The following is a 56,557-nucleotide window of genomic DNA, read 5'->3' as shown; positions in this document are numbered from 1 at the left end:
CGAGGTAGAGCACGATCGCGAAGATGACGCCCACGACGTACTTCCAGCCGCCGAGACCGGGCTGGATCTCCTCCACCCGGGGCGCCATCAGGATCGCGATGAGCCCGGCGATGAGGAACCACGAGGACGACACCAGGACGTCGCTGCCCGCGACCGAACCGATGCGGAAGCTGCCCGGCGGCACGGGCTGCCGCCGGCGTGGCGCAGGTTCCTGGTCGGACACGTCTAGAGGCTATCCGAGGCGGCCACGCGGAGCGGTGGGGCGACGGTGTCGGCGGGCGGCCCTACAGTCCTGGCCATGACGACCACCGAGCCCGCCCTGGTGCAGCCGGCCGACCCGGCCGACCACGCGGGCACGGCCGTCGACGGTGTCGCGGTGGTCGGCGCCCTGTCGCCGTCCCGGGTCTCGGACTTCGTCGCGTGCCCGCTGATGTTCCGGTTCCGCACCATCGACCGGCTGCCGGAGCCGCCGTCCCCGGCCGCGGTTCGCGGCACGCTCGTGCACAGCGTCCTGGAGCGGCTGTTCGACCTGCCGGCGCCCGACCGCACGCCGCAGCACGCGGCGACGATGGTCGTCCCCACCTGGCAGCAGCTGGTGGCGGCCGAGCCGGGCCTGGAGTCGATGTTCACGCAGGGCGGCACGGAGATCACCGCCTGGCTCGCGTCCTGCCGCGAGGTGCTGGCCCGCTACTTCTCCCTCGAGGACCCGAGGCTCCTCGAGCCCGCCGACCGCGAGCTCTACGTCGAGACGATCACCGACACCAAGCTGCTGCTGCGCGGCGTCATCGACCGCGTCGACGTCGCGCCCGACGGTGCGATCCGCGTGGTCGACTACAAGACCGGGCCGTCTCCGGCAGAGATGTTCGAGGTCAAGGCGTTGTTCCAGCTGAAGTTCTACGCGCTGGTGATCTGGCGCACCCGCGGGGTGATCCCCGCGATGCTGCAGCTGATCTACCTCGGCAACAGCGAGGTGCTGCGCTACGCGCCCGACGAGCAGGACCTGCTGGCGACCGAGCGCAAGGTGCAGGCCGTGTGGGAGGCCGTCCGCCTCGCGCGCGAGACCGGCGACTGGCAGCCCAACCCCGGGTTCGCCTGCAAGTTCTGCTCCCACCAGCGGCTCTGCCCCGCCTACGGCGGCACGCCGCCGCCCCTCCCCGACCGCGATCAGCGGTCGACGACCGGCCCCGGACCCTCGGCGCCCTCTGGATAGAGCACGCACGCGACCTCGACGCCCCCGTCGCGGCGGAGCGCGGGGTCGACCCCGTCGTGGAACTCGATGCGCACGCCGTTGCCGTCGTCGGTGACCGAGGAGACGCCGCCCCAGAGCGGCTCGTCGACGTTCTCGTCGCGGATCCTGTCCAGGAGGTCCCGGGCCTCGGCGGACGTCGTGCGTCCGAAGTGCGCGGTCTTCGAGCCGGCGTCGAGGTGGTCGAGGTCGCCCACGATCCGCTGCTCGTGGGCGTACTCCTCCGGGCTCCGGCGGGTCCAGTGCCCCTCGACGAGCGTGCGCAGGTCGCGCGACTCCCACCCGCACACCGGCGTGGCCTTGAGGCAGCGCGGGTGGAACGAGCAGCCGAGCGGTGGTGCCGACGCGTCGGGGATCTCGCCTCGAGGCAGGTCCCGGCTGACCTTCCGGGACGGGTCCGGATCGGGGATCGCCGCGAGCAGCGCCTGGGTGTAGGGGTGCCGCGGCTTCGCGAAGATCTCCTCGGTCGGTCCGATCTCCACGATCCGGCCGAGGTACATGATCGCGATCCGGTCGCAGAAGAACTTCGCGCTGGCCAGGTCGTGGGTGATGTAGACGTAGGTCAGCCCGAGATCCTGCTTGAGGTCGAGCATCAGCTGCAGGATCTTGGCCCGCACCGACATGTCGAGCATCGAGATCGGCTCGTCGGCGACGAGCACGTCGGGGTCGAGGATGATCGCCCGCGCGAGCACGACGCGTTGCTTCTGCCCGCCCGACAGGTCGCGCGGGTACTTGTTGAGGAACAGCTCGACCGGCGACAACCCGACCCGCTCGAGGGTGTCGATCACCCGGCGCCGGCGCTCCGCGGCGGAGCGCACCCCGTGCACCCGCAGCGCGTCGCCGACGGCCTCGAGCACGGTCATCGACGGGTTGAGGGCGGCGTTCGGGTCCTGGAACGCCATCTGGATGTCGGCGCGGACGGCCCGCAGGTGGCGGCCCCTCATCGTCGCGATGTCCTCGCCCTCGAACAGGATGGAGCCCTCGGTCGCCGGCGCGAGCCCGAGGAGGGCGCGTCCCAGTGTGGACTTGCCGCTGCCGCTCTCGCCCACGAGGCCGAGCACCTCCCCGCGGCGCAGGGACACCGAGACGCCGTCGATGGCCTTGACGGTGCCGGTGTCGCGGCCGAGCAACCGCGCGAGCGTGCTGCCGCCCAGGTCGAAGTAGACCGACAGGTCCCGCACGTCGATGATCGTCTCGGGTCGGGTCGCGGCCTCAGGCTTCGTCGGCAACGGTCAGCTCCTCCTGCTTCAGCGGCTGCTCCCCGCCGGCGGGGATCTGGTCCTTCGGACCGACCAGCCAGCACTCGACCCGTCCGCCGCCCGGTCGCTCGATGTCCACCGGGTTGCGGCTCGCGCACACCTCCATCGCCTGCGGGCACCGCGGGTGGAACCGGCACGCGTCGGGCGGGTCGACCAGGTCGGGCGGCGCGCCCGGGATGAAGTTCAGCCCGGTGGTGCTCAGCGAGATCGTGGATCGCAGCAGCTCGCGGGTGTAGGGGTGCTGCGGGTTGCGGAACACGTCGGCGACCCGGCCCTGCTCGACGATCCGCCCGGCGTACATCACCGCGACCCGGTCGCACGCCTCCGCCACGATGCCGACGTTGTGCGTGATGAGCAGCAGCGAGGCGCGGAAGTTGCGGCGCAGGTCGTTGAGGATCTGGACGATCTGCGCCTCGACGAGGACGTCCAGCGCCGTCGTGGGCTCGTCGGCGACGACGAACGCCGGTCGCAGCACCAGGGCCAGCGCGATCATCAGCCGCTGGCGCATGCCGCCGGAGAACTCGTGCGGGTAGGACTTGTAGCGCGTCGGCGGGATGCCCATCAGGCGCATCGCCTCGAGCGCCATGTCCCGCACCTCGTCCTTGGACAGGTCCGGCTCGTGCTGGCGGATGGTCTCCTCGAAGTGCTGCGAGATCCGCATCAGCGGGTTCAGCCGGGTCAGCGGCTCCTGGAAGATCATCCCGAGGTCGTGGCCGCGCAGCTCGTAGGCGTCCTTCCTGCGCATCGACAGGATGTCCCGCCCCTTGAAGATGACCTCGCCGTCCCGTTTCGCGCCCGCCGGCAGCAGGCCCATCAGGCCGCGGCCGAGGGTGGACTTCCCGCAGCCCGACTCCCCCACGAGCCCCAGGGTCTCGCCCGGGGCGATCTCGAAGCTCACGCCGTCGACCGCCTGGATCGCCCCGCGCGTCGTGCCGTACCAGACCCGCACGTCGCGCGCCGAGATCACCGGCTCGGGGACGTGGACGCCGGCCGGCGCCTCGCTCGTGGTCACGTCAGCTCTCCTGTCCGTCGTCGGTCGCGGGCTGTCGCGGCGGCATCACGACCGGCAGCAGCCGGCGCTGCCGCAGGGTCGGGTTGAGCGTCTCGTTCAGTCCCTCGCCGACGAGGGTCAGGCCGGTGACCAGCAGCACGATCGCGAGGCCGGGGTAGAGACCGGTCCACCAGACGCCGGACGACGCGTCCGCCAGGGCGCGGTTGAGGTCGTGCCCCCACTCCGCGGCGTCGGTCGACTGGATGCCGAGCCCGAGGAACCCGAGGCCGGCGAGGGTCAGGATCGCATCGGCGGCGTTGAGCGTGCCGAGCACCGGGACCGACTGGACGACGTTGCCGAACAGGTAGCGGCGCATGATGACGCCGTCGCTGGCGCCGATCGCGCGCGCGGCCTCGACGTACGTCGCCTCCTTGGCGCTCACCGTGGTGTTGCGGACGACCCGGAAGTACTGGGGGATGTAGATCGCGGACAGCGACAGGGAGACCGCGAGCACGGTGCCGCCGACCAGGTTCGTCAGCAGGAAGGCGAACACGATCGCCAGCAGGAACGAGGGGAACGCGAAGATCGCGTCCATGATCAGCACCAGGATCCGGTCGAGCCAGCCGCCGTAGTAGCCGGACACGAGACCGAGCGGCACCCCGACCACGACGCAGATCACGATCGAAAAGAGCACGACCTGGATCGCCGTGCGCGCGCCCCAGATGACGCGCGAGAGGACGTCGAAGAAGAGCCGGTCGGTGCCGAACAGGTGGTCGCCGCTCGGGTGCCCGACCTTCGGGAAGTCGACGCCGCCGGACGAGGCCTGGGCGAAGCCGTACGGCGCCAGCCACGGCGCGAACACCGCCATGATGACGAACATCGCGGTGATGAGGATGCCGGCGACCAGCATCCAGCGAGCCAGGCCGGCCGTCTCGGTGAACGGCCGGGCGAGCGCCTTGAGGACCCGGCGCATCAGTACCTCACCCTCGGGTCGATGAGCGCGTTGACGATGTCGACCAACAGGCTGATCAGCACCACCGCCACCGCGAAGATCGTGATGATGCCCTGGACTGCGCCGTAGTCGCGGTCGTTGATGTAGTCGACCAGCTTCTGGCCGAGACCCGGCCAGTTGAAGGTCGCCTCGGTGAGGACCGCACCGCCGAGCAGCAGCGCGAACTGGAGGCCGATCACGGTGATGACGGGCACCAGGGCGTTGCGGAAGGCGTGCCGCCAGGTCACCTTGCCACGCGAGATGCCCCGGGCCTCCGCGGCCTCGACGTAGTCGGCCTGCATCGTCTGCAGGATGTTGACCCGCACGAGCCGGATGAAGACGCCGCAGATCAGCAGGCCGAGCGTGACTGCCGGCAGCACCAGGTGCTTGAGCACGTCCTGGATCGCGGTGCTGTCGCCGCTGATGAACGCGTCGATGAGCAGGATGTGGGTGTGCGGCTTGACCGTGAACGCGGTGATCGGACTGGACGCCCCTGACGTCGGCAGCCCGAGCGGCTCCGCGACGTACACCTGCAGCAGGAAGCCGACGAAGAAGATCGGGGCCGCGTAGCTCAGGATCCCGAACAGCCGGATGAAGACGTCCGGCACGGTGTCGCGGTAGCGGCCCGAGACCAGGCCGAGCGGGATGCCGACGAGCAGCGCGACGACGAACGCCGCGAGCGTCAGGGTCAGCGTGGCCCCGCCGTTGTCGCGGATCACGTGCAGGATCGGCTGGTTGTCGCTGAACGACTTCCCGAAGTCCAGGCGCGCGACCGAGGAGAGGTAGTCCCAGTACTGCGCGATCAGCGGCCGGTTGAAGCCGAGCTGCTCGCGCCGCTGCTCGAGGGCCTGCTCGTCGAGCTTGCCCCCGAGCGCGGCCGAGACCGGGTCGCCCGGTGCCACTCGGAGAACCACGAAGACCAGGGTGAGGATCACCCAGATCATCGGTATGACGAGTAGGACCCGCTGCAGGATGTAGCGAGGCAGGGATCCCGCAGCGGATCTACTCACGTCAGCTGTTCTTGGTGACCAACCAGAAGCGGAAGATGAACGAGGGGTCGAGGGTGTCCTCGACGCCGTTCATGCCCGCTCCGTAGACGGCCGTGTTCAGGCCGACCCACGACGGCATCAGCGGGACGTCCTGCGCAGTGATGTCCTGCAGCTGCCCGAAGATCTTCTCCCGCTCGGCCTGGTCGGAGGAGCCCTGCTCCTGGGCGACCAGCTTGTCCACCGTCTTGTTGGTGTAGCCGTTCTGGAAGAACCCGCCGTCCACGATGAACGGGGACAGGTAGTCGTCCGCGTCCGGGTAGTCCGGGAACCAGCCGAGCATCCAGACGTCGTAGGCGCCCTGCTTGTAGATCGTCTGGTACTGCTCCCACTCGGTGCTCTTCAGGGTGACGTTGAAGAGCCCGCTGTCGTTGAGCTGGCGCTCGAACTCGTTGGCCTCGTCCTCGGCCGCCGGGCCGTAGTGGGTGGGCGTCCACCCGACGGTCAGGTCGACCGGGGTCTTGATGCCGGCCTGCTGCAGGATCTGCTTCGCCTTGTCGACGCTCGGGTCGCCGTACTGCGCCTGGAACGAGTCGGTCTGGCCGCCGAAGCCCGGCGGGACGATCGAGTACAGCGGGTCCACGGTGCCGTCGTAGGCCTTGGACGCGATGGCGTCACGGTCGTAGAGCTGGGCGACCGCCTGCCGGATGGCGAGGTTCTTGCCGACCGGACCGTCGACCTTCCACGTCCAGTACCGGATCTCCGCGCCCTTGCCGCTGGCGACGGTGACGTTGTCGTCCTCCTTGAGGTCGCTGACGTCCGTCGGGGCGAGGCTGCGCCACGCGACGTCGACCTCGCCGTTCTGGACGGCGAGCTTCAGGGCCGACGGCTCCTTGTAGTACTTGACGTAGACCTGGCTGGCGCCGCCGGTGTTGTCGCCGGTGTAGTCGCCGTTCAGCTCGAGCACGGCCTGGTCGCCCGCCTTGTACTGGCTGAGCTTGTAGGGGCCGGAGCCGATGATCTTGTCGTCGTCGAGCTTGGTGTCGGCGGGGAAGACGTCCTCGTCGACGATCGCCGCGGCGCCCGGGTAGGTCAGGACGTACTGGAACGTCGTGTCCGGGTGGTCGAGGTGGAAGACGACGGTGGTGTCGTCGGGCGTGTCGATCGCCCCGTCGTTGAGGGTGACGACGCCCTTCTTGTCCGTGTCGGTGATGCTGCCGAGCAGGTAGATCGCGGCGCCGTTGGGGTCCTGGATCTTGATCGACCGCTCGAAGCTGTACTTCACGTCCGAGGAGGTGAGGTCGTCGCCGTTGGAGAACTTCAGGCCCGGCTTGAGCTTGCAGGTCAGGGTCTTCGGGTCGTCGTAGTCGCACGACTCGGCCGCGTCACCGACGATGTCCGTCGAGTTCGGCGGGACCGTGACGAGGGTCTGGTAGAGGTTGTACTCGAGGGTCGAGGAGCCCAGGTCGTAGGAGCCCGCGGGGTCCAGCGCGGTCACGGTGTCGGTGGTGCCGAGGATCCAGGCGTCGCCCGATCCGCCGCTGGCGCCACCGCCGCCGGAGTCGTCGTTCCCCCCGCAGGCCGCCATGGTCACCGCCAGCGCGCCCGCACCGAGGGCCGCGACGACAATCCGCCTCTTGTGTGCCATCCGAATGTTCTCCGCTCTGGTCCCCAAGGGGGCGGGGACCGGTCCCGGCGGAAGATACTCCGCGGTCCCGGAAGCGGCTAGGGAAGATCCGGTGGCGTTTGGTCTCGATCCGGCAACGTTTTCAGCACGTCGACGCCGAGGCCCTCGAGCGTGCTGCGGAAGGTGCGCCGAGGTCCGGGCGGCACCTGGACGTGGTTGGGGACCACCAGCACCCGGCAACCCGCGGCCGCGGCGGAGCGGGCCCCGGTGTCGGAGTCCTCGATCGCGACGCAGTCGCCGGCGTCGACGCCGAGCGCCGCTGCCGCGGTGAGGTAGGGCTCCGGGTGCGGCTTGCCGTTGTCGACCAGGTCGCCGGTGACAACGGCCCGGAACGTCTCCGGTGGGAGGTGCTCGAGGATCGGCGCGACGAACCGCTGGTAGGACATCGTCACGAGTGCGCACGGCACTCCCGCGTCGTGGAGCGCGAGCAGCAGCTCACGCGCCCCCGGGCACCACGGGACCGAGTGCCGCACCCGCTCGACGACGCCGTCGAGGAGCAGCTCGACGATCTCCTCGGGGCTCTGCGGCAGCCCCATCCGCGCCTTGATGTAGCGCCCGGACGTCAGCAGGTCGTTGCCGACGAGCTGCATCGCGTCCTCGTGGGTCCACGTGGCGCCGTGCTCCTCCGCGATGGCCACCTCGGTGGCCATCCAGTAGGGCTCGGTGTCCACGAGGGTCCCGTCCATGTCCCACAGGACGGCCGCCAAGGGTGGTTGAGGTGCGAGCGCAGCGAGCCTCGGAACCTCAGTCATCGGGGTCGTAGCCGAGGTTCGGCGAGAGCCAGCGCTCGGCCTCCTCGAGGGACCAGCCCTTGCGCTCGGCGTAGTCGGCGACCTGGTCGCGGCCGAGGCGGCCGACCACGAAGTACTGGCTCTCGGGGTGGGAGAAGTAGAAGCCGGAGACGGCCGCGCCCGGCCACATCGCCATCGACTCGGTGAGCTCGATGCCGGTGGCCGCCTGCACGTCCAGCAGGTCCCAGAGCGTCTGCTTCTCGGTGTGCTCCGGGCACGCCGGGTAGCCCGGGGCCGGCCGGATGCCGGCGTACTGCTCCTTGATGAGGCCGACGTTGTCGAGGTCCTCGTCAGGCGCGTAGCCCCACAGCTCCTTGCGCACCCGCTCGTGCATCCGCTCGGCGAAGGCCTCGGCGAGACGGTCGGCGAGCGACTCGAGGAGGATCGCGCTGTAGTCGTCGAGGTCCTTCTTGAACTCCAGGATCTTCTCCTGGCTGCCGAGTCCCGCCGTGACGGCGAACGCGCCGACGTGGTCCTCCAGCCCGCTGTCCTTCGGCGCGACGTAGTCGCCGATCGAGCGGTTCGGGACCCCCTCGCGGTGCTCGCCCTGCTGGCGCAGGTTGCGCAGCACGGCCCGGACCTCGCTGCGCGTGTCGTCGGTGTAGACCTCGATGTCGTCGCCGACCGCGCTGGCCGGGAACAGCCCGACCACGCCGTTGGCGGTCAGCCAGTTCTCCTCGATCAGCTGGTCGAGCATGGCCTGCGCGTCCTCGTAGAGCTTGCGCGCCGCCTGGCCGCTGGCCGGGTTGTTGAGGATGTCGGGGAACGAGCCCTTCATCTCCCAGGCGTTGAAGAACGGCTGCCAGTCGATGTAGGGGCGCAGCTCGGCGAGGTCGTAGCCCTCGAACCGGTGGATCCCGGGCTGCGCCGGCGTCGGCGGGGTGTACGCCGACCAGTCCAGCGGCGTGCGGTTGGCGCGCGCCTGCTCCAGGGACAGGATCGGGCGGTCGTGCTTGACGGCGTGGCGCGCCCGGAGCGAGTCGTAGTCGGTCCGCACGTCCGCGAGCAGGGCGTCGCGCTGGCGGTCGTCGAGCAGCGCAGCGGCCGTCGGCACGGAGCGGGAGGCGTCCTTGACCCAGACGACCGGGCCGTCGTACTTGGGGTCGACCTTGACCGCGGTGTGGGCGCGCGAGGTGGTCGCGCCCCCGATGAGCAGCGGGATCGTCAGGCCGAGGCGCTGCATCTCGGTCGCGAACCCGACCATCTCGTCGAGGCTCGGGGTGATCAGTCCGGACAGCCCGATGATGTCGGCGCCGACCTCCTGGGCGGTGTCGAGGATCTTCTGCGCCGGCACCATCACGCCGAGGTCGATGACCTCGTAGTTGTTGCAGGACAGCACGACGCCGACGATGTTCTTGCCGATGTCGTGGACGTCGCCCTTCACCGTGGCGAGCACGATCGTGCCGTTGGTGTCCTTTGCGGTCGCGAGCTCGGGGTTGTCCAGCTTTTCCTGCTCGATGAAGGGGATCAGGTAGGCGACCGCCTTCTTCATCACCCGCGCGCTCTTGACCACCTGGGGCAGGAACATCTTCCCGGCGCCGAACAGGTCGCCGACGACGTTCATGCCGTCCATGAGCGGGCCCTCGATCACCTCGATCGGGCGGCCGCCGCGCTCGGCGATCTCCTGGCGCAGCTCCTCGGTGTCGGCCTCGACGTAGCCGTCGATGCCCTTGACGAGGGCGTGGGTGATCCGCTCCCCGACGGGGAGGCCGCGCCACTCCTCGGTGGCAGCCTCCTCCTTCTCTCCGGAGCCGCGGTGCTGCTCGGCCAGCCCGAGCAGCCGCTCGGTGGCGGCCAGCGAGTCGTCGGTGCGGTTGAGGACGACGTCCTCGATCGCGTCACGCAGCTCGGGATCGACCTGGTCGTAGACCACCAGGGCGCCCGCGTTGACGATGCCCATGTCCAGGCCGGCGTCGATCGCGTGGTAGAGGAAGACCGCGTGGATCGCCTCGCGGACCGGGTTGTTGCCCCGGAACGAGAACGAGACGTTCGAGATGCCCCCCGACACCTTCGCCCCCGGCAGGTTCTCCTTGATCCACCGGGTGGCCTCGATGAAGTCCCGGCCGTAGGTCGCGTGCTCCTCGATGCCGGTCGCGACGGCGAACACGTTCGGGTCGAAGATGATGTCCTCGGGGTCGAAGCCGACCCGGTCGACCAGGATCCGGTAGGCGCGCTCGCAGATCTGCTTGCGCCGCTCGAGGTTGTCGGCCTGGCCGTCCTCGTCGAACGCCATCACGACGGCCGCGGCGCCGTACTTCCGGCACAGCTGCGCCTGGGCGATGAACTTCTCCTCGCCCTCCTTCATCGAGATCGAGTTGACGATCGGCTTGCCCTGGACGTTCTTCAGGCCGGCCTCGATGACCTCCCACTTGGAGGAGTCGATCATCACCGGGACCCGGCTGATGTCGGGCTCGGAGGCGATCAGCTTGAGGAACCGGTCCATCGCGGCGACGCCGTCGATCATGCCCTCGTCCATGTTGACGTCGATGACCTGCGCGCCGCTCTCGACCTGCTGGGCCGCGACCGACAGCGCCGTGTCGTAGTCGCCGTCCTTGATCAGGTTGCGGAACCGGGCCGAGCCGGTGATGTTGGTCCGCTCGCCGACGTTGACGAACAGGCTCTCCTCGGTGACCGAGAAGGGCTCGAGGCCGGACAGCCGGAGCGCGGGCCGCACCGAGGCGGGCTCGCGGCGCTGCTTGCCCTGCACGGCCTCGGCGATCGCGGCGATGTGGGCCGGCGTGGTGCCGCAGCAGCCGCCGACGATGTTCACGAACCCCGACTCGGCGAACTCCCCGACGATCCCGGCGGTGTCGGCCGGCGCCTCGTCGTACTCGCCGAACGCGTTGGGCAGGCCCGCGTTGGGGTACGCCGACACGAACGTGTCGGCCACCCGCGCCATCTCGGCGATGTAGGGGCGCATCTCCTTGGCGCCCAGCGCGCAGTTCAGGCCGACCGCGAGCGGGCGGGCGTGTCGCACGGAGTCCCAGAACGCCTCGGTCACCTGACCGGACAGGGTGCGGCCCGAGGCGTCGGTGATGGTGCCGGAGATCACCACCGGCCAGCGGCGCTGCGCCTCCTCGAACAGCGTCTGCACCGCGAAGATCGCGGCCTTGGCGTTGAGGGTGTCGAAGATCGTCTCGATGAAGAGCAGGTCCGCGCCGCCGTCGACCAGGCCGCGCGCGGCGTCCAGGTAGGCGTCGACGAGCTGGTCCCACGAGACGTTGCGGGCCGCGGGGTCGTTGACGTCGGGGCTGATCGAGGCGGTCCGGGTGGTCGGTCCGAGCGCACCGGCGACGTACCGCGTGCGTCCGGATGCGGCGGACACCTCGTCGGCGACCTCGCGCGCGAGGCGGGCCGAGGCGAGGTTCAGCTCGTAGGCCAGCTGCTCCATGCCGTAGTCGGCGAGCGAGACCGCGTTGGAGCTGAACGTGTTGGTCTCGATGATGTCGGCGCCGGCCTCGAGGTACTCGCGGTGGATGCCGGCGATCAGCGCGGGCTGCGTGATGGACAGCAGGTCGTTGTTGCCCTGGAGGTCCGAGGGCCACTCGGTGCGGTCGGAGAAGCGTTCGCCCCGGTAGCCGGCCTCGTCGGGGCGGTCGCGCTGGATCGCGGTCCCCATGGCGCCGTCGAGCACGACGATCCGCTCCCGCAGCAGGGCGGTCAGCTCGTCGGTGGCGTCCGGCCGGCGGTCCGGCGCGGGCAGGTCGGGGGCACCCATGGCAAGTCCTTCCGTGTGGAAGGCGTCCTTCGAAACAGTCCGAGCGTGGCGGACCCGGCTTGCCCAGGGTCCGTTGCAACGCCTCTCGGCTGGTCCAATCCTACGTGGCCGGGCGCGCCGGGTGGGAGAAAGCCCGCATCCTGGTCGGGTCGGCGTGGGTCTTCGCATTAGTCTCGACAACGTGTTGGAGATCGAGGAGGTCCCGGACCTCGTCAACCCGCTGGTGATCGCGGCCTTCGAGGGGTGGAACGACGCCGCCGAGGCCGCGTCCTCGGTCGTCGACCACCTGATGAAGGTGTGGAACGCGCGGGTCGTCGGCGCGATCGATCCCGAGGAGTTCTACGACTTCCAGGTCAACCGGCCCTCGGTCGGCCTCGACGAGCACGGGTTCCGCAAGCTGACCTGGCCCAGCACCCACGTCGCGGTCGCCTCTCCCCCGGACCTGGATCGCGACATCATCCTGATCCGCGGCATCGAGCCGAACATGCGGTGGCGGCAGTTCACGGCCGAGCTGCTGGCCGCGGTCGACGAGCTCGGCGGCGAGCTGGTCGTCACCCTCGGCGCCCTGCTGGCCGACACCCCGCACACCCGTCCCATCCCGGTCAGCGGTACGGCGACCGAGCCCGAGCTGATCGACCGGCTGAACCTGGAGCAGTCCACCTACGAGGGCCCGACCGGCATCGTCGGCGTGGTCCAGGACGCCTGCGTGAAGCTCGACGTGCCGGCCGTGTCCTACTGGGCCGCGGTGCCGCACTACGTCGCGCAGCCACCGTGCCCCAAGGCGACGCTCGCGCTGCTCGGCCAGGTCGAGGAGCTGCTCGAGGTGAGCATCCCGCTGGGCGACCTGCCCGAGGAGGCCCGCGCCTGGGAGCGCGGCGTCGACGAGCTGGCCGAGGAGGACGAGGACATCGCCGACTACGTGCGCTCCCTCGAGGAGGCGCGCGACACCACCGACCTTCCCGAGGCCTCCGGCGAGGCGATCGCCCGCGAGTTCGAGCGCTACCTCAAGCGCCGCGGCGAGGACGGATAGCGCCGAGTCGGCACAAGCTTGAGCCGACTCGGCGTCAGACGGACAGGCCGAGGGCCGCGTCGAGCGCCGCGAGCATGGTGACGGCCGCGTCCGGGTCGGAGTTGTCGGCGAGGTGCCCCTGGGCGCCGAGCGTCTGGTGCACCCAGAGGTCGACGGCGGCCGTGGCGCGCGGGGCGTCGAGATCGTCGGCAAGGGCCGCGAGGACCTCCTCGACGACGGGCCCGGCGGGCGCACCGGCGCCGAGCGACAGCGCCTTGCGCCACTCGCCGAGGTCGTCGACGGCCTGCCACAGCTCGTCGTCGGTCCACTCCCAGTCGGCGCGGTAGTGGTGGCGCAACAGCGCCAGCCGGATGGCCATCGGGTCGACGTCGCTGTTGCGCAGGGCCGAGACGAAGACCAGGTTGCCGCGGGACTTCGACATCTTCTCGCCGTCGTAGCCGACCATCCCCGCGTGCGAGTAGGTGCGGGCGAACGGCTGCCCGGAGACCACCTGGGCGTGGCCGGCGCACATCTCGTGGTGCGGGAAGACGAGGTCGCTGCCGCCGCCCTGGACGTCGAACGTCTCGCCGAGCTCGGACAGCGCGATGGCCGCGCACTCGATGTGCCAGCCGGGCCGCCCGGGACCGAAGGGGCTCTCCCACGAAGGCTCGCCCGGTCGCTCGCCCCGCCACACGACCGGGTCGAGCGGGTCCTTCTTGCCCTCCCGGTCCGGGTCGCCGCCGCGCTCGCCGAAGAGGCTGAGCATCGTGTCGCGGTCGTAGCCCGACTCGCTGCCGAACTCCGGGTCCGCTGAGACCGAGTAGTAGAGGTCGTCGTCGACGCGGTAGATCGCCCCGGCCTCCTGCAGCCTCTGGATCAGGTCGACGGCGAGCGGGATCGACTCGACCGCGCCGACGTAGGCGTCCGGCGGGAGCACCCGCAGCGCCTCCATGTCCTTGCGGAACAGCTCGGTCTCACGTTCGGCGAGCTCGGTCCAGTCGACGTGCACCTTCTCGGCACGCTCCAGCAGCGGGTCGTCGACGTCGGTGACGTTCTGGACGTACCGCACCTGGTGGCCGGCGTTGCGCCACGCCCGGTTCAGCAGGTCGAAGGCGACGTAGGTGTTCGCGTGCCCGAGATGGGTGGCGTCGTAGGGCGTGATGCCGCACACGTAGAGGCCCGCGGTCCCGCCGGCCACGGGCGTCTCGAGCGGCTCGCCGCTGGCGGTGTCGTGGACGCGGACGGCGGGGCCGGCGACGGACAGGGTCGGGACCTCCGGGGCGTTCCACGAGCGCATGCGGCGATGTTATCCGTGGCGGTCGTGCGTCCTAGAAAGGTGGCCAGGGGATCGCCGGCCAGCCGCGGCCCGGCTGTGGCAGCCTGCCGATCGCGAGCAGCCGCTCGCAGCGTCGCTCCAGGGCGGTCAGCTCGAGGTCCGTGAGGTGCTGCTCGAGGCGCTCGCCGAGACCGCCGCGCACCGCCGCGCGGACGTGGTCGACGACCTCGACCTCCTCGACGGTGAGCGGCTCGCCGGCCCAGCCCCACAGCACGGTCCGCAGCTTCCGCTCGTGGTGCAGCGTCACCCCGTGGTCGACCCCGAGGCGACGGCCGTCGGGCATGGCCAGCACGTGGCCGCCCTTGCGGTCCGCGTTGTTGAGGAGTACGTCGACGACGGCCAGCCGCCGCAGCGGCGCGCTGTCCTCGTGGACCAGGGTCACCTCGCGGTCGCGGTCGTCGTACCCGTCGAACACGGAGAGCCAGCCCGTGGGCACCCGGCCGGCGGGCACCAGGGTGACGGCGTCGTCGTCGGGGTCGACCTCCTGCCACTCCTGGAGCATGCCGGGCCCGTGCGGCCCGTCGCCGAGCCAGGTCCGCGGGACGAGGTCCCATCCGGTCGCCTCGGCGACCAGGTAGGAAGCGACCTCCCGGTCGGCCAGCGTCCCGTCCGGGAAGTCCCAGAGCGGCCGCTCCCCCGCGACCGGCTTGTAGACCACCTCGACGCCGTCGAGCTCGGCGAGGAAGGTGGCGTTGGACGCGGGCATGATCCGCCCGCGCAGCACCAGGTCGGCCATCGTCAGACGGGGTCGCGCCGGCGGAAGCCGTTGGCCCGGACGCAGAGGTGCCCGTCGGGGTCGACCGGCTGGCCGCAGAACGGGCAGCTCGGGCGCCCGGCCCCGATCACCCGGGTGGAGCGCTGCACGAAGGCGCGGGCCTTCGCGGCATCGAGCCGCACGACGAAGACCGCGGACGGCTCCGCCTCCTCGGGGACCTCCTCCTCGGCGTCGGCGATGCCGACCAGCTCCTCGCCCATGGGGAAGACCTCGATCACGACCCGCTCGGCCTGCGGGTCCCAGGACAGCGTCATCGTGCCTGCGCGGAACTCCTCCTCGATCGGCACGTCGAGGGGGTCGTCGTCCTCGAGGTCGAGCGGCGCGACGGCCGGCACCAGCCCGCGCGTCTCGGCGTCGTTCATCACCTCGTCGAGCAGCTCGTCGACGCGCTCGGCCAGGGCCGCGACCTGCTGCTTCTCGAGCGCGACCGTGACCAGGCGGGCACCCTCGCGCGCCTGGAGGAAGAACGTCCGCGCACCGGGCTCGCCGACGGTCCCGGCGACGAAGCGGTCGGGTGCGTCGAATCCGTGCACGATCGGCATGCCCTCAGCCTAGGCAGGAGCTCCAGAGCCGGCCCCGCCGCCCACGTCGGCGCCCCGGCGGCGGCGCGCCTTGGCCGCGGGCCGCTTCAGCCATGACAGGTCGCCGGCGGTGCTGTTGGTCGCGAGCACGTAGGGCCGGTCCGGCGTGAACTGCACGATCGACACCGACGCGGGGTCGACGTGCAGCCGCTGGAACAGGTCGAGGTGCATGCCGAGGGCGTCGGCGAGCACGGACTTGATGATGTCGCCGTGGCTGACGGCCACCCACACCGAGCCGGCGCCGTGCTCCGCCTCGATCGCGGCGTCGCGTCGTCGTACGGCGGACACGGCGCGCTGCTGCATGGTCACCATCGACTCGCCGCCCGGGAACACGGCGGCCGACGGCTGCCGCTGCACGGTCTGCCAGAGCTTCTCCTTGGCGAGCTCCCGGATCGGGCGGCCCTGCCACTCCCCGTAGTCGCACTCGGCGAGACCGCGGTCGGTGACCGTCCGCGCCGCGTCCGCACGCGCTGCCGCGATGGCGCGGGCGGTCTGGCGGCAGCGCTCCTGAGGGCTGGTGACCAGCGCGTCGATCGGGACGGCGGCGATCCGCTCGGCCACCCGGCGCGCCTGTTCCGCCCCGGTGTCGTCGAGGCGGACACCGGCGGTGCGCCCGGCGAGCACGCCGGAGGCGTTCGCGGTGGTGCGTCCGTGCCGCACGAGGATCACGGTGGCCATGGAGTGCGAGCGTAGCCACTACCGTGGCCCCGTGATCGTCGACAGTGCGGTTTACCGACACGGGGCGCGCGTCCCCGTGGACTGCCACCGGCACGACTACGCGGCGCTGAGGTCGGCGGCCTCGGAGCAGCACGACTTCGTCTGGGTGGGCCTCTACGAGCCGAGCCACATGGAGCTCGCCGACATCGCCGAGGCGTTCGACCTGCACCCGCTCGCCGTCGAGGACGCCGTCGTCGCGCACCAGCGCCCCAAGCTGGAGCAGTACGAGGGCAGCCTGTTCATGGCGATCAAGACGCTCTGGTACGTCGACGAGGACGACGCCGTCGAGACCGGCGAGATCAACATGTTCATCGGCGACGACTTCGTGATCACGGTGCGCCACGGCCGCGGGTCCCAGCTCAAGGACGCCCGCGCCGCGCTCGAGCAGCAGCAGAAGGTGCTCGACCACGGCCCGTCGGCGGTGGTCTACGCCGTGTGCGACACCGTCGTCGACAGCTACCTCGAGGTCGTCGACGAGCTGCAGACCGACGTCGACGAGGTCGAGACGTCGGTCTTCTCGCCCCGCCGCACCGACGACTCCACCCGGATCTACACGCTCAAGCGCGAGATCGCAGAGGTACGCCGAGCGGTGCTCCCGCTGCGCGAGCCGATCCGGCGGTTCTCCGGCGGCTCCGTGCCCGGGATCGAGGCCGAGTCGGCGCCGTTCTTCCGGGACGTCGGCGACCACCTCGCCCAGGCGGCCGAGATCGTCGACACCCTCGACGTCCTGCTCTCGACGGCGTTCGAGGCCCACCTCGCCCGGATCTCGGTCCAGCAGAACGAGGACATGCGCAAGATCTCGGCCGCGATCGGGCTCGCGGCCGTGCCGACCCTGATCGCCGGGGTCTACGGCATGAACTTCGAGCACATGCCCGAGCTGCACTGGCTGATGGGCTACCCGTTCGCGCTGGTGCTGATGATCGGCTCCTGCGCGGTCCTCTTCTGGTTCTTCAAGCGCTCCGGCTGGCTCTAGCTACGTGGCGCTCATCGCGCCACTGGCGAGCACGACGACCAGCGCGCCGCCGAGGACCAGCCGGTAGGGCACGAACGACACGATCGAGTGGCCGGCGACGAACTTCAGCAGCCAGGCCACGGCGACGTACGCCACCGCGAAGCTGACCAGCGTGCCGACGACGGTCTCGCCGACGCCGATGTTGCTGCCGACGACGTCCTTGAGCTCGTAGAGCCCGGCTGCCAGGAGGGCCGGGATCGACAGGTAGAAGCTGAGCTTCGTCGCGGCGACCCGGTCGAGACCGGTGAACAGCCCTACCGAGATGGTCGCCCCGGAACGTGAGACGCCGGGGACCAGCGCGATGCACTGGGCGACGCCGATGATGAGCGCGTCCCGGAGCCGGAGCTGCTTGAGGTCGCGGTCCTGCCGCGCCATCCGCTCGGCGGCGACCATCACGAGGCTCCAGGCGATCAGGGCACCCGCCACCCACCACAGCGACCGCAACGGCCCGGTGATGACGTCCTTGGCGAGGAACCCGACGATGCCGATGGGGATCGAGCCGACGATGACGTACCAGCCCATCCGGTGGTCCAGCGTGCCGCGGTACTCCGGCTTCGCCAGGCCGCGCAGCCATCCCCAGGCGATGTCGCGGATGTCCTTGGCGAAGTAGACGAGCACCGCGAAGATCGCGCCCATCTGGATCACGGCGGTGAAGGCGGTCACCGAGTCGCTGTCGATCGGCAGACCCAGGAGCTTCTCTGCGATGGTCAGGTGGCCGGTGCTGGAGACGGGGAGGAACTCGGTGAGCCCCTCCACGACTCCCAGCACGACGGAGTCGATGTAGTTCATCTGCTCGCTCTCGGTGGGGCGGACGCCGGGGAAACTGTAGAGGAGACGTGGGCGAGCCTGGGGTGGGGCTCGACGGCGGCCCCGCTAGATTTCACCGCATGCAGCAGCGGCACCTCGGCACCACGGGCCTCCGCGTGTCGAGGACCGGTCTGGGCACGATGACCTGGGGCCGCGACACCGACGAGCACGAGGCGCGCGACCAGCTGGTCGCCTACGTCGAGGCGGGCGGCACCCTGATCGACACGGCCGCCGGCTACACCGACGGCCGGTCCGAGGAGCTGATCGGCTCTCTGCTCGGAGACGTCGTCGGTCGCGACGACGTGGTGCTGGCGACCAAGGCGGGGATCTGGCGCCGGGGCGGCGAGCGGTACGCCGACACCTCGCGCGGCGCGCTGCTGCGCGGGCTGGACACCTCCCTGAAGCGGCTGGGCACCGACCACGTCGACCTGTGGCAGGTGCACATCTGGACCGACGAGACGCCGCTGGAGGAGACGCTCGGCGCCCTCGACCTCGCGGTGAGCTCGGGCCGGGCGACGTACGTCGGCATCTCGAACTACTCCGGCTGGCAGACCGCCCGCGCGGCCACCCACCAGGAGGCCGCGCCGGTCCGGGCCAGGATCGCCTCGACCCAGGTCGAGTACTCCCTGGTCAACCGTCGCGTCGAGCGCGAGGTGCTGCCCGCGTGCGCGGCGCTCGGCCTGGGCGTGCTGCCCTGGTCGCCGCTCGGGCGCGGCGTGCTGACGGGCAAGTACCGCGGGGGCACGCCGTCGGACTCCCGCGGCGCCTCCCCCGCCTTCGCCGGCTTCGTGGAGGCCTACCTGGACGACCCGAGCCGGAGCATCGTCGAGGCCGTGGTCCGCGCCGCGGACGGCCTGGACTGGACCCCCCTCGAGGTGGCGCTGGTCTGGGTGCGCGACCGCCCCGGCGTCACCGCGCCCATCCTCGGCGCGCGGACGGCCGCCCAGCTGAAGGCCGCCCTCGGGGCGGAGGACAAGGAGCTGCCGCCGGAGCTGCGCGATGCCCTCGACGACGTCTCGGAGTCCGCGACGTGAGCTGGCAGCCGGGCCGCAGCCCGATCGAGTGGCAGTTCGAGCGGGTGACCTTCGACCGCTCGTTCTCCCGCAACACCGTCACCAAGCTCCTCGTCGAGCGGGCCGAGCACGGCGGCTGGGAGCTGGACCGGGTCCAGATCGGTGCCGACGGCAGGCGACGCGTGGTGCTGCGCCGCAAGATCATCCGCGCGGTGCGGACCGCCTAGCCCTTCGCCGGACCCGCGACCTCGTCGAGGAACCGGTCCATGACCCGGGCGCCGAACCCGAGCGCGTCGACCGGCACCCGCTCGTCCACGCCGTGGAAGAGCGCGGTGAAGTCGAGGTCGTCGGGCAGCCGCAGCGGCGTGAAGCCGTAGCTGCGCATCCCCAGCTTGGTGAAGTGCTTCGCGTCCGTCCCGCCGCTCATCAGGTACGGCGCGACCAGCGCGTCCGGGTCCTCGGCGAGCAGGGAGCGGCCCATCGCGTCGACGAGATCTCCCTCGTAGGGCATCTCCCACGGGCGCTGGTTGCTGACGTAGTCGATCTCGATGCCCTCGCCGACGAGCTCGGCCAGCGTGGCGAAGAACTCGTCCTCGTAGCCGGGCAGGAAGCGGCCGTCGACGTACGCCGTCGCCTCGGTCGGGACGACGTTCACCTTGTACCCGGCGCTGAGCATGGTGGGGTTGGTCGTGTTGCGGATCACCGCTCCGAGCATCCGTGCCGCTCCCCCGAACTCCTCGACCAGCTGCTCCGCGTTCTCCGGGGTCGCCTCGGTGCCGGCGAGGTCGGCGACGGCCGCCAGCAGGGTGCGCATGGCGGGGGTGAGCCGCACCGGCCACTCGTGGGCGCCGATCCGCGCGACCGCCGCCGTGAGCCGGGACACCGCGTTGTCCGGGTTGATCATCGAGCCGTGGCCGGCCCGGCCGCGGGCGGTCAGACGCATCCACGCCATGCCCTTCTCGGCCGCCTCGATCAGGTAGAGCCGCCGCCCGCGCACGGTCGTCGAGAAGCCGCCGACCTCGCCGACCGCCTCGGTGCAGCCCTCGAGCTCCTCCGGGTGGTCACGGACGAGCACCTCGGCGCCGAGGTGGCCGCCGGCCTCCTCGTCGGCGGTGAAGCAGAGCACCACCGGCCGCTCGGGAGCACGGCCGGCGCGCTGCCGCGCGCGGACGACCGACAGCAGCATCGCGTCGAAGTCCTTCATGTCCACGGCCCCGCGCCCCCAGACGTAGCCGTCCTGGACCTCGCCGCTGAACGGGTGGACCTGCCAGTCCTCGGCAGCGGCCGGCACGACGTCGAGGTGCCCGTGCAGCAGCAGCGCGTCCGTGCGCGCTTCGCCGGTCGAGCCGGTCGACTCGCCGCCCCACCGCGCGACCACGCTCGCCCGCCCGGGCTCGCTCTCGAGGATGCGGGTCCCGATCCCGACCTCCTCCAGCAGCGAGGCCACGAGCTCGGCGGCCTTCCGCTCCCCCGGCCCGTCGTCGGAGCCGTAGTTGGAGGTGTCGATCCGGATCAGGTCTCGGCAGAGGTCGACCACCTCGGCCGCGGGGTCGTAGGCCATGCGGTCAGCATGACACGAGCAGGTCCGCGGCCTTCCGTGCGGCGAGGGCGCGCTCCTCGGCTGTCGCCCGCGGGTCGGACGCCAGTCGCAGGAGCGCTTCGGCGACCCGGCCGTTGCGCTGAGCCGAGCGCTCGGACCGGGCCGCCGACGTCGCGACGGTCGGAACTGCTCCAGGGGAGAGCGTTCCTCGCCACGCGACGTACGTCGCCGACCACTCCTCGCGCAGGCTGGCCTGCGGGATGCGGGGCGGTGCGGCAGTCATGTCCCTCCAACCGCCCGACCGCCGGCCCGGCTACTGGGACCTTGGTCCCGGAAGGGTCCCGGAATGGTCCCGAATTCGGTCTTTACCCTGCCTGTGACGTCTGTCCCAGAAATCGGCCGCCTGAGCGGGGACTGCAACCGGTTCCTGCGGCCCCGGTCACATCCGGCGCGCGCTGGACTTGAGGAGCACGGCTCGGCTCTGGCGCACTGGTGCTTGCTCGCGCTTGCAAATGCAAGCACCCGATCGAGCGGAACTGCACCCGAGTGAAGGACGATCATGCCCAACAAGCTGACCGTGCTCGCCGTGCCGTCCCTGGTGGGACTGGCGCTGGCCGGCGCGACCCTGACCCCGGCGTTCGCGGCCCCGTTGGCCGACGCGCCGGCACCCGCCGCCGCCGAGCGGATCCGTTTCCAGCACGGCGAGGTCCTGCACCCGGTCCCGGACGTACTGCCGGTGGACCACTACGAGCTCACCGGCCGGTTCGGCGACACCAGCGGGCTCTGGTCGACGGTCCACACCGGCCTGGACTTCGCGGCGCCGTACGGCACCGACATCCACTCGGTCACCTCGGGCACCGTGATCTCCTCGGCCTACGACGGCTCCTACGGCCTCAAGACCGTCGTCCGCGCACCCGACGGGACCGTGCTCTGGTACTGCCACCAGTCCGACGTCGACGTCTCACCCGGCCAGCACGTCGAGCCGGGCGACGTGATCGGCGCGATCGGGGACAGCGGCAACACGACCGGCCCGCACCTCCACCTCGAGGTGCACCCGCACGGCGGCGACGCCGTCGACCCGGAGGTCGCGCTCCGGCAGTGGGGGCTCCAGCCCTGATCAGCCGCAGCTGACCGGCTTGGGATCGCTCGCGTCGCGGGTGGCCTTCGGGTCCTCGCCCCCGCCGCAGTTGATCCGCCGGTCCGCCTGGCCGTCCTTGGCGACCAGCTGGTCCCACCAGCCCTGGCCGAGGAGCACGTCGGCTCCCCCGCCGCCGATGATCCGGTCGTTACCGGTGCCGCCGCACAGGTGGTCGTCGCCGCCGAGGCCCTTGATCACGTCGCCACCGGCGAGGCCGGCGATCACGTCCGGCCCGCTGGTGCCGACCAGGGTGTCGTCCCCGGACGTGCCGGTGATGGTCGCCGGCTGGCCGTCGCAGGTCGCGTTGCTCGGCTGCGAGAACGGCCGGTCCATCAGGAACGCCCAGATCCGTCCCTCCTGACCGTCGATGACGTGGCCGCCGTGGTCGACGAGGATCAGCTGGTAGTCGGCACACGACGGCCCGTTGCCGGTCAGGTCGTAGACCTTGGCCTGGTTCCCGGCGACGTCGTAGGTCTCCTTCAGCACGCCGTTGTTGGTGCCACCGACCTCGTTCGGGTCCCAGCAGCCGTTGTTCTGGGCCCACAGGTCCATCGGGAAGAAGACTCGCCAGTCGACGTCCCAGTCGACCGGGTCGTGGAAGGTCGCGGTGGGAGGCGGGCTCACCTGGGTGTCGTTGGTGCCGTGCAGGTGGATGATCCTGGCGCTGCTGTCGAAGCGCCCCGAGGCCGGATGGTCCAGGTCGCACTCCGGGTCCTGGTCCTGGCAGTACACCAGCCCCGCGTTGACCGCCACCGCGGCGATGCGGTCGCGCGTCGACGCGCGCTGCAGCAGGTAGTAGGGCATGAAGGCCCCGCGGGACGTGCCGCCGACGAAGACCTTCGAGCTGTCCACGGAGCCGCACGCGTCGACGGTGTCGATGATCTTGCTCAGGAACTGGGCGTCGTACGGCGTGCCCGGCACGTCACCGGCCATGTGGTTCCAGGTCCCGTCGGTGCCGTTGGGCGTGATGATCATCGCGCCGTCCGGGTCGGCGTACGGCCAGAAGCCCGGAGCCATCGCCGCACCCGTGCCACCGTCGCCGTGCAACCAGATGAGCACCGGGCGGCCCGCGGCCGGCGCGGCCGTCGACGGCACCCGCCAGTAGTACTTGTGCACGGCACCGTCGGTCGTCGTGATCTGCGACGAGCCGGTCGCCGGTCCCGTCCCGCAGACGTCGCCGGCGCGCGCGGCCGCTTCCGGCGCGGGGGACGCCGCGCTGAGGGCGGCGGCCCCCAGGATCACGGCGAGCAGGCCCGCCGCCGTGGTGCGACGGCGCTGCGCGCCAGGTCGATCGGACATCCGTGGTCCCCCTGGTCTCGGGTGCCCTCCCCGCGCGGGAAGCTAGCGCGCCCGGCGCCGGGCGCGCGCGAAGTTGCAGGAAGCCCGCGGCGGGATCGCTGGCAGCCCGGCCGCCCCCACTCAGCTCCGTTCGGTGGTCTCCCCCGCCGGCTCCACCGCGATCGCGAAGTCGTCGCCGTGCTCGGTGACACCCGCGATCACGGCCTGATGGACGGCCTCCTCGCCGTACCTCTGCCGGACCATCAGCGGGTCCTGGCGCAGGTCGCGCATCAGCGCGACCGCGAGGCCGATCATGATCACCACGAACGGCAGCGCCGCGACGATGGTGATCGTCTGGAGCCCGCTCAGGGCATCGGCTCCACCCGCGATCAGCATCACCGCGGCAACGGCGCCGGTCGCGACGCCCCAGAAGATCACGTTGAAGCGGGAGGGCGAGGTGGTGCCGCGCTCGGACAGGCTGCCCATCACGATCGACGCGGCGTCGGCGCCCGACACGAAGAAGATCGCGACCAGGAGCATCACCACGACGCTTGCCGCGGTGGCGAGCGGGTAGGCCTCCAGCGTGGTGAACAGCTGGCGCTCCAGGCCGCCGGCGCCCGCGATGTCGGTGCCGTTCTTCTGCAGGTCGATCGCGGTGCCGCCGAGGATGCAGAACCAGATCACGCTGACCAGGCTCGGCACCAGGAGCACGCCCGCCACGAACTGCCGGATGGTGCGCCCGCGGGAGATCCGCGCGATGAACATGCCGACGAACGGCGTCCAGGACAGCCACCACGCCCAGTAGAAGACCGTCCACCCGCTCAGCCACTCGTCGGTCGCCGAGCCCTCGGCGCCCGTGCGCGACGCCATCATCGCCAGGTCCTGGACGTAGCTGCCGACCGACGTCGGGACCAGGTTGAGGATGAACACGGTGGGGCCGACGACGAAGAGGAACGCCGCCAGCACGACGGCGAGGACCATGTTGATGTTCGACAGCCACTGGATGCCCTTGGCCACGCCGGACACCGCCGAGAGCACGAACGCGACGGTGAGGACCGCGATGATCACGACCAGCACGGCGTTGCCGATGTTGCCGATGCCGCCGACGATCTGCAGTCCGCTGCGGATCTGCAAGGCCCCGAGCCCGAGCGAGGTCGCCGAGCCGAAGAGCGTCGCGAAGATCGCGAACATGTCGATGACCTTGCCGCCCGGGCCGTCGGCGTGCCGGCCGAGCAGCGGTGTGAACGCGGCGGAGACCAGCTGCACCCGGCCCTTCCGATAGACGCCGTACGCGATCGCGAGACCGACGAGCGCGTAGATCGCCCAGGGGTGGATGGTCCAGTGGAACATCGTGGTGGCCATCGCGGTCTCGACGCTGCCCGCGTCGCCGGTTCCCGGCGGTGCTTCGGTGAAGTGCGTGATCGGCTCGCTGACGCCGTAGAACATCAGCCCGATCCCCATGCCGGCGCTGAACATCATCGCCACCCAGGAGACCGTGCCGAACTCAGGCTCCTCGTCGTCGCGCCCGAGCGGGATGGCGCCGTACCGGCTCAGGGCTAGCCAGATCACGAACACCACGAAGCCGCTCGCAGCGAGCACGAACAGCCAGCCCGTGTTGGTCATCACCCAGTCGAGCGCCGCCGTCGAGGCGTCGCCGAGCGACGACGTCCCCAGGGCGCCCCAGATCACGAACGCCACCGAGACGGCCGCGCTGACACCGAAGACGACCGGGTCCAGGCCCCGCCTCTCCTTGCCGGTCGGCGGCGGGGCGTCCAGCGCCGGGTGGGGTACGACGTCGGCGGCCGGCGTGGCCACGGCGCCTCTCGTGCGCTGCCTGGCGTTCTCGGAGCGGGTGGTCGGGCGGACTCGTTCTTGCGTCACTCTGGTTCCGTTCGTCGGTTCTCGGTCGACGCCCCCCAGGAGATCAACTCCATCCCCGTCGCGTCCAACCCGGTACCCACTCCGGAGCGTTTGTGTCGGAGGGTGTGTGTTGTCTTGGCCTCATGACCTCGGGGACCGGACCACGCGACGCGGCGGCGGTGCTGTCCGCCGCGGAGGCGGGTGTGGATGCGGTACGGCGCGAGGACGTCGCGGACCTGCGGCGGATGCTGGAGTGGGCCGATCTGCACTCCGAGGACCCGCGGATCCCGGGCATCCCGTTGCTGCCGGGTGATGACCACCTGATCACGATCGGCGGCGAAGGCACCCCGCAGGTCCAGGAGCTGTGCTGGACCGAGCTCGCGATCGCGCGCAGCTCCGGGGTGGTCAGCACTCGCAACATCGCCGCGGACGCGCTCGACCTGGCCTACCGGCTGCCGATGCTCTGGGAGGCGACCCAGGACCTGCGGCTCCCGACGTGGGTCGCGCAAGGAACAGGCGGGGCTGGTCGATGCCGCCGTCGCGGCGGCGGTCGACCAGGCACCCAACCGGATCCTCACCATCGCCGAGGCCAAGGTCATCGAGGCCGACTTGGAAGGCCACCAGGCCCGACTGGCCGAGGAGGCCGCGAAGGTCGGTGTGCGGCTCTCCCAGCCCAAGCCCGGAGACAGCGTCGACGACCTCGAGGGCGAGCCCGGCACCCGGCGGGTCACCCTCAAGCTGCCGGCCGGCACCGCACTCGACTTCGACGCGACCGTCGAGGAGATCGCCGACGCCCTCTTCGACCAGATCACCGCCGAGACCGGCGACTGCATCCACACCCGCGGCGAGCTGCAGGCCAAGGCCGTGGAGCTGTTGTCCAACCCGCACGCCGCGGCCGCGTTCCTCGACGAGGTCGACGAAGCCGCTCCCGCCTCTCCCGACCCGGAGTCGGACGACCACCCGACAGTGCTGCCCGCGCCGAAGAAGAAGCGCCCCGCCACCATCTACCTCCACCTCACCGACGCCGTGCTCGCCGCCCTCGTCCCGGGGGTTGCGCGGGTGGAGGGCATGGGCCCGATGCTGCTCGAACAGCTCCAGGAGCTGCTGAAGAACCGCGACATCACCCTCCAACCCGTCATCGACCTCAACGACGGCCACTCGGTCAACGGCTACGAGCACCCCACCCTCGTCAAGCACCGAGGCCTGCTGCGGATGCTCGGCGACGTGTTCCCGCACTCCACCAACCAGGCCCACCGCCGCCTCGACCACGACCACGCGACGCCCTACGACCCCGGCGGTCCGCCCGGGCAGACCGGCGACCACAACGACGCGCCGCTGACCCGGCACCACCACCGCGCCAAGACCCACGGGGGCTACCAGCTCCGCCAGCTCGGCCTCGGCACGTACCGCTGGGTCACCCCCCACGGCCTCGGCCGACTCGTCACCACCACCGGCACCCGCCGGTTCGAGCCGATCGAGGGACCCGGCTCGTCGGTCGGCGAGCTCTACTTCACCGAGCTGCTCGATCCCTCGCAGGCGGTCTGACCGCGGGGGCCGTCGCCCGAAAAGCATCGATCCCCGAGCCTCTGGCCTGCAGGAACTCGGGGATCTCCTGGTGTCCGAGGGGGGACTTGAACCCCCACGCCCTAATACGGGCACTAGCACCTCAAGCTAGCGCGTCTGCCAATTCCGCCACCCGGACGAGTGCGCGTGAACCTTAGCAAAGCAGGGGCCTGGATCCCTCATCGGGGCGGGCCGCCCCGAGGGCCCTGGCGCGGCGGAGCGGTCAGCGCCGGCTCGCCCACCCGGTGACCTCGACGCGCGTGGGCACCCACGGCTCGAAGCGCAGCCGCATCCCCGCCTCGATCGGTGTCCGGTTGCCCTTGCGCCCGTTGCAGCGGTGGCACGCGGCGACGGTGTTCAGCCACGTCCATCTGCCGCCTCTCGAGCGTGGGATCACGTGGTCGATGGTGTCGGCGTGACCGCCGCAATAGGCGCAGCGGTGAGCGTCGCGGCGCAGGACCGCGGTCCGGCCGTAGGCCGCCGGCCGGTACATCCACGTCGCCACCACATAACGAACGAGCCGCACCACCTTCGGCCAGGGGTGCGGCCCGATCGTCCGGTCGGCGTCGGCTTCATGCACCACCGCGACGCCGCGGAACAACATTCGCACGGCATGGGGGAACGACACGACGTCATGGGGTTCGTACGACGCGTTGAGCAGCACCACTGGGGCGTGCTGAGCCACGCGTCAAGGATGCCTCAGCGCGGCCCCTCCGTCGATACGCTGCCCGCCGTGGACCGCCTCCGACTTGCCTTCGTGCCCGGCGCGACCCCTGACAAGTGGGCCCGGGTCTGGCGGGAGCGGCACCCCGGCCTTCCCCTCGACCTCCTGCCCGTCGAGGAGGAGCGACAGCGCGCGGTCCTCGACGACGGTACGGCGGACCTGTGCATCGCGCGGCTGCCCGTGGAGCTGGAGCAGCCGGCGCCGCTCCACTGCGTGGTGCTGTACGACGAGCAGCCGGTCGTCGTCGCCGCGCGCGACCACCTCGTCGCGGCCGCCGACGAGGTCACCACCGCCGACCTCGACGACGAGCAGCTGGCGCTCCCCCACCCCTCCGGCTGGCGGCCGGCGGCCGACCAGCTCGACTTCCCCCCGATGACCGCCCGGGACGCCGTCGAGGTCGCTGCCGCGGGGACCGGCGTCGTCGTCCTGCCCATGTCGGTCGCCCGGTTGCATGCCCGCAAGGACGTCGTGCAGGTCCCGGTCACCGACCTCGAGCCCACCCGGGTGGCCCTGATCTGGCTCCGCGACGCGGACAGCCCGGTCCACCAGGACTTCGTCGGCGTGGTGCGCGGCCGACGCGCGGGAAGCGGCCGCGGGCTGGGCGGCCGCTGACGCGACGATCCCCGGCCCGGGAGTGCCCGGACCGGGGACCTGAGGTCACCGCGGATCAGTACGCGACGTAGTTCTCGCAGCCGTAGAACGTGTCGTTGGAGTCCCAGCCGCTGTAGGAGTCGTACTCGACGGTGTCGTAGCCGGGGCCGCAGTAGATGTAGTCGGCCTCGCCGTCGTTCCAGACGTAGACGGTGTCGTTGCCGCGAGCGGCGACCACGGTGTCGTAGCCCTCGTCGGGCTCGATGTAGTCGTAGCCCGCACCGCCGTGGACGTAGTCGTCGCCGTACCCGGCGAAGATCGAGTCCCGCTCGCCCTCGCCGTGGATCTCGTCCGCGCCGCCGTAGCCGTAGACCGTGTCGGCGCCGTGGTGGCTGTAGATGACGTCGCTGTAGTCGCTGCCGTAGAGGTAGTCGGGCCCGCCGGTGCCGTAGATGTTGACGGCGTTGGCGGCGCCAGCGAAGCCGAGGGTGACGGCGACGGCCGCGCCGGCGCCGGCCAGGCCGAGGGTGGAGATGCGCTTGATGTTCATGATGTGCTCCTTGCTCCTGGAGGGTGTCTGAGCCGGCTCACACCGGCTGAATGCCCTGTCTGATGCGGAGCAGCAGCAATCGGTTCTCGGCGTCGGGTAAAGACTTTCCGCCGGGTCACTCCTGGCTCTGGACCTCCGGGTCCACCACGTGGTGCACGAGCCACTCCCCCAGCGCCCGGGCGCTGTCGTCGACCAGGGAGGGCCAGTCGTGCGCCGACTCGTCCGCGTTGTCCGAGACGTGCTTGACCACCCGGACCGGGACCCCGAAGCTGCGGGCGACGTACACGACCGCGTAGCCCTCCATGTCCACGAGGTCGGCGCGCTCGGCAAGGCGGGCGCGCGTGCCGGGGTCGGTCACGAAGACGTCGCCGCTGGCGAGCACCACGCCGGTCGACCCGCTGCCGCAGTCGAGCCGCTCCTCGACGTCGTAGCCGAGCGCCCGGATCGCGTCCGCGCTGATGTCGTGGTTGAGCACGATCCCCGGCTCGAACAGCCCCTCGTGGTGGTCGTGCAGCGACCCCGCGGTGCCGATGTTGACGACCTCGAGCTCGGCGAGGTCGCCGTACGACGCCAACGTCCGGGCGAGCGCGGTGGCGGCGGCGGTCTTGCCCATGCCGGTGACCAGCACCGGCAGCCCTTCGGGGACGTACGCCGCCTCGGCCTCCGTGGCGGCCACGATCAGGTGCTCGGTCACGTCGCGAAATCTAGCGGCGCTGCGGCCGGGTGACCGGTGCCGGGCCGCGCCTCCTGCCGTGGAGGTCCACGAGCCAGGCGGCGAGGAGGGCCACCCCGAGCAGCCCTTCGGTCGCGTGCAGCGCCGCTCCGGCGGCGAACTCACCGAACTCCCGCACACCGTGCACGGCGAGCGCCGTCGCGAGCGAGGTCCCGGTGAGCACCGCGACCGGACCCCAGACGCGGCTGATCGCGGCCGCAGCGGTGCACATGCCGACCGCGATCATCGCGAGCCCGAGCTCCAACGCGGCGTCGGGCGCGAAGGACTCCCCGAGACCGCGCGCGACCCAGCGGCCGGCGAGGATGCTGCCGAGACCCTGGGTGACGAAGGCGGCGGCAAGAGCGATCGCCACGACGGCGACCCAGCGTGAGGGCCGCTCACCGGCCACGGTCGCGCGGCGGGCCGGTGCCGCGAGCGCCGCGTCGACGCGGGCGGTGAGGCGAGCGGAAGGCGTCGAACGGGTCGCCGACGCGAGCCAGAGCAGCACCGGGTCGGTCTCCGGATCCGCATCGCCCGCGAGGATCCGCGCGATCTCCCGCTCCAGGTCCAGCTCATCGCTCATCGGCCATCACCTCCCGCAGCCTGCCGACCGCACGGTGCAGCAGCATCCGCGCCGCACCGGAGGAGATCCCGAGCACCGCGCCGATCTGCTCCGAGGTCAGCTCGCTGCCGAACCGCAGGGCCACCACTTCCCGCTCCCGCGCCGAGAGCATCCCCAGCCGCCGCCTCACCTCGTCTCCGCCCACCGACCGCAGCGCGTCGCCTTCCGGGTCGTCGAGGGCCGCACCGTCGGGCACGACGTCCGTCGGCAGCTCGCGGCCCTGCTTCCGCCACCAGTCCACCACCGTGTGCCGCGCGATCCCGGTGACCCACCCGCCGACCGAACCGCGGTCGGCGTCGTAGGCGTCCCAGGAACGGAGCGCCTTCTCGAACACCATGCTCACCACGTCCTCCGCGTCGCGGTCAGAGGGCACGCGCAGGCGCACGTAGCGCCACACGGGCGTGACGTGCTCGCGGTAGACGTCCTCGAACCGCATCTCTCCCCTTGTTCGGCGCGGGCGCCAAGACTGTCACGCGACAGGACCGGATGGGACACTGCGCCAGTGAGGCTGCCCGACCCCGCGCTGGTCGTCCTCGTCGGCGCGTCCGGGTCCGGCAAGTCGACCTGGGCCGCCGGTCGGTACCTGCCCCACGAGGTCGTCTCCTCCGACGCGCTGCGCGCCGTCGTCGGCAGCGGCCGCTACGACCTCGACGCGTCGGCCGATGCCTTCGCCGTGCTCGAGCAGGTCATCGACGCGCGGCTGGGGCGCCGGCTGGCCACCGTCGTCGACACCCTGGGCATGGACGCGGCGCGGCGACAGCGCTGGCGTGACCTCGCGCGCGACGCCGGCCTGCCGGCCGTCGCGGTGGTGCTGGCGGCCGACGACGCGACCTGCCGCCGGCGCAACGCCGAGCGCGACGTGCCGGTCCCCGCCAAGGCGCTGGCCGGCCAGCTCGACCGGATGCGGACCGTCCCCGGCGAGCTCGCGGCCGAGGGCTGGGAGGTGGTCGTCGTCCCCGGCGACGAGGCGCCGCCCGCGACCGAGCCGAGCCGACCGGCCCAGCCCGCGCCGAACCCGCCGGCCGACGATCGGCGTACGTCGACCGGGGTCGAGGTGGTCCTGCAGGTGTCGCGGTTCCCGTGGGGCGAGGAGCCGGCGCGCTGGCTGGCCGAGGTGGCCGGCGCGGCCGACGCCCTCGGCTTCGCCGGGGTCGCTCTGATGGACCACCTGGTCCAGATCCCGCAGGTCGGCCGCGCGTGGGAGCCGATCCCCGAGCCCTACGTCACCCTCGGCCTGCTGGCCGGCCTCGACACCAGCCTGCGCCTCGGCACCCTGGTCACGCCGCTGACCCTGCGTCCCGCCGGCGTCGTGGCGAAGGCCGTCGCGACCCTGGACGCCCTCAGCGGCGGCCGCGCGTTCGTCGGCGTCGGGGCGGGCTGGTGGGAGCGCGAGCACGCCGGGTTCGGCGTCCCGTTCCCACCGGCGAAGGACCGTCTCGACCGCCTCGAGGACGGCATCGAGGTGATGCGCGCGCTCTGGGCGCCCGGCACCAAGGCGTGGTCCGGCTCGCGGGCGAGCCTCCCGGAGACGACGTGCTACCCGCGCCCCGCGGGGCCGGTGCCGGTGGTCGTCGGCGGCGCGGGCGAGCGGCGCACGCTGCGGATCGCGGCCCGGCTCGGCGACGCCTGCAACGTCCGCCCGGAGGACGTGGCGGCCAAGACCGCCGTGCTCCGGGCGCACTGCGCCGACGTCGGGCGCGACCCCGACGAGGTCGCGGTGACCGTGCTCGACGTGTCCGTCGTCGGCAGCGACCGCGCGGACGTGGCACGGCGCGTCGAGCGGCTCCGCGGCCGCACCGCGGCGACGGCGTACGCCGCCCGCCTGCACGCCGGGACGGCGATCGGCCAGCGCGAGCGGTATGCCGCGCTGGCCGATCTCGGTGTCAGCACCGTGTTCCTGTCCCTGCCCGACCTGGCCGGGGCGGACGACCTCGGACGGGTCGCGGCGCTCCTTGCCTGACGGGTGTGTTGGCTACTTCAGCTCCGCGCTCGACAGCCCCAGCACCCGGCGGGCGACGATCAGCTGCTGGATCTGCTGGGTGCCCTCGAAGATGTCGAGGATCTTGGAGTCGCGCGACCACTTCTCGAGCAGCTCGCTCTCGCTGTAGCCGATCGACGAGCACAGCTCGACGCAGCCGAGCGTGACGTCGGAGCCGACCCGGCCCGCCTTCGCCTTGGCCATCGAGGCCTCCAGCGAGTTGGGCTTGCGGTTGTCCGCCATCCAGGCCGCCTGGAGCGTGAGCAGGCGGCCCATCTCCCAGTTGGTCTCGAGCTCGAGGAACTTCGCGGCGGCCGCGGACTGCAGCTGGGCCGGCTTGTCGTAGTCGACCTCGACGCCCGCCTGCTTCAGCAGGTCGCGGGTCAGGTCGAGCGAGGCGCGGGCGCAGCCGACGGCCATCGCGGCCACCAGCGGGCGGGTGTTGTCGAAGGTCGCCATCGCGCCGGCGAAGCCCTGCTTGACGTCGACCTCGGGCGAGCCGAGCAGGTTCTCCTTGGGCACGCGCGCGTCGGTGAACGTGATGACCGCGGTGTCGGACGCCCGGATGCCGAGCTTCTCCTCGAGCCGCTCGACCTTCACGCCCGGCGTGTCCTTGAAGACCACGAACGACTTGATCGCCGCACGTCCCAGCGACTTGTCGAGCGTCGCCCAGACGACGATCGAGTCGGACCGCTCTCCGGAGGTCACGAAGATCTTCTCGCCGTTGAGCACGTACTCGTCGCCGTCGAGCACCGCAGTCGTCGCGACCTGGGCCGAGTCGGAGCCGAAGGCCGGCTCCGTGATCGCCATCGACGACCAGGTGCCCTTGAACCGCTCGAGCTGCTCGTCGGTCGCGACCGACGCGATGGCCGAGTTGCCGAGACCCTGGCGCGGCATGCTCAGCAGCAGGCCGACGTCACCCCAGCACATCTCGGCGACCGAGGTCACCGAGGCCATGTTGGAGCCGTTCTTGACGCCCGTGTCGTCGCCGCTCGTCTCCCGGCGGACGCCGGTCGCGCCGGCGCCCTCGCTGGCGCCCGACTCGGACAGGCCGTCGATCATCGCGGCCAGGGTGTCGAGCTCCTTGGGGTACGCGTGCTCGGCGATGTCGTACTTGCGCGAGATCGGCCGCAGCATGTTCATCGCGACCTGGTGGGCCTGGTCGATGAGCGGCCGGTGCTTCTTGGGAACCTCGAGGTTGATGGCCATCAGACCAGCACCGTCCCTTCCATGATCCCGATGGCACGCAGGTCGCGGTACCACCGCTCGACCGGGTGCTCCTTGACGTAACCGTGGCCACCGAGCAGCTGGACGCCGTCGAGACCGATGCGCATGCCGTGGTCGGCGCACGCCTTGCGGGCGAGCGCGACCTCCTTGGAGAAGTCCTTGCCGGCGGCGGCGCGCGCGGCCGCGCGGTAGGTCAGTAGCCGCATGCCCTGCAGCTCGATCGCGATGTTCGCGACCATGAACGCCACCGACTGGCGGTGGGCGATCGGCTCGCCGAACGCCTCGCGCTCCTTGACGTACGGCGTCACGTAGTCCAGCACCGCCTGCGCCGTGCCGACCGCGAGCGCGCACCAGGCGAGCCGCGACAGCCGCACGCACTCGGCGTACGTCGACCCGTCGGTCTCGCCGAGCACGGCGTCGGAGCCGACCTTGACGTCGTCGAGGTTGAGCTGGGTCATCGAGGCGGCGCGAACGCCCATCGCGGGGTCGCCCTCGACGGTGAGGCCCTCGGTCGAGGACTCGACCAGGAACAGGACCGGCTTGCCGTCGAGCTTGGCGCCGACCACGAAGAGCTCGGCGTCCGCACCGCGGGCCACCAGGCTCTTGGTCCCGTTGAGGACGTATCCCTCGGCGGTCTTGGTGGCCGTGGTGGTCGGGTCCAGCACGTCGAACAGCACGGCCGGCTCGTTCAGCGCGAGCGCTGCGGCCGGGACCTCCTCGCCCGTGAACGCCGGCAGGTAGGTCTGCTGCTGCGCGTCGGTGCCCCACAGGCCGATCGCGGTCGCGACCGAGCCCGGCGCCAGGGTGGCGACGGCGAGGCCCATGTCGCCCTTGGCCAGCGCCTCGGCGACCAGCGTGCCGGCCATCGCCGAGCGCTCCTCGGAGATGCCGCCCAGCTCCTCGGGAAGGCCGAGGATCGGGAGGCCGATCTCGAGGCTCGACTTGAGCAGCTCGTCGGGAGCCACGCAGGCGTGGTCGGCCTCGGTCGCCGCGGGCCGGAGCACCTCCTCCGCGAACTCCGACACGACGTCGACGAGCATCTGCTCGTCCTCGGTCGGGGTGAGGTCGAAGACGCCCGTCGACGGGGCCGTCGCGGGCCGCGAGCCCGGCTGCCCCTTCTTGCCGGCCCTGGCGAAGGTCCGGCTCGCGTTGGTGATCGTCTTGAACCCGGTGCGGGTGACGGTGAAGACCGTCTGCTCGGTCTGCTTGCGCAGCCCGACCTTGTCGATGAGGTCGCTCTGGGCGAGCCTGCTGAGACCGGCGACGAGGTAGCCGATCGGATCGCGGCTCTCGTTGCTCGGGACCCCGTGCTTGCCGCCCGGCTTGAGGTTGCTGATCAGGGACATGCTGTCAATGTAACTGCGAGTTACACATCGCGCTACACCTGTTCACCGAAACCTGGGGTGGGGCAGGTCACAGACGCCGGGGCACATATGCTCCGCGGCATGTCCGCGACCGACCAGCACCAGCCCGAGGACCCGCCGCTGGCGCCGTACGGCCCGCTTCCCGGCGGCGGCACGGTCCGCCCGATGACCCGCTGGGGCACCCCGGTGATGCACCGCCCGCAGCAGCGGGTGACGCAGTACGACGACGCGCTGCGCGACCTCGCCGCGGACATGACCGCCACCATGTACGCCGCCGACGGCGTCGGCCTCGCCGCCTGCCAGATCGGCGTGGACCTCGCCGTGTTCGTCTTCGACTGCCCGGACTCGACCGGCCGGCGCACCGTCGGCGTGGTCTGCAACCCCGAGGTCACGGTCCCGGAGGGCAGCGACCGGCACCTCGACGAGGGCGAGGAGGGCTGCCTGTCCTACCCGGGCGCGTTCGCGCCCTGCGCGAGGCCCGACTTCGCGACGGTCGAGGGCACCGGACTGGACGGTGAGCCGGTGCGGTTCGAGGGCGACGGCCTGCTCGCCCGCTGCCTCCAGCACGAGACCGACCACACGCTGGGCCGGGTGTTCGGCGACCGGCTCCCGACCAAGCAGCGCAAGCGCCTGCAGAAGACGCACGACAAGGCAGCGCCGGACTACCCGCCGGAGTGGCCCACCTGACGAGGGTGCCTCAGCCGACGGTGGCCGCGGCGCAGGCCTGCACCACCGCGACCGAGTCGGCCTCGCCGGCGGGCGCGTCGAGCGTCCCTGCCAGCACGACGGTGCCGATGACCTCGGTGCTGGACGCCCCCGCGTCGTCGAGGTCCTTCTGGTGCGCGGCTGCGTCGTCCGGCGTGGCGTAGACGAACATGCCGAGGTCGCTCCCGCTGTCCGGCGGGACCACCTGGAACTCCGCCACGGCGCCGAAGCGCGGGCCGTCCTCCGGCGTCGTGGAGAGGTTTCCGCCGTCGAGGCACGCCTGGACCGCGGCCGCCGGATCGGGGACCGGGTTGGTCGGCGCAGCGCTGCTGGCGGGCGTCGAGGTCGCCTCGCTCGCCGCCTCGGACGAGCTCGTCGAGGAGGCCCCGGTGTCGTCGGAGGAGCACGCCGCGAGGGAGACGGTCAGGGCGGCTGCCGTGAGGGTGAGCAGGACCGGGGCGTGGGAGCGCATGTCCGGAAGGTTAAGCCCGGGCGACCTCAGCGTCTCGCGGTCACGTAACAAGCGACCGCCGACGCGGCCGCGACGTTGAGCGAGTCGACCCCGTGCTCCCTGGTCCGGGCCATGGGGATGATCGCCCGTCGGTCCGCCGACTCCTGCCAGTGGTCGGAGAGGCCGTGCCCCTCCGAGCCGAGCACGAGGGCGACCCGGTCCAGCCCGGCCACCGCGTCCTCGATCGGCACGGCGTCCGCGGCCAACGTCAGCGCGACCGTGGTGAAGCCGGCCGCCGAGAGGGTGGGCAGCGCGCCGTACCAGTCCGGCAGCCGGGTCCAGGGCACGCTGAACACCGCACCCATCGCCACCTTGACCGATCGCCGGTAGAGCGGGTCGGCGCACCGGGGCGCGAGCAGCACGGCGTCGAAGCCGAGCGCCGCCCCGCAGCGGAAGATCGCGCCGACGTTGGTGTGGTCGACGACGTCCTCGAGCACGAGGACGGAGCGGGCGCCGTCGATCACGTCCGGCACCGGCGGCAGCGGCCGCCGCTCGAGCGACGCCAGCGCGCCCCGGTGCACGTGGAAGCCGGTGACCTCCTCCGCGAGCGCCTCGGGAACGACGTAGCAGGGGGCGTCGGAGGAGTCGAGGACGTCCGCGAGGCCGTCCAGCCAGCGGGGCGCCATCAGGAAGGAGCGCGCGGCGAAGCCGCCCTCGACCGCGCGGCGGACCACCTTCTCCCCCTCGGCGAGGAACAGCCCGTGCTCGGCCTCCAGGTTCTTGCGGAGCTGCACGTCGCGCAGGTCGCGGTAGTCGGCCAGCCGAGGGTCGTCCGCGGCCGTGATGTCGACGAGGTGCGCCATCGCCGCCCGCTCAGAAGGCGTCCGGGTGCGCGACCCGGACCACCTCGCCGATCACGATGATCGCGGGCGGTCGCACCTGCTCGGCCTCGAGTCGTTCGGCGAGGTTCCCGAGGGAGGCGAGCACCGTCCGTTGGGTGGGCATCGTCCCGTCGCACACGACCGCCACCGGGGTCGTGGTGTCCCGGCCGCCGGCGATCAGCGCCTTGGCGATGAGCGGCGCGTTCTCGACGCCCATCATGAGCACCACGGTGCCCTGCATCCGTCCGAGGGCGTCGAAGTCGACCAGCGACTCCGGGTGCCCCGGCGGGAGGTGCCCGGAGACCACCGTGAACTCGTGGGTGATCCCGCGGTGCGTCACCGGGATGCCGGCGACGGCGGGGACGGCCACCGGCGAGGTGAGACCGGGGATCACCGTGATGGGCACGCCTGCCTCGCGGCAGGCGATGACCTCCTCGTAGCCGCGGCCGAACACGAAGTTGTCGCCGCCCTTGAACCGCACGACCCTCTTGCCGGCGAGCGCCCGCTCGACGATGACCCGGTTGATCTCCTCCTGCTGGGCCGAGCGGCCGCGGGGCAGCTTCGCGACGTCGACCAGCTCGACGTCGCCGGGCAGGTCGCCGAGCAGCTCGCGGGGGGCGAGCCGGTCCGCGACGACCACGTCCGCCTCCATCAGCGCCCGACGGCCCGCGACCGACATCAGCTCGGGATCGCCCGGGCCGCCGCCGACCAGGGTCACGCCCGGCGAGCCGCCGTGGTCGTGCCGCGCGGCGAGCGTGCCCTCGCGCAGGCCCTCGAGGATCTCGTCGCGCAGGGCCGCCGAGCGACGCGGCTCGCGGTTGCCCAGCACCGCGACGCTCACGCCCGAGTGCCGCCCGACCGCGGGCGTCCACGCCGTGCCACGGCTGGCATCGTCAGAGCGCACGCAGAACACCCGCTGCTCCTCGCAGAGCTCGCTCACCCGCTCGTTGACCGCGGTGTCGTCGGTGACGGCGACGACGTACCACGCACCGGCCACGTCGCCGTCCTCGAAGGGCCGCGCGTGCCAGGTGACCTCACCGGAGCCGACCAGGCCCTCGATCGCCGGCGTCACCGCCGGTGACACCACGTGCACGTCCGCGCCCGCCGCGATCAGGTGCGGCACGCGGCGCTGCGCGACCCCGCCACCACCGACGACCAGCACGCGGCGGCCGGTCAGCCGGAGGCCCGAGAGGTACGGCGGATGCTCCATGCCCCCATTCTCGACGGTCCCGATGTCCGGCACTGGGCCGGACTCACCTGGCGGACTAGGTTCGACACATGTCGATCGAACGCCCTGTTGCCCCCGATCCCTACGAGCTGCTCCCCGAGGTGCCGTCCTTCGAGGTCACGAGCACTGACGTCACCGACGGCCAGCCGCTCGGCGACGACCAGGTCGCCGACAAGGGGAACACCTCGCCCCAGCTCTCCTGGGAGGCCGGCCCCGAGGGCACCAAGAGCTACACCGTGACGTGCTTCGACCCCGACGCCCCGACTCCGAGCGGGTTCTGGCACTGGGTGCTCGTCGACCTGCCGGCCGACGTGACCAGCCTGGAGACCGGTGCAGGCGCCGAGGGCGCCTCGCTACCCGGCAGCGCGTTCATGTGCCGCAACGACGGCGGCGCGAAGGGATTCATGGGCGCCGCGCCGCCCGAGGGCGACCAGGTGCACCGCTACTACTTCGTGGTCCATGCGGTGAAGGAGGAGAGCCTCGGGGTGGACAGCGACGCGTCGCCCGCTGTCGTGTCGTTCAACCTCGCGTTCAAGACCCTCGCGCGCGGCATGGTGGTCGGCACCTACCAGCACTGAACCGGCCCGCAGAACCCGGCCGGCCGAACCTCTTGTGGCCGGGGCCCGGCAGGAGTTTCGTAGGTCCATGGCCGACAAGAACTCCAGGAGGGCCGCCGATTCCGACCTGGCGGCGCCCGGGCCCGACCGGATCCGCAACGTGGTCCTGGTCGGGCCCAGTGGCAGTGGCAAGACGGCGCTCGTCGCGGCGCTCCGCCGCGACCGCGTCGCCGACGCGGACCAGAGATCGGTGTCGCTCACCGTCACTCCCCTGCCGCACGAGGGCATCAAGATCAATCTTGTCGACACCCCCGGGTACGCCGACTTCGTGGGCGAGGTGCGCGCCGGGCTCCGTGCGGCCGACTGCGCGCTGTTCGTCGTCGCGGCCAACGAGGGCGTCGACGACGCCACCCGCGAGCTGTGGCGCGAGTGCGACGCGGTCGGCATGCCACGTGCCGTCGTGGTGACGAAGCTCGACCACGCGCGCGCCGATACCGACACGGTGCTCCTCGGCGCCCGGGCCGCGTTCGGCGAGAAGGTGCTGCCGGCGTACGTCGCCGACGGCCAGGGCGTGGTCAGCCTGCTCGAGGCCGGCACCGACGACCCTCGCCGCGCCGAGCTGATCGAGGCGGTGATCGAGGAGTCCGAGGACGAGACCCTGATGGAGCGCTACGTCGGCGGCGAGGCGATCGACGAGAAGCTGCTCGTCGACGACCTCGAGAAGGCGATCGCGCGCGCGACCCTGTTCCCGCTGATCCCGGTCTGCGCGACGAACGGCTCCGGGCTCGGGGAGCTGCTCGACCTCTGCGTGCGGGCGTTCCCTGCCCCGGCCGAGCACGTGCCGCCGGAGGTGTTCGCCCCGAGCGGCGCCGCCGCACCGGCGGTGACCTGCGACCCGGCCGGCCCGCTGGTGGCGGAGGTCGTGAAGACCACGAGCGACCCCTACCTCGGCCGGGTCAGCGTGGTCCGCGTGTTCTCCGGCACCCTCGACCCGGACTCGGCCGTGCACGTCTCCGGGCACTTCTCGAGCTTCGGAGCCGACGGCCACGAGGACCACGACGAGGACGAGCGGATCGGCGCGCTCGCCTACCCGTCCCCCGGTCAGCAGGTGCTCGCCTCGCACGTCGTGGCCGGCGACATCGCGGTGGTCAGCAAGCTCAGCCGCGCGGAGACCGGGGACACGTTGTCCTCCCCCGAGGAGCCGCGCGTGCTCCGGCCCTGGACCCTCCCGGACCCGCTGCTGCCGGTCGCGATCGAGGCCGCGTCCCGCTCCGACGAGGACAAGCTCTCCCCGGCCCTGAGCCGGCTCGCCGCCGAGGACCCCAGCCTGCGGGTCGAGCAGAACCCCGAGACCGGCCAGCTCGTGCTCTGGGTGATGGGCGAGGCGCACGCCGAGGTCGCGCTCGACCGGCTCCAGCACCGCTACGGCGTCGCGGTCGAGCCGTGCGACGTGATCATCCCGCTCCGCGAGTGCTTCACCGGCACGGCGAAGGGCCACGGCCGGCACGTCAAGCAGTCCGGCGGCCACGGGCAGTACGCCATCTGCGACATCGAGGTAGAGCCGCTCCCCGGCGGCAGCGGGTTCGAGTTCGTCGACAAGGTCGTCGGTGGCGCGGTGCCGCGACAGTTCATCCCGAGCGTCGAGAAGGGCGTGCGGACGCAGATGGAGCGCGGCGTGCGGGAGGGCTTCCCGGTCGTCGACCTCCGGGTCACGCTCCTCGACGGCAAGGCGCACAGCGTCGACTCCTCCGACATGGCGTTCCAGACCGCCGGCGCCCTCGCCCTCAAGGACGCCGCCGAGCAGACCAGGATCTCCCTGCTCGAGCCCTACGACGAGGTGGCGGTACTGGTCTCCGAGGACCTGGTGGGCGCGGTCATGAGCGACCTCTCCTCACGGCGCGGGCGCCTGCTCGGCACCGAGCAGGTCGCCGACCGCACCGTGGTGCGTGCGCACGTCCCCCAGCGCGAGCTGGTGCGCTACGCGATCGACCTCCGCGCGATGAGCCACGGGGCCGGCTCGTTCAGCCGCACCTTCGCCCACTACGAGCCGGCGCCCGAGTAGCGCCGGTCAGCGGACCGAGTCGCCGCCGGCCTCCTTGAGCAGCTGCTCGAACGGCGTCGGGTCGGCGAGCTCGTCCTCGACCGAGCGCCGGCGCGGAGGGTGCACGGTCGCCTTCCCGGCGCAGCCCAGGAGCGCGGCGAGCTCGGTCGCTGCGCGGTCGGCCCGCTTCCGGAGCCCACCGTCGAGACCGCCTCCACCGAAGTCCTCGCTCGCGGCGAACACCCCGGTCGGGACGACGAGCGCGCGAAGGTAGGCGAACAGCGGCCGCAGGGCGTGGTCCAGCACCAGGCTGTGTCGTGCGGTGCCCGCGGTCGCCCCGATCAGGACCGGCTTGCCCTCGAGCGCACCGATCTCCAGGACGTCGAAGAAGGTCTTGAACAGCCCGGAGTACGACCCGGCGAACACCGGAGTGACGACCACGAGCGCGTCGGCCCGGACGACGCGGTCGATGGCCTCGGCGAGATCTCCGGCCGGGAAGCCGGTGAGCAGGTGGTCGGCGAGGGCGTGGGCCAGCGGCCGAAGCTCGACGTGCTCGACCTCGGCCTCCTCGCCCCGAGCGGTGACCGCGCGCTCGACCGCCTCACCGAGGACATCGGCCAGCAGCCGGGTCGAGGAGGGGACCGACAGCCCCGCGGAGACGACGACGATCGAGCGGGTCATGGCTCAGAGCTCTCCTTGGAGGATCCGGGCGACCTCGGGGTCCTGCAGGTCGCGGTCGGTGGTGCCGGTCGCGGCATCCCCATCGGCATAGACCGTACTGTCCTGTGCGCCGCCCGCCGCCTCGACCAGTGTCGCGTGCGTGGGCGCGTCGGGGACGTGCGCGGGCCGGCCCTCGGCGAAGCCCTTGCGCAGGTCGGGCAGGATCTCGCCGAGCAGGTCGAGCTGCTCGAGAACGGTCTTCAGCGGCAGGCCGGCGTGGTCGACCAGGAACAGCTGCCGCTGGTAGTCGCCGACGTACTCGCGGAAGGACAGCGTCCGCTCGAGCACCTGCTGGGGCGAGCCGACCGTGAGCGGGGTGCCCTCGGTGAAGTCCTCCAGCGACGGCCCGTGACCGTAGACCGGGGCGTTGTCGAAGTAGGGCCGGAACTCGTCGACCGCGTCCTGGCTGTTGCGCCGCATGAAGAACTGCCCGCCCAGGCCGACGATCGCGGTGTCCGCAGGACCGTGGCCGTAGTGCTCCCAGCGCTGCCGGTAGAGCCGCACCATCTGCTCGGTGTGCGAGGGCGGCCAGAAGATGTGGTTGTGGAAGAAGCCGTCGCCGTAGTAGGCCGCCTGCTCGGCGATCTCGGGGCTGCGGATGGAGCCGTGCCAGACGAACGGGGGTACGCCGTCCAGCGGGCGCGGCGTCGACGTGAAGCCGTGCAGCGGCGTGCGGAACCGTCCCTCCCAGTCGACGACGTCCTCGCGCCACAGCCGGTGGAGCAGGGCGTAGTTCTCGATGGCGAGATTGATGCCCTGGCGGATGTCCTTGCCGAACCACGGGTAGACCGGGCCGGTGTTGCCGCGCCCCATCATGAGGTCCACCCGGCCGTCGGTCAGGTGCTGCAGCTTCGCGTAGTTCTCGGCGATCAGGACCGGGTCGGTCGTGGTGATCAGGGTGGTGGCGGTGGAGAGGATGATCCGCTCCGTCTGCGCCCCGATGTAGGCGAGCGTCGTCGTCGGCGCGGAGGCGATGAACGGCGGGTTGTGGTGCTCCCCCGTCGCGAACACGTCGAGCCCGATCTCCTCCGCCTTCTTCGCGATCGCGACGGTGGCCTTGATCCGCTCGTGCTCGGTGGGCGTCTGCCCGGTCGTCGGGTCCGTGGTCACGTCGCCGACGGTGAAGATCCCGATCTGCATCGTTCCTGCTCCTCTGCTCGACTCAGCCAGATAGTTGAACAGCCAGATAGTTGAAGACTGAACTACTTCCCCAACCCGGTCGCTCGGCGAACTATTCCGGTCCTCCTCCCCGGTGCCCGGCAATGGGGTGTTAACCCGCTGTCGGCCGGCCGATCTGCGGCCAAGACTGGCCGGGTGACCCGTCGTCTGCTCGTCCTCCTGATCGCGATCGCCTTCGGGTCCGCGCTCGCCGCCCTTCCGCCGGCGGCGCCCGGAGCGTCGGCAGCGGGCCCGGATCGGCCCGCGACGCCGACGGTCTCGACACCCCGGCTCACCGTCACCGCGCCCAGCCGGACCGGCGCGACCACCGTCAAGCTCAAAGGTCGCGGTCCCGCTCGCACGAACGTCCTCGTCTCGGGCGGCTCGGCGCCGGCCGGCACGACCATCGGTCGCAAGGGCCGCTTCGCCGTGAAGGTGCCGCTCGACCTGGGCGTCCGGAACCACCTGGTGGTGCGGATCGCGACCGCGAAGAAGGTGCTGCGAGCCTCGGTCACGGTCAAGCAGACCACGACCACCGGCTCGTCGTCGGTGACCGGGACGGTGCTCGACGAGGACGGGACGCCGGTCGCCGGCGCCCGCGTCTCCGCCGGCAGCCGGTCGGCCACCTCCGCCGCCGACGGAAGCTACACGCTCAAGAGCATGCCGCCCGGCGCCCTCGCGGTGCACGCCTCCGCAGCCGGGCACCTGGACGGCATCGCGACCAGCGTCGGCGGCGCGGCGAACATCCTGCTCCAGCGCCTGGCCGACCCGATCACGGTCACGCCTGAGGACGGGGCCGAGGTCTCGGGAGTCGGCTACAAGGTCTCCATCCCACCCGGCGCCGTCTCCGAGCCCACGCAGATCTCGGTCACCCAGCTGACGATGAGCGGGCCCAAGGACTCCTTCGGCGTCCCCTTCCTCGACATCTCGCCGAGCATGACCTTCGACCAGCCGATCACCGTGACGATCGACCCCTCCGCGGCGGGCTCGACGTACGTCGGCCCGGTCTCGGGTCTCGACCCGGTCACCGGCAAGCTCCAGATCCTCCCCACGACCCCCGTCGCGGACGGCCTGGCGGTCCAGCTCACCAAGGTGCAGGGACTGGAGCTGCACGTGCCGTTCCCGCCGGAGACGCTCGGCAGCCCGTGCACGCCGTACTCGTCACAGCTCGAGGCCGGAGCCGTGCGACTCTTCTACTTCGGCGCGCTGCCGCCGTTCCTGCTCGCCAAGATCGGCGCGACGTCCGCGGCGCTGTGGGGACCGACGAACTACCTCGGAGTCGGCCCGGCTGATCCCTCCTTCGTCTACGAGATCACCGAGCAGGGCGACCTCGACCAGTTCGCGGACCCCGAGTACACCGAGGGTCCCGCCGACGAGGTGAGCAAGAAGCTCGGCGCCGCCCTCAAGTCGGCGGCGGTTCCTCCTCTCCAGGCACCGGTCGAACCGGCGAAGAAGCGAGTGAGCGACTTCGGCGTCGGCTCGGGGCTCGACATCGACTACAACGACCCGTTCACCGTGCCCGGCAACGTCGCGGGAGGCACGGGGCAGATGTCGCCCGACATCGGCGGAGGGCCCGACACACGCTCCATCGACGGCGACATCCTCTTCACCCCGACCGCGACGGACCAGGGGGTCCTCACCGAGGTCTCCGCCGAGGTCGAGTACGAGCTGGACGTCAAGGACAGCATCGACCTGTGCCCCGGCAACCCAGGGGCGACGAACGAGAGGTACGCGACCATCCCGCTCAGTCGCCTGGAGGTCACCCCGAACTCGATCTTCGGTGGGAAGTTCACCCGCCCGACCAAGCTGCACGCCAAGACCAAGCTGAAGCCGAAGGTGAGCTTCGACGTCACCAGCCGCTACCCGAGCAACGACCCGGACGGAGACGGCTGGCCGGAGAGCCAGCCGTGGGAGGGCGGGACCTTCCAGCTCGACAACTGTCCGGGTGTCCCGAACCCGGACCAGGCCGACAGCGACGGCGACGGCCTGGGCGACGCGTGCGACCCCCCTGACGACGACGGTGGCGGAGGCGGCGACGGCGGAGGCGGCGGTGGGTCCGACGGCGGCGATGCCCCCGACAACGGTCCGCGTGACCCCGGCAGCGGCGGGGCCCTGGGCGACCCGCACCTGCTGACCTTCGACCACACCCTCTACGACTTCAACGGCGCGGGCGACTACGTGGCCGCTCGCGACTCGAGCGGTGACTTCGAGGTGCAGTTCCGGTTCGCGCGGCACCCCGACGCCTACCTGGCCCGGTCGATCTCCTACAACCGCGGCGTCGCCGCGCGCGTGGGCGACTCCGTGATCGCCTTCGGTGACACCAGGAGCGCGGATCCCTACGCTCCGCTGCCGGTCACGCTCGACGGCGCGCCGCTGGCGGTGACGACGACGCCGACACCGCTGCCAGGTGGCGCGACCGTCTACCTCGACCCCACCCGTCACGACATCGGCGGGACCCAGCGGGTCGTCCGCTGGCCCGACGGAACCCGGCTCGCCGTCGGGCCGAAGGCGAGCTACGCCTACGCGAGCCTCACCCTCAGCGACGCCCGCAAGGCGGACATGCACGGACTGCTGGGCGACTCCGACGGCGACGGCAGCAACGACCTGACCGCCCGGGGCGGCGCGGTCGTCACCGACCCGAGCGACGCGGACCAGCTCTACGGCGTCTTCGGTGCGAGCTGGCGCGTGACCGGCACCGCATCGATGTTCCGGCGCGAGCTGCCGGACGCGCTCCGGCTACCGGTCCGCCCGGGCACCATCCCGGCCCTCGCCGGCCTCCCGGCGAGCACGGTCACGACGGCGCAGACCACCTGCCAGGCCCAGGGACTCGTCACCGGCTGGGGACTCGAGCAGTGCATCCTGGACGTGGCGGTGACCGGCGACGACGCCTTCGCCGACAACACCTCGTTCGTCGCCGGCCAGATCGGCGGAACGGTCAACGAGGCGCTGATCACGGCGCCGCCGGAGACCACCGCGAGCCTGACCATCGACTCGACCGCCTCGGGCTCGCTCGGCCGACGATTCGCCGTGGACGAGTTCCGGATCCAGCTCAACACGGGCGACACGTTCCGCATGGACGGCGGCGGCACCTGCCCGCACGAGGGCACGTTCGCCGTGGCGCTGATCGCGCCGAGCGGCAGGGCGATCGACCGCTCGACCTCGGCGGGGTGCGGACAGTTCGGGGTGACGTCGCTCAAGGAGTCCGGCACCTACCTCGTCCGCGTCCAGGACGTGGGGGGCTACAAGGGGAGCTACAGCTTCACGGTCTCGGGCGGCGCGCTCGGGCTGACCTGCACGGCCAACAACGTCGGGCCCAATGACGACGACTCCTCGCCCGAGCTCCCGCTTCCGTTCCCGGTCGACTTCTACGGCGAGCAATTCACCTCGGTCTGGGTGAACACCAACGGGAACCTCACGTTCGACGGGCCGATGGCGACCTACGTGCCCGACGACCTCGCCGCTCAGTTCCGACCGATCGTGGCGGCGTTCTGGGACGACGTCGACACCCGAGGCCCGGCGGCCGGCCAGGTGCGCTACGGGCTCGGCGCCGTTGACGGTAGGCAGGCGTTCTGCGTGCGCTACGACGCGGTCGCCCACTACGACCAGACCGACAACACGCGGAACACCTTCCGGATCTACCTCGTGGACCGCGGTGACGTCGCGGCCGGCGCGTTCGACATCGTCTTCCAGTACAGCTCCATCCAGTGGAACTACCGGGGCGCGGGCGTCGGCTACACGAACGGCACGCAGTCGCCGGGGACCTACCAGGAGATCCCCGGGTCGCGCGCCGGCGGCAACTTCCTCGACGGCACACCGTCGAGCCTCGCCGCCGGGTCAGCCGGTGGTGGCGGCCGAGGCGTGTGGATCTACCCGATCAGGTGATCGGCCGGGCGGCGGCCGATGAACAGCACCGCCCGGTCGTCGTCGCCGCGGCTGACCTGCTCGAGGATCGCGGCCGGTGCGCCGTCCACGTCGGCGAGGAAGGCGTCGCGCGCGACCGCCCGGAGCCAGGCGATGCCGTCCTCGATGTCGAGCTCGCGGGACTCGACGACGCCGTCGGTGTAGAAGAGCAGCGCCTCCCCCGGCGCCAGGAGGCCGTCGCTGAGCTCGAGCGCCGGCTCGTCGACGACGCCGAGCGCGGTCCCGCGCGCGGTGTCGACCGACCACGCGGAGGCCGCGGAGTCCCAGCGCAGGACCGGCGGGTGGCCGGCGCTGCGAATGACGTAGCCGCCGGTCGCGAGGTCGAGGACGACCTGGGCGGCGGTGGCCGTGGCCTCGTCGGACGGCTGGCGGAGGAGGAACCGGTTCGCGGCCGCCATGACCTCCTGGGGCGGCACGACCCCGATCAGGCCGCCGAGCGCTCCGGCGAACTGGACCGCGTCCGGCAGCGCGGTGTCGCCGCTGCCGCAGACGTCGACGAGGACCATCTGGAGACCCGGCCCGCTCGGGAGGTCGACGAGGTCGGCCACGAAGAAGTCGCCGCCGAACCGGAAGCCCTCGGCGGCGAGGGTCGCGGACACGCAGTACCAGCCCGCCGGAAGCGTCGGGACGGAGCAGAGCTCCTGCAGGCGGTCGCGAAGCCTCCCGAGAAGATCGCCGTCCATCGCGCCAGCGTAGTCATCGCAGGGGCGCTCGCAGACCGAGGCGCACCGGCACCTCGCGACCGCCGGCGTCGACGCTGAAGCCGCCCTCCTCGAGCAGCTGCGCCGTGACGCCGCCCCGCCGCACCCAGGCGAGCCCGGTGGCGGCACCGACGGTCGCGCACCAGGCGGCGCTGGTCACCTGGCCGGCCGGCTCGCCGTACCGCCTCAGCAGCTCGCCGCCCCAGAGCATCACGTCGGGGTCGGCAGCGACGAACGACGCGAGCCTGCGCTGCGGCGCACCGGCCGCCTCCAGGGCGGCGCGGCCCAGGAACTCCTTGTCGCCGCTCAGCGCGGTCGCGAACACCAGCCCCGCCTCCCGCGGCGTGACATCGGGCAGCAGCTCCCGTCCGAACGCGCGGTAGCCCTTCTCCAGCCGCAGCGACTCGATCGCCGAGTAGCCGCCGTCGGCGGCGCGCCCGTCCGCCATCAGCCGCTCGTAGACGCGGGCCGCGCTGCCGGCCGGGACGTAGAGCTCCCACCCGAGCTCGCCGACGTAGGTCATCCGGGTCGCCCGCAGGCGGTCGCCGCCGACCTCGATCTCGCGCGACGTGGCGAAGGGGAACTCCTCGTCGCCGAGCGCCGCCCAGGTGAGGCTCCCGAGCAGGTCCCGGGAGTCCGGCCCCATCACGCCCAGCACCGCCAGCTCCTCGGTGAGGTCCCGTACGTCGACCTGCCGGCCGGGCCGCTGGTGCCGGTCGAGCCAGTCCAGGTCGCGGTGGGTCGTCGCCGCGGAGGACACGACCAGGAAGTCCTCGGGCCCGGTCCGGGTGACGGTGAGGTCCGCCTCGTAGCCCCCGCGCTCGTTGAGCCACGGCGTGTAGACGCAGGAGCCCACCGGGACGTCGACGTCGGCGGCGCACACCCACTGGAGGAGCTCCAGCGCGTCGGCGCCCGAGATGCCGTACTTGCTGAAGGAGGTCTGGTCGAAGACCGCGACCCCGCCGCGGCACGCCCGGTGCTCGGCGGCCGACGCCGCCAGCCAGGCGGGCTTGTCCCAGGTGTAGTCGAGCTCCGCCGGCCCGAACACCAGCGGCCGCTCCCAGCCGTTGCGGGTGCCGAAGAGCGCACCCCGCGCGGCGAGCCGGTCGTGGAGCGGCGAGGTCCGCTGCGGGCGCCCGGAGACGGGCTCCCGGTTCGGCCACGGGATCGCGTAGTGCAGGCCGAGCGTCTCGACCACGCGGGCGCGGAGGAAGCCGACGTCGTTCTGGAGCGGTCCGAACCGGCGCACGTCGACCGCGGTCAGGTCGTCCTGCGGGCTGCCGGCGACGACCCACTCGGCGAGGGCGCGCCCGGCCCCTCCGGCCGAGGCGATCCCGACGGAGTTGAAGCCGCACCCGACGAACAGCCCGCGCACGCCCGGCGTCTCGCCCAGCAGGAACTGGTTGTCGGGGGTGAACGACTCGGGCCCGTTGTAGAACTTGCGGATCCCGGTCTCGGCGAGCGCGGGCACGCGGTGCACCGCCTCGTCCATCAGCAGCGAGAAGTGCTCCCAGTCCTCCTCGAGCAGCGCGAACTCGAAGGGGTACGGGATGGCGTCAGGTGCGACCCAGGGCTTGGCGTTCGGCTCGAACCCCCCGACCACGAGCCCGCCGACCTCCTCCTTGAAGTAGGTCCAGCCGTCCTGGTCACGCATGATCGGCAGGTCCGGCCGGGTGCCCTCGACCGCCTCGGTGACGACGTAGAAGTGCTCGGCGCTGTGCAGCGGGACCGTGACGCCGACCGAGTCGCCCAGCGCCTTCGACCACTGGCCGGCGCAGAGCACCACGACCTCCGCCTCGACGTCACCGCCGTCCGTGCGCACGCCGGTCGCGGTCCGCCCCGCCTCGGTGTCGTCGGTGCTGATCCCCAGCACCCTGACCCCCTCGACGACCCTCGCGCCGGCGTCCCGGGCGCCGCGGGCCAGCGACTGGGTGAGGTCGGTCGGGTTGACCTTTCCGTCCCCCGGGAGCCACAGCGCGCCGAGCAGGTCGTCGACCTGCATCGGTGGCCAGAGCTCGTGGGCACGGTCGGGGCCCACGACCTCGGCGACGAGGCCGTAGGCGATGCCGTTGGCGGCGGTACGGCGCAGCTGGGTCATCCGCTCGGGGGTGCGGGCCAGCACCAGGCCGCCGGTGCTGAGGTAGCCGGTCGCCAGACCGGTCTCCGCCTCGAGACCGGCGTAGAGCTCGGCCGAGTACTGCACCAGACGGGTCCCGGCCTCGCTGGCGCGCAGCGGGCCGACCAGGCCCGCCGCGTGCCAGGTGGTGCCCCCGGAGAGCCGGCCCTGCTCCACGAGCAGCACGTCGGTCCAGCCGAGCCGGGTCAGGTGGTAGGCGACGGAGCAGCCGACGACTCCCCCGCCGACCACCACGACCCGCGCGCGACCAGGGAGCCGCGTCACGCGGCCGCCTCGGTCAGCAGCGCCTCGAAGTCGGCTCCGCCGAACAGCTGCCGGGCCCGTTCGAACCGCTCGAGCCCCCACCCCCAGAAGTCGAACTCGATCGGGGACGCGGCGGCCTGGATGAACCCCCAGAGCGACCAGCCATAGCTGCTGCACAGGGACTGCAGCCGGACCCGCGCCAGGTCGCCCGGCCTCGGCTCGCGGAAGTAGGCCTCGACCCACGCCTCGGTCTGCTCCGCGGTGAAGCCGCACTCGGCCACCGTGTTGCCGAGCTCGAAGCAGGCGTCGTTGTTGCCGGAGTACTCGTAGTCGATCAGCCAGATCCGCTTCCCGTCGTCGAGGAAGTTCGCGGCGAGCAGGTCGTTGTTGCACGGCACCGTCGGGCGCGGCGCGGCGGCCAGTGCCCGACGGACCCGGTCCCACGCCTCGGCGTAGGACTCGTAGCCGTCCGGCAGCGAGAACCCGCGCTCGCGGATCGTGGCGAGATAGGTCGCCTGCCGCGTGAACATGTCGAAGTCCCCGAGAAACCGCGGCCCCTCGTGCAGTCGTCGTACGGCGTGCGCGGCGCGAGCCAGCACGCCGGCGTCGGTGAACGACCCGTCGCTCAGGGCGGTGGCGTCGACGTACTCGATGACGAGCATGCCGAGGTCGCGGCGGTGCTCGACCACGGCCGGCCCCACACCGGCCGTGGCCGCAGCCTCGGTGTTCGCCCGCTCCGCGTCGCGGTCGATCCCGAGCAGCTCGGACCCTGCGTGCGAGCAGCGGACCACCAGGTCCAGCGCCGGGTCGAGGCGGTCCTCGGTGGTGACCCGCAGGTTGGTGTTGGTCAGCCCGCCCGGGAGCGGCACCTCGCGCCAGGACCGCCCCGCCAGCACGGCGAGGCGGTCCAGGGGAGGCCGGTCGCTCCGCAACTCGTCAGTCGTCGAAAGCCTGGACGACGTCCGGGTCGATGGTGTGCTTCGGTCCGGTGAACCAGCGCTTCGCCGAGAGGTTCCACCAGATCGCGAGCACGATCAGGACGCCGAAGGTGAGGATCGGCGCGTAGTTGAAGCTCGCCCAGTCGAAGTCCTTGTTGCCGGGCACGCCGGCCGGCGTGAAGGGCAGGATGAAGTAGATCGAGATGACGGCGATCTCGATGACGGCGACCAGGTTCATCCACTTGTACTTGCTGCCGAGCGTCCAGGTGCCGGGCTCGAAGGCGTCGCCCATCCGCCACCGCAGGAAGATCGGGATCAGGAAGGCGAGGTAGAGGCCGATCACCGCCACCGAGACGATCGCGAGGAACGCCACCGGGATGCCGCCGATGCTCTTGAGGGCGGGCAGCGTGATGAGGATGCCGATCGTGGTCACGAACATGACGGCGTTGGCGGGGATCTTCGTGGTCGGGTTGACCTTGGACCACAGCTTCGATCCGGGGATCGCACCGTCACGGCTGAAAGCGAAGGTCATCCGGGAGGCACTGGTCAGGCAGGCCGTGGCGCAGAACAGCTGACCGGCCGTCGAGATCAGCAGGATCAGGAAGTGCCAGCCCTCCGGCAGCGACTGGCCGAAGATCACGTCGATGCCGCCGCCGCCCTCGGTGACCGCGTCCGGGTCCTGGACAGCGAAGACGAACGCCAGCAGCAGGACGTAGCCACCGACCGCCGAGTAGAAGATCGAGCGCCAGATGCCCTTGGCAGCGCCGTCCGCCGCGTCGTGGGTCTCCTCCGAGAGGTGGGCCGAGGCGTCGAACCCCGTGATCGTGTACTGCGTCAGCAGGAACCCGAGGGGCAGCACCAGGAACCAGTAGCTGTTGTTGGAGAACCCGGAGTTGTTGATCCGCTCGGTGAAGACGAAGTTCAGGCTCTGGTGGTGGTCGGGGACGATGATCAGGATGAGGATCACGAGCGCCGCGCCCGCGACGTGCCACCACACCGAGATGTTGTTGACCACGGCCAGCAGGTGGCTGCGGAAGATGTTGACCACGGCAGCGAGCGCCATGATCACGACGAAGATCAGGAACACCCGGGTCAGCGAGTAGCTGTCCGCGTAGCTGCTGCTGACCGTGCTGATCGTCAGGTCGAGGAACGTCGCGGCCCCGTAGGCCACCGACGCGGTGACGGCGAGGAGACCGATCAGGTTGAGCCAGCCGGTGAAGAAGCCCGCCGCGGGGCCACCCATCTTGGCCGCCCACCAGTAGATGCCTCCCGACGTCGGGTACGCGGAGACGAGCTCCGACATCGTGAAGCCGATGATCAGGATGAACGCGGAGATGATCGGCCAGCCCCACGAGATCGCGACCGGTCCGCCGTTGTTCCAGCCCTGGTAGAAGGTCGTGAAGCAACCCGCCAGGATCGAGATGATCGAGAAGGAGATCGCGAAGTTGGAGAAGCCGCTCCAGCTGCGGCTCAGCTCCTGCTTGTAGCCCAGACGCGCGAGGTGGGCTTCGTCGGCCGAGAGATGGGGGTGGAGCGACTCGTCATGACCTTCAGGCATAGGTCTACCTCCGGTTCGGGATTCCTGGAAACTAGACCCGCCGCGAGACGGTTGTAAACAGGATCGAACTTTTTGGTCTGAACCCAGACCTTTACGCGTATCCAGGTTCTGGCACTATGACCCCATGGCGGCCGCACCGAGGCGATCGGAGATCGCGCTGGAGCACTCGGTGCTCCGACCGGTGCGGTCCCACCACGCGTTCGAGGCGTGCGTCGAGCAGCTCGCCACCGCGATCCGGCTCGGCGTCTACCCGCTCGGCACGACCCTGCCTGCCGAGCGCGATCTCGCCGAGCGGCTCGGGGTCTCCCGGGCCACCCTCCGCGAGGCGATGGCAGCCCTGCGCCAGGCCGGGCTCATCGAGACCCGCCGCGGCCGCGGCGGCGGCACGGTCGTCACCCTCAAGCCCCGGACCCCGTCCGCCCGCAAGGCCGCCAGGATCAGCGCCGCCCAGCGCGCCGACTGGCTCGACGTCCTGGAGTTCCGGCGGATCACCGAGCCGGGGGCGGCGTACCTGGCCGCGCAGCGCAAGCAGGACCGGGAGCTCACCGACGACCAGGGCTACCAGCTCCGATCCGCGCTCGCGGACGTCGATGCCGCGAGCCGACCGGCGGCCCACCGGCAGGCCGACTCCCGCCTGCACCTGACCGTCGCGACCCTGACCGGGTCGCCGCGGGTCGTCGAGGCGGTGACGGGCGTGCAGCGGGTGCTCCACGAGATGCTGCTCGCGATCCCCGTCCTGGACGCCAACATCGCCCACTCCGACCGGCAGCACGCCGCGGTGGTGCGCGCGATCCTCGGTGGCCGCCCCGACCGGGCCCGCCGGGCGATGGAGCAACACTGCGACGACACCGCTGCGCTCCTGCGCGGCCTCGTGGGCTGACCGAGGAGGACCAATGCGGAACGACCGGCACCTGAGCGTGGACGACCTGCGGGGGGCGATCGACTCCGGTGACATCGACACCGTGGTGGTGGCCTTCACCGACATGCAGGGCCGGCTGCAGGGCAAGCGCCTGCACGGCCGCTACTTCGTCGACCAGGTCCTCGGCCACGGGACCGAGGGCTGCAACTACCTGCTCGCCGTCGACGTGGACATGAACACCGTCGACGGCTATGCCATCTCCTCGTGGGACAAGGGCTACGGCGACATGGAGTTCGTGCTCGACCTCGACACGATCCGGCTGCTCACCCACCACCCCGCGACCGCGATGGTGCAGTGCGACCTGGTCTGGACCGACGGGTCGCCGGTCGTGCAGTCGCCGCGGACGATCCTGCAGCGCCAGCTGGACCGCTGCGCCGAGAAGGGCTGGGTCGCGCTGGCCGGCACCGAGCTGGAGTTCATCGCCTTCACCGACACCTACGAGGACGCCTCCGACCGCGGCTACCGCGGGCTGACGCCGGTCAACCAGTACAACGTCGACTACTCGGTCCTCGGCACCAGCCGGGTCGAGCCGCTGCTCCGCCGGATCCGGAACACCATGTACGACGCCGGCCTCGACGTCGAGGGCGCCAAGGGTGAGTGCAACCTGGGCCAGCACGAGATCGGGTTCCTGTACGCCGACGCGCTCGTCACCGCCGACAACCACGCGGTCTACAAGACGGTCGCGAAGGAGATCGCGGCACAGGAGGGGCGCTCGATCACCTTCCTCGCGAAGTACGACCAGCGCGAGGGCAGCTCCTGCCACATCCACCTGTCCCTGCGCGGCAGCGACGGGACGCTGCTGTTCGACGACGGCTCGGGCGGCCACAGCTCGACGTACGAGTCCTTCGTGGCGGGCCTGCTCGCGACGATGGCCGACTTCACGCTGCTCTACGCGCCGAACGTGAACTCCTACAAGCGGTTCGCCGCCGGCTCGTTCGCGCCGACCGCGATCGCCTGGGGCGAGGACAACCGCACCTGCGCGCTGCGCCTGGTCGGGAAGGGCGCCGGCTCGCGGGTGGAGAACCGGGTGCCCGGCGCCGACGTGAACCCCTACCTCGCGCTCGCCGCGATGATCGCCGGCGGCCTGCACGGCATCGAGCAGGGCCTGCCGCTGGGGCCGGCCTGCGAGGGCAACGCCTACGCCGCGGAGCTGCCGCGGGTGCCCGGCACCCTGCGCGACGCCCGCGAGATCTTCGCGGCGTCACCGGTGGCGAAGGAGGCGTTCGGCGCCGAGGTCGTCGACCACTACGTCAACATGGCCGACGTCGAGCTCGCCGCCTTCGGCGCGGCGGTGACCGACTGGGAGCTGCGGAGAGGATTCGAGCGACTCTGATGACCACCGGGATGCACACCGTTCTCAACCCCGCCACCGAGCAGCCGGTGGCCGAGGTGCCGCTCGCCGGCCTGGCGGAGACCGACGCGGCGATCGCGGCCGCCCAGGAGGCGTTCGGCGCCTGGCGCTCGGTCGCCCCGGGCGAGCGGGCCGCGCTGCTGCGCCGGTTCGCCGCGGTGGTCGACGCGCACGTGGAGGAGCTCGCCGAGCTGGAGGTGCGCAACTCCGGGCACACGTGGGGCAACGCGCGCTGGGAGGCCGGCAACGTCCGCGACTGCCTCAACTACTACTCCGCGGCGCCGGAGCGCCTGTTCGGCAAGCAGATCCCGGTGGCCGGCGGCGTCGACCTCACCTTCCACGAGCCGCTCGGCGTCGTGGGCGTGATCGTGCCGTGGAACTTCCCCATGCCGATCGCGGGCTGGGGCTTCGCGCCGGCGCTGGCCGCGGGCAACACCGTGGTGCTCAAGCCCGCCGAGCTGACCCCGCTCACGGCCATCCGGATCGGCGAGCTCGCGCTCGAGGCGGGCCTGCCCGAGCACGTGCTGACCATCCTCCCGGGCAAGGGCTCGGTCGTCGGCGAGCGGTTCGTCACGCACCCGCTGGTGCGCAAGGTCTGCTTCACCGGGTCGACCGAGGTCGGCAAGCGGATCATGTCCGGCTGTGCCGACCAGGTGAAGCGGGTGACCCTCGAGCTCGGCGGGAAGAGCAGCAACATCGTCTTCGCCGACGCCGACCTGAAGGCTGCCGCGGCGGCCGCGCCGTACTCCGTCTTCGACAACGCGGGCCAGGACTGCTGCGCCCGCTCCCGGCTGCTCGTCGAGCGCAGCGCCTACGACGAGTTCCTGAGCCTGCTCGAGCCTGCGGTGACCGCGCTGCGGGTGCTCGACCCGTCCGACGAGGCGAGCGAGATGGGTCCGCTGATCTCCTCCGGGCAGCGCGACCGGGTGCGGGAGTACGTCGACCACGCGGACGTGCTCTTCGCGGGTGCGGCTCCGAGCGGCGCCGGCTACTGGGTGCCGCCGACCGTCGCCGGCGTGTCCGGCACCGACGACCCGCTGTGGCGCGAGGAGGTGTTCGGTCCGGTGCTCGCGGTGCTGCCGTTCGACGACGAGGGGCAGGCCGTCGAGCTCGCCAACGACACCGAGTACGGCCTGTCCGGGTCGATCTTCACCTCCGACCTCGGCAAGGGCCTGCGCGTCGCCCGCGGCGTCGAGGCGGGGAACCTCAGCGTCAACTCACACTCCTCGGTCCGCTACTGGACACCGTTCGGCGGCTACAAGCAGTCCGGGCTCGGCCGCGAGCTCGGCCCGGACGCGCCGTACGCGTTCACCGAGGAGAAGAACGTCTTCATCGCTCACTAGGAGAAACATGGGCAGGATCCAGGACCGGGTCGCGGTCGTCACCGGAGGTTGCTCGGGCATCGGGCTGGCGACCGTGCGGCGGTTCGCCGCCGAGGGCGCGAAGGTGGTGGTCGGCGACATCGACGACACCGCCGGCAAGGCGGTGGTCGACGAGCTCGGCGCCGAGGTCGCGACCTACGTCCACGTCGACGTCACGTCGAAGGACGAGGTGGACGCGCTGTTCCAGACGGCGAAGGACACCTACGGCTCGGTCGACATCGCGTTCAACAACGCCGGCATCTCACCGCCGGAGGACGACTCGATCCTCGACACCGACCTCGACGCCTGGCGCAGGGTGCAGGAGGTCAACCTGACGTCGGTCTACCTGTGCTGCAAGGCGGCGCTCCCCCACATGCTCGAGCAGGGCCGCGGGTCGATCATCAACACGGCGTCGTTCGTCGCGGTGATGGGGGCGGCGACGTCGCAGATCTCCTACTCCGCCTCCAAGGGCGGCGTGCTGTCGATGAGCCGCGAGCTCGGCGTGCAGTTCGCCCGGCAGGGCGTCCGGGTCAACGCGCTGTGCCCGGGCCCGGTGAACACGCCGCTGCTCAAGGAGCTGTTCGCCAAGGACCCCGAACGGGCCGCCCGGCGCCTGGTGCACGTCCCGATGGGCCGGTTCGGCGAGCCCGAGGAGATCGCCTCCGCCGTGCTGTTCCTGGCCAGCGACGACGCGTCGTTCATCACCGCCAACACGTTCCTCGTCGACGGCGGGATCAGCGGCGCCTACGTCACACCCCTGTGAGGGCGCGATGAGCCCGGTCATCGGCCTCTCCACCTACCGCGAGCTCTCGCTGCACGGGGTGTGGCGGGAGGTCAGCGACCTGCTGCCCAGCACGTACGCCGACGCGGTGCGGCACGCCGGCGGCGCCCCCGTGCTGCTGCCCGTGCCGCCCCCGGAGACCCAGGCCTTCGCCGACCTGGCGACCACGGTGTGCGCCCGGCTGGACGGCCTGATCGTGTCGGGCGGCGGCGACGTCGACCCGGCGCGGTACGACGCCGACCCGCATCCGCGCACCGGCGGCGTGCTGCCCGAGCGGGACGCCTGGGAGCTCGCCCTGCTCGACGCGGCGGCCGAGCGCGGAGTGCCCGTGCTCGGGATCTGCCGCGGGATGCAGGTGATGGCGGTCCACGGCGGCGGGAGCCTGCAGCAGCACGTCCCCGACGAGGTCGGCCACACCGAGCACAGTCCCGGTGGCGACGTCTACGGCGTCACCGCGGTCACGACGGTCGAGGGCAGCCTGCTCCAGCGCCTGGTCGGCTCGACGGTGAGCGCGGACTGCCACCACCACCAGGCCGTCGCCGAGCACCCGGGCTACGCCCCCGCCGCGACGGCGGAGGACGGCACGCTCGAGGCGATGGAGGCTCCCGGCCCGCGGTTCTGCCTGGCCGTGCAGTGGCACCCCGAGGAGGCCACGGACGCCGGCCTGTTCGCCGGGCTGGTGGCGGCCGCCCGCGCGTTCGCCGCCGGCTAGGTGTAGTTCCCCGGCAGGTTGTGAACGGCGAGGCGTAGACGAATAGCGAGGACCTCCGGTACGGAGGGGTTACCACACCAACCTCTTCACCGAAGGTCCTCAATGACTCACGCTAACGCTCCACTGAC

51 protein-coding genes and 1 tRNA gene (1 of these 52 cut by a window edge) are annotated in these 56,557 nt (G+C 71.6%); 18 read left to right on the top strand and 34 right to left on the bottom strand.

Features of this window, described 5'->3' with window-relative positions:
• On the bottom strand, window positions 1-223 hold the beginning of the coding sequence (locus tag ABD709_RS13265) for a site-2 protease family protein (protein ID WP_344776140.1). It extends 926 nt beyond the left edge of the window; only the first 223 of its 1,149 coding nucleotides appear in the window; the start codon lies at window positions 221-223; its stop codon lies beyond the left edge, outside the window.
• Between the two features lie 75 nt (window positions 224-298).
• On the opposite strand from ABD709_RS13265, the gene ABD709_RS13260 reads away from it, so the two are divergent.
• Window positions 299-1,210 carry a RecB family exonuclease gene (locus tag ABD709_RS13260; RefSeq protein ID WP_344776138.1) on the top strand — a complete coding sequence of 304 codons (912 nt, stop codon included), beginning with the start codon at window positions 299-301 and terminating at the stop codon, window positions 1,208-1,210.
• On the opposite strand, the gene ABD709_RS13255 is transcribed toward ABD709_RS13260, so the two are convergent.
• From ABD709_RS13255 to metH, 7 genes are all read right to left on the bottom strand, one after another.
• A complete protein-coding gene (locus tag ABD709_RS13255; protein WP_344776136.1) occupies window positions 1,165-2,475 on the bottom strand; it encodes an ABC transporter ATP-binding protein in 1,311 nt (436 codons plus the stop codon). The genes ABD709_RS13260 and ABD709_RS13255 overlap by 46 nt on opposite strands.
• Window positions 2,459-3,517: an ABC transporter ATP-binding protein gene (locus tag ABD709_RS13250; protein WP_344776134.1), complete on the bottom strand. Its 1,059-nt coding sequence runs from the start codon at window positions 3,515-3,517 to the stop codon at window positions 2,459-2,461. Before ABD709_RS13250 ends, ABD709_RS13255 begins: the two co-directional genes overlap by 17 nt.
• 1 nt (window position 3,518) lies before the next feature.
• Window positions 3,519-4,469 carry an ABC transporter permease gene (locus tag ABD709_RS13245; protein WP_344776132.1) on the bottom strand — a complete coding sequence of 317 codons (951 nt, stop codon included), beginning with the start codon at window positions 4,467-4,469 and terminating at the stop codon, window positions 3,519-3,521.
• Window positions 4,469-5,497 (bottom strand): ABC transporter permease, encoded by a 1,029-nt coding sequence (locus ABD709_RS13240; RefSeq protein WP_344776130.1) that lies wholly within the window; start codon window positions 5,495-5,497, stop codon window positions 4,469-4,471. The genes ABD709_RS13245 and ABD709_RS13240 overlap by 1 nt, the downstream gene beginning before the upstream one ends.
• Before the next feature lies 1 nt (window position 5,498).
• Complete coding sequence (locus ABD709_RS13235) at window positions 5,499-7,121, bottom strand: ABC transporter substrate-binding protein (RefSeq protein WP_344776128.1); 1,623 nt, start codon at window positions 7,119-7,121, stop codon at window positions 5,499-5,501.
• Between the two features lie 77 nt (window positions 7,122-7,198).
• A complete protein-coding gene (locus ABD709_RS13230) occupies window positions 7,199-7,912 on the bottom strand; it encodes an HAD family hydrolase (protein WP_344776126.1) in 714 nt (237 codons plus the stop codon).
• On the bottom strand, window positions 7,905-11,669 hold the full coding sequence (gene metH, locus ABD709_RS13225; protein ID WP_344776124.1) for a methionine synthase: 3,765 nt from the start codon (window positions 11,667-11,669) through the stop codon (window positions 7,905-7,907). Before metH ends, ABD709_RS13230 begins: the two co-directional genes overlap by 8 nt.
• A gap of 181 nt (window positions 11,670-11,850) precedes the next feature.
• Between metH and ABD709_RS13220 the strand changes: the two genes are divergently transcribed.
• Window positions 11,851-12,699, top strand: coding sequence for a PAC2 family protein (locus ABD709_RS13220; RefSeq protein WP_344776122.1), 849 nt, complete (start codon window positions 11,851-11,853; stop codon window positions 12,697-12,699).
• Window positions 12,700-12,733: 34 nt separating this feature from the next.
• On the opposite strand, the gene mshC is transcribed toward ABD709_RS13220, so the two are convergent.
• Genes mshC through ABD709_RS13200 form a run of 4 tightly spaced genes read right to left on the bottom strand, consistent with a single transcriptional unit; the run spans window position 12,734 to window position 16,048 of the window.
• The gene (gene mshC, locus ABD709_RS13215; protein ID WP_344776120.1) at window positions 12,734-13,975 is read right to left on the bottom strand and encodes a cysteine--1-D-myo-inosityl 2-amino-2-deoxy-alpha-D-glucopyranoside ligase; all 1,242 of its coding nucleotides are present in this window, start codon (window positions 13,973-13,975) and stop codon (window positions 12,734-12,736) included.
• Between the two features lie 31 nt (window positions 13,976-14,006).
• The gene (locus ABD709_RS13210; RefSeq protein WP_344776118.1) at window positions 14,007-14,750 is read right to left on the bottom strand and encodes an SCO1664 family protein; all 744 of its coding nucleotides are present in this window, start codon (window positions 14,748-14,750) and stop codon (window positions 14,007-14,009) included.
• A gap of 2 nt (window positions 14,751-14,752) precedes the next feature.
• Complete coding sequence (locus tag ABD709_RS13205) at window positions 14,753-15,331, bottom strand: DUF3090 family protein (RefSeq protein WP_344776116.1); 579 nt, start codon at window positions 15,329-15,331, stop codon at window positions 14,753-14,755.
• Between the two features lie 9 nt (window positions 15,332-15,340).
• Entirely contained in the window at window positions 15,341-16,048 is a 708-nt protein-coding gene (locus ABD709_RS13200) for a histidine phosphatase family protein (protein WP_344776114.1), read from the bottom strand.
• Window positions 16,049-16,079: 31 nt separating this feature from the next.
• On the opposite strand from ABD709_RS13200, the gene corA reads away from it, so the two are divergent.
• A complete protein-coding gene (corA, locus tag ABD709_RS13195; RefSeq protein WP_344776112.1) occupies window positions 16,080-17,060 on the top strand; it encodes a magnesium/cobalt transporter CorA in 981 nt (326 codons plus the stop codon).
• On the opposite strand, the gene ABD709_RS13190 is transcribed toward corA, so the two are convergent.
• A complete protein-coding gene (locus tag ABD709_RS13190) occupies window positions 17,061-17,888 on the bottom strand; it encodes an undecaprenyl-diphosphate phosphatase (protein ID WP_344776110.1) in 828 nt (275 codons plus the stop codon).
• A gap of 98 nt (window positions 17,889-17,986) precedes the next feature.
• On the opposite strand from ABD709_RS13190, the gene ABD709_RS13185 reads away from it, so the two are divergent.
• Window positions 17,987-18,940 carry an aldo/keto reductase gene (locus ABD709_RS13185; protein ID WP_344776108.1) on the top strand — a complete coding sequence of 318 codons (954 nt, stop codon included), beginning with the start codon at window positions 17,987-17,989 and terminating at the stop codon, window positions 18,938-18,940.
• Window positions 18,937-19,146, top strand: coding sequence for a DUF5703 family protein (locus tag ABD709_RS13180; RefSeq protein ID WP_344776106.1), 210 nt, complete (start codon window positions 18,937-18,939; stop codon window positions 19,144-19,146). The genes ABD709_RS13185 and ABD709_RS13180 overlap by 4 nt, the downstream gene beginning before the upstream one ends.
• Here the strand turns inward: ABD709_RS13180 and ABD709_RS13175 are convergent.
• Both ABD709_RS13175 and ABD709_RS13170 read right to left on the bottom strand, forming a co-directional pair.
• Window positions 19,143-20,480 carry a M20/M25/M40 family metallo-hydrolase gene (locus ABD709_RS13175; protein WP_344776104.1) on the bottom strand — a complete coding sequence of 446 codons (1,338 nt, stop codon included), beginning with the start codon at window positions 20,478-20,480 and terminating at the stop codon, window positions 19,143-19,145. The two genes, ABD709_RS13180 and ABD709_RS13175, sit on opposite strands and share 4 nt — an antisense overlap.
• A gap of 4 nt (window positions 20,481-20,484) precedes the next feature.
• Window positions 20,485-20,742, bottom strand: a complete 258-nt coding sequence (locus tag ABD709_RS13170; protein ID WP_344776102.1) for a hypothetical protein — start codon at window positions 20,740-20,742, stop codon at window positions 20,485-20,487.
• A 276-nt stretch (window positions 20,743-21,018) separates the two neighbouring features.
• On the opposite strand from ABD709_RS13170, the gene ABD709_RS13165 reads away from it, so the two are divergent.
• The gene (locus tag ABD709_RS13165; RefSeq protein WP_344776101.1) at window positions 21,019-21,576 is read left to right on the top strand and encodes a M23 family metallopeptidase; all 558 of its coding nucleotides are present in this window, start codon (window positions 21,019-21,021) and stop codon (window positions 21,574-21,576) included.
• Here ABD709_RS13165 and ABD709_RS13160 read toward each other — a convergent pair whose 3' ends face one another.
• Together ABD709_RS13160 and ABD709_RS13155 are read right to left on the bottom strand one after the other, a co-directional pair.
• Entirely contained in the window at window positions 21,577-22,896 is a 1,320-nt protein-coding gene (locus ABD709_RS13160) for a hypothetical protein (protein WP_344776099.1), read from the bottom strand.
• Between the two features lie 120 nt (window positions 22,897-23,016).
• Window positions 23,017-24,690, bottom strand: a complete 1,674-nt coding sequence (locus ABD709_RS13155; RefSeq protein WP_344776097.1) for a BCCT family transporter — start codon at window positions 24,688-24,690, stop codon at window positions 23,017-23,019.
• 654 nt (window positions 24,691-25,344) lie between these two features.
• Here ABD709_RS13155 and ABD709_RS13150 point away from each other — a divergent pair.
• The gene (locus tag ABD709_RS13150; protein ID WP_344776095.1) at window positions 25,345-26,280 is read left to right on the top strand and encodes a hypothetical protein; all 936 of its coding nucleotides are present in this window, start codon (window positions 25,345-25,347) and stop codon (window positions 26,278-26,280) included.
• 68 nt (window positions 26,281-26,348) lie between these two features.
• Here ABD709_RS13150 and ABD709_RS13145 read toward each other — a convergent pair.
• A tRNA-Leu gene (locus ABD709_RS13145) sits at window positions 26,349-26,437 on the bottom strand.
• Window positions 26,438-26,521: 84 nt separating this feature from the next.
• Window positions 26,522-26,983, bottom strand: coding sequence for an HNH endonuclease (locus ABD709_RS13140; RefSeq protein WP_344776093.1), 462 nt, complete (start codon window positions 26,981-26,983; stop codon window positions 26,522-26,524).
• 48 nt (window positions 26,984-27,031) lie between these two features.
• Here ABD709_RS13140 and ABD709_RS13135 point away from each other — a divergent pair, with 48 nt between their 5' ends.
• Window positions 27,032-27,634 (top strand): LysR substrate-binding domain-containing protein, encoded by a 603-nt coding sequence (locus ABD709_RS13135; protein WP_344776091.1) that lies wholly within the window; start codon window positions 27,032-27,034, stop codon window positions 27,632-27,634.
• Between the two features lie 55 nt (window positions 27,635-27,689).
• On the opposite strand, the gene ABD709_RS13130 is transcribed toward ABD709_RS13135, so the two are convergent.
• The 4 genes from ABD709_RS13130 to ABD709_RS13115 form a co-directional block, all read right to left on the bottom strand.
• Window positions 27,690-28,163, bottom strand: a complete 474-nt coding sequence (locus ABD709_RS13130; protein WP_344776089.1) for a calcium-binding protein — start codon at window positions 28,161-28,163, stop codon at window positions 27,690-27,692.
• Window positions 28,164-28,278: 115 nt separating this feature from the next.
• Window positions 28,279-28,857: a nucleosidase gene (locus tag ABD709_RS13125; RefSeq protein WP_344776087.1), complete on the bottom strand. Its 579-nt coding sequence runs from the start codon at window positions 28,855-28,857 to the stop codon at window positions 28,279-28,281.
• A gap of 10 nt (window positions 28,858-28,867) precedes the next feature.
• The gene (locus ABD709_RS13120; RefSeq protein WP_344776085.1) at window positions 28,868-29,458 is read right to left on the bottom strand and encodes a hypothetical protein; all 591 of its coding nucleotides are present in this window, start codon (window positions 29,456-29,458) and stop codon (window positions 28,868-28,870) included.
• On the bottom strand, window positions 29,448-29,933 hold the full coding sequence (locus ABD709_RS13115) for an RNA polymerase sigma factor (RefSeq protein WP_344776083.1): 486 nt from the start codon (window positions 29,931-29,933) through the stop codon (window positions 29,448-29,450). Before ABD709_RS13115 ends, ABD709_RS13120 begins: the two co-directional genes overlap by 11 nt.
• 66 nt (window positions 29,934-29,999) lie before the next feature.
• Here ABD709_RS13115 and ABD709_RS13110 point away from each other — a divergent pair, with 66 nt between their 5' ends.
• A complete protein-coding gene (locus ABD709_RS13110; protein ID WP_344776082.1) occupies window positions 30,000-31,457 on the top strand; it encodes an LLM class flavin-dependent oxidoreductase in 1,458 nt (485 codons plus the stop codon).
• Window positions 31,458-31,469: 12 nt separating this feature from the next.
• Here ABD709_RS13110 and ABD709_RS13105 read toward each other — a convergent pair whose 3' ends face one another.
• Together ABD709_RS13105 and ABD709_RS13100 are read right to left on the bottom strand one after the other, a co-directional pair.
• Window positions 31,470-32,684 (bottom strand): acyl-CoA dehydrogenase family protein, encoded by a 1,215-nt coding sequence (locus tag ABD709_RS13105; protein ID WP_344776080.1) that lies wholly within the window; start codon window positions 32,682-32,684, stop codon window positions 31,470-31,472.
• Entirely contained in the window at window positions 32,684-34,048 is a 1,365-nt protein-coding gene (locus ABD709_RS13100) for an acyl-CoA dehydrogenase family protein (protein ID WP_344776078.1), read from the bottom strand. Before ABD709_RS13100 ends, ABD709_RS13105 begins: the two co-directional genes overlap by 1 nt.
• 99 nt (window positions 34,049-34,147) lie before the next feature.
• Between ABD709_RS13100 and def the strand changes: the two genes are divergently transcribed.
• Window positions 34,148-34,753, top strand: coding sequence for a peptide deformylase (def, locus tag ABD709_RS13095; RefSeq protein WP_344776076.1), 606 nt, complete (start codon window positions 34,148-34,150; stop codon window positions 34,751-34,753).
• 10 nt (window positions 34,754-34,763) lie between these two features.
• On the opposite strand, the gene ABD709_RS13090 is transcribed toward def, so the two are convergent.
• The 3 genes from ABD709_RS13090 to cobA are packed head-to-tail and all read right to left on the bottom strand — an operon-like array spanning window position 34,764 to window position 37,313.
• Complete coding sequence (locus tag ABD709_RS13090; RefSeq protein WP_344776075.1) at window positions 34,764-35,243, bottom strand: hypothetical protein; 480 nt, start codon at window positions 35,241-35,243, stop codon at window positions 34,764-34,766.
• Window positions 35,244-35,269: 26 nt separating this feature from the next.
• Window positions 35,270-36,085 carry a TrmH family RNA methyltransferase gene (locus ABD709_RS13085; RefSeq protein ID WP_344776073.1) on the bottom strand — a complete coding sequence of 272 codons (816 nt, stop codon included), beginning with the start codon at window positions 36,083-36,085 and terminating at the stop codon, window positions 35,270-35,272.
• A gap of 10 nt (window positions 36,086-36,095) precedes the next feature.
• Window positions 36,096-37,313 carry a uroporphyrinogen-III C-methyltransferase gene (gene cobA, locus ABD709_RS13080; RefSeq protein ID WP_344776071.1) on the bottom strand — a complete coding sequence of 406 codons (1,218 nt, stop codon included), beginning with the start codon at window positions 37,311-37,313 and terminating at the stop codon, window positions 36,096-36,098.
• Window positions 37,314-37,381: 68 nt separating this feature from the next.
• On the opposite strand from cobA, the gene ABD709_RS13075 reads away from it, so the two are divergent.
• Window positions 37,382-37,909 carry a YbhB/YbcL family Raf kinase inhibitor-like protein gene (locus tag ABD709_RS13075; protein ID WP_344776069.1) on the top strand — a complete coding sequence of 176 codons (528 nt, stop codon included), beginning with the start codon at window positions 37,382-37,384 and terminating at the stop codon, window positions 37,907-37,909.
• 67 nt (window positions 37,910-37,976) lie between these two features.
• Window positions 37,977-39,950 (top strand): elongation factor G-like protein EF-G2, encoded by a 1,974-nt coding sequence (locus ABD709_RS13070; RefSeq protein ID WP_344776067.1) that lies wholly within the window; start codon window positions 37,977-37,979, stop codon window positions 39,948-39,950.
• Window positions 39,951-39,956: 6 nt separating this feature from the next.
• On the opposite strand, the gene ABD709_RS13065 is transcribed toward ABD709_RS13070, so the two are convergent.
• Complete coding sequence (locus tag ABD709_RS13065) at window positions 39,957-40,610, bottom strand: FMN reductase (RefSeq protein ID WP_344776065.1); 654 nt, start codon at window positions 40,608-40,610, stop codon at window positions 39,957-39,959.
• Window positions 40,611-40,613: 3 nt separating this feature from the next.
• Window positions 40,614-41,789, bottom strand: coding sequence for an LLM class flavin-dependent oxidoreductase (locus ABD709_RS13060; RefSeq protein ID WP_344776063.1), 1,176 nt, complete (start codon window positions 41,787-41,789; stop codon window positions 40,614-40,616).
• A gap of 174 nt (window positions 41,790-41,963) precedes the next feature.
• Here ABD709_RS13060 and ABD709_RS13055 point away from each other — a divergent pair, with 174 nt between their 5' ends.
• A complete protein-coding gene (locus ABD709_RS13055) occupies window positions 41,964-45,689 on the top strand; it encodes a nidogen-like domain-containing protein (protein WP_344776062.1) in 3,726 nt (1,241 codons plus the stop codon).
• Here the strand turns inward: ABD709_RS13055 and ABD709_RS13050 are convergent.
• Genes ABD709_RS13050 through ABD709_RS13035 form a run of 4 tightly spaced genes read right to left on the bottom strand, consistent with a single transcriptional unit; the run spans window position 45,674 to window position 51,305 of the window.
• A complete protein-coding gene (locus tag ABD709_RS13050; RefSeq protein WP_344776060.1) occupies window positions 45,674-46,411 on the bottom strand; it encodes a PP2C family protein-serine/threonine phosphatase in 738 nt (245 codons plus the stop codon). The genes ABD709_RS13055 and ABD709_RS13050 overlap by 16 nt on opposite strands.
• 13 nt (window positions 46,412-46,424) lie before the next feature.
• On the bottom strand, window positions 46,425-48,830 hold the full coding sequence (locus ABD709_RS13045) for a GcvT family protein (protein ID WP_344776058.1): 2,406 nt from the start codon (window positions 48,828-48,830) through the stop codon (window positions 46,425-46,427).
• Window positions 48,827-49,741: a phosphotransferase gene (locus ABD709_RS13040; protein ID WP_344776056.1), complete on the bottom strand. Its 915-nt coding sequence runs from the start codon at window positions 49,739-49,741 to the stop codon at window positions 48,827-48,829. Before ABD709_RS13040 ends, ABD709_RS13045 begins: the two co-directional genes overlap by 4 nt.
• A gap of 4 nt (window positions 49,742-49,745) precedes the next feature.
• Window positions 49,746-51,305, bottom strand: a complete 1,560-nt coding sequence (locus ABD709_RS13035) for an amino acid permease (protein ID WP_344776054.1) — start codon at window positions 51,303-51,305, stop codon at window positions 49,746-49,748.
• A gap of 124 nt (window positions 51,306-51,429) precedes the next feature.
• On the opposite strand from ABD709_RS13035, the gene ABD709_RS13030 reads away from it, so the two are divergent.
• The 5 genes from ABD709_RS13030 to ABD709_RS13010 are packed head-to-tail and all read left to right on the top strand — an operon-like array spanning window position 51,430 to window position 56,429.
• Window positions 51,430-52,185 (top strand): FadR/GntR family transcriptional regulator, encoded by a 756-nt coding sequence (locus tag ABD709_RS13030; protein ID WP_344776052.1) that lies wholly within the window; start codon window positions 51,430-51,432, stop codon window positions 52,183-52,185.
• Window positions 52,186-52,198: 13 nt separating this feature from the next.
• Window positions 52,199-53,557: a glutamine synthetase family protein gene (locus ABD709_RS13025; protein ID WP_344776050.1), complete on the top strand. Its 1,359-nt coding sequence runs from the start codon at window positions 52,199-52,201 to the stop codon at window positions 53,555-53,557.
• Window positions 53,557-54,918, top strand: coding sequence for an aldehyde dehydrogenase family protein (locus tag ABD709_RS13020; protein ID WP_344776048.1), 1,362 nt, complete (start codon window positions 53,557-53,559; stop codon window positions 54,916-54,918). The genes ABD709_RS13025 and ABD709_RS13020 overlap by 1 nt, the downstream gene beginning before the upstream one ends.
• Before the next feature lie 7 nt (window positions 54,919-54,925).
• Window positions 54,926-55,699 (top strand): 3-oxoacyl-ACP reductase, encoded by a 774-nt coding sequence (locus ABD709_RS13015; protein WP_344776046.1) that lies wholly within the window; start codon window positions 54,926-54,928, stop codon window positions 55,697-55,699.
• A 7-nt stretch (window positions 55,700-55,706) separates the two neighbouring features.
• On the top strand, window positions 55,707-56,429 hold the full coding sequence (locus tag ABD709_RS13010; protein WP_344776044.1) for a gamma-glutamyl-gamma-aminobutyrate hydrolase family protein: 723 nt from the start codon (window positions 55,707-55,709) through the stop codon (window positions 56,427-56,429).
• Window positions 56,430-56,557 lie beyond the last annotated feature (128 nt).

It is taken from the genome of Nocardioides panacisoli (assembly GCF_039537325.1).
GTDB lineage: Bacteria > Actinomycetota > Actinomycetes > Propionibacteriales > Nocardioidaceae > Nocardioides > Nocardioides panacisoli.
Note: the sequence above shows the minus strand (reverse complement) of the source record. Positions and strands in the feature narration are given on the sequence as shown.

Bases quoted from the DNA above. Each gene is read 5' to 3' on its own strand.
- ABD709_RS13230 (WP_344776126.1), bottom strand. From the start codon at position 7,912: ATGACTGAGGTTCCGAGGCTCGCTGCGCTCGCACCTCAACCACCCTTG.
- ABD709_RS13050 (WP_344776060.1), bottom strand. From the start codon at position 46,411: ATGGACGGCGATCTTCTCGGGAGGCTTCGCGACCGCCTGCAGGAGCTC.
- def (WP_344776076.1), top strand. From the start codon at position 34,148: ATGTCCGCGACCGACCAGCACCAGCCCGAGGACCCGCCGCTGGCGCCG.
- metH (WP_344776124.1), bottom strand. From the start codon at position 11,669: ATGGGTGCCCCCGACCTGCCCGCGCCGGACCGCCGGCCGGACGCCACC.
- ABD709_RS13205 (WP_344776116.1), bottom strand. From the start codon at position 15,331: ATGCCGATCGTGCACGGATTCGACGCACCCGACCGCTTCGTCGCCGGG.
- ABD709_RS13075 (WP_344776069.1), top strand. From the start codon at position 37,382: ATGTCGATCGAACGCCCTGTTGCCCCCGATCCCTACGAGCTGCTCCCC.
- ABD709_RS13185 (WP_344776108.1), top strand. From the start codon at position 17,987: ATGCAGCAGCGGCACCTCGGCACCACGGGCCTCCGCGTGTCGAGGACC.
- ABD709_RS13090 (WP_344776075.1), bottom strand. From the start codon at position 35,243: ATGCGCTCCCACGCCCCGGTCCTGCTCACCCTCACGGCAGCCGCCCTG.
- ABD709_RS13030 (WP_344776052.1), top strand. From the start codon at position 51,430: ATGGCGGCCGCACCGAGGCGATCGGAGATCGCGCTGGAGCACTCGGTG.
- ABD709_RS13175 (WP_344776104.1), bottom strand. From the start codon at position 20,480: ATGGCCTACGACCCCGCGGCCGAGGTGGTCGACCTCTGCCGAGACCTG.
- ABD709_RS13190 (WP_344776110.1), bottom strand. From the start codon at position 17,888: ATGAACTACATCGACTCCGTCGTGCTGGGAGTCGTGGAGGGGCTCACC.
- ABD709_RS13245 (WP_344776132.1), bottom strand. From the start codon at position 4,469: ATGCGCCGGGTCCTCAAGGCGCTCGCCCGGCCGTTCACCGAGACGGCC.
- ABD709_RS13010 (WP_344776044.1), top strand. From the start codon at position 55,707: ATGAGCCCGGTCATCGGCCTCTCCACCTACCGCGAGCTCTCGCTGCAC.
- ABD709_RS13025 (WP_344776050.1), top strand. From the start codon at position 52,199: ATGCGGAACGACCGGCACCTGAGCGTGGACGACCTGCGGGGGGCGATC.
- ABD709_RS13260 (WP_344776138.1), top strand. From the start codon at position 299: ATGACGACCACCGAGCCCGCCCTGGTGCAGCCGGCCGACCCGGCCGAC.
- mshC (WP_344776120.1), bottom strand. From the start codon at position 13,975: ATGCGCTCGTGGAACGCCCCGGAGGTCCCGACCCTGTCCGTCGCCGGC.
- cobA (WP_344776071.1), bottom strand. From the start codon at position 37,313: ATGGAGCATCCGCCGTACCTCTCGGGCCTCCGGCTGACCGGCCGCCGC.
- ABD709_RS13085 (WP_344776073.1), bottom strand. From the start codon at position 36,085: ATGGCGCACCTCGTCGACATCACGGCCGCGGACGACCCTCGGCTGGCC.
- ABD709_RS13015 (WP_344776046.1), top strand. From the start codon at position 54,926: ATGGGCAGGATCCAGGACCGGGTCGCGGTCGTCACCGGAGGTTGCTCG.
- ABD709_RS13160 (WP_344776099.1), bottom strand. From the start codon at position 22,896: ATGTCCGATCGACCTGGCGCGCAGCGCCGTCGCACCACGGCGGCGGGC.
- ABD709_RS13170 (WP_344776102.1), bottom strand. From the start codon at position 20,742: ATGACTGCCGCACCGCCCCGCATCCCGCAGGCCAGCCTGCGCGAGGAG.
- ABD709_RS13020 (WP_344776048.1), top strand. From the start codon at position 53,557: ATGACCACCGGGATGCACACCGTTCTCAACCCCGCCACCGAGCAGCCG.
- ABD709_RS13210 (WP_344776118.1), bottom strand. From the start codon at position 14,750: ATGGCCGACCTGGTGCTGCGCGGGCGGATCATGCCCGCGTCCAACGCC.
- ABD709_RS13060 (WP_344776063.1), bottom strand. From the start codon at position 41,789: ATGCAGATCGGGATCTTCACCGTCGGCGACGTGACCACGGACCCGACG.
- ABD709_RS13105 (WP_344776080.1), bottom strand. From the start codon at position 32,684: ATGGCCATCAACCTCGAGGTTCCCAAGAAGCACCGGCCGCTCATCGAC.
- ABD709_RS13200 (WP_344776114.1), bottom strand. From the start codon at position 16,048: ATGGCCACCGTGATCCTCGTGCGGCACGGACGCACCACCGCGAACGCC.
- ABD709_RS13120 (WP_344776085.1), bottom strand. From the start codon at position 29,458: ATGAGCGATGAGCTGGACCTGGAGCGGGAGATCGCGCGGATCCTCGCG.
- ABD709_RS13130 (WP_344776089.1), bottom strand. From the start codon at position 28,163: ATGAACATCAAGCGCATCTCCACCCTCGGCCTGGCCGGCGCCGGCGCG.
- ABD709_RS13115 (WP_344776083.1), bottom strand. From the start codon at position 29,933: ATGCGGTTCGAGGACGTCTACCGCGAGCACGTCACGCCCGTGTGGCGC.
- ABD709_RS13165 (WP_344776101.1), top strand. From the start codon at position 21,019: ATGCCCAACAAGCTGACCGTGCTCGCCGTGCCGTCCCTGGTGGGACTG.
- ABD709_RS13065 (WP_344776065.1), bottom strand. From the start codon at position 40,610: ATGACCCGCTCGATCGTCGTCGTCTCCGCGGGGCTGTCGGTCCCCTCC.
- ABD709_RS13100 (WP_344776078.1), bottom strand. From the start codon at position 34,048: ATGTCCCTGATCAGCAACCTCAAGCCGGGCGGCAAGCACGGGGTCCCG.
- ABD709_RS13035 (WP_344776054.1), bottom strand. From the start codon at position 51,305: ATGCCTGAAGGTCATGACGAGTCGCTCCACCCCCATCTCTCGGCCGAC.
- ABD709_RS13235 (WP_344776128.1), bottom strand. From the start codon at position 7,121: ATGGCACACAAGAGGCGGATTGTCGTCGCGGCCCTCGGTGCGGGCGCG.
- ABD709_RS13070 (WP_344776067.1), top strand. From the start codon at position 37,977: ATGGCCGACAAGAACTCCAGGAGGGCCGCCGATTCCGACCTGGCGGCG.